At 72.7% G+C, this 57,671-nt stretch carries 49 protein-coding genes and 2 tRNA genes (2 of these 51 running past the window's edge); 33 read left to right on the top strand and 18 right to left on the bottom strand.

What is annotated here, in order from left to right; genetic code table 11:
• On the bottom strand, positions 1–1,048 hold the 5' portion of the coding sequence (locus FB462_RS14280; RefSeq protein WP_141862559.1) for a PepSY-associated TM helix domain-containing protein. 365 nt of this gene lie to the left of the window's left edge; 1,048 of the gene's 1,413 nt are visible here — the first part of the coding sequence; the start codon lies at positions 1,046–1,048; its stop codon lies off the left edge, out of view.
• Positions 1,049–1,231: 183 nt separating this feature from the next.
• Between FB462_RS14280 and FB462_RS14275 the strand changes: the two genes are divergently transcribed.
• Both FB462_RS14275 and FB462_RS14270 read left to right on the top strand, forming a co-directional pair.
• On the top strand, positions 1,232–1,702 hold the full coding sequence (locus tag FB462_RS14275) for a BLUF domain-containing protein (protein WP_141862557.1): 471 nt from the start codon (positions 1,232–1,234) through the stop codon (positions 1,700–1,702).
• An 85-nt stretch (positions 1,703–1,787) separates the two neighbouring features.
• Entirely contained in the window at positions 1,788–2,399 is a 612-nt protein-coding gene (locus tag FB462_RS14270) for a ScbR family autoregulator-binding transcription factor (RefSeq protein WP_167510125.1), read from the top strand.
• Here the strand turns inward: FB462_RS14270 and FB462_RS14265 are convergent.
• The 3 genes from FB462_RS14265 to FB462_RS14255 all read right to left on the bottom strand — a co-directional run bounded on the left by FB462_RS14265 (position 2,386) and on the right by FB462_RS14255 (position 4,663).
• Positions 2,386–2,814: a BLUF domain-containing protein gene (locus FB462_RS14265; protein ID WP_167510124.1), complete on the bottom strand. Its 429-nt coding sequence runs from the start codon at positions 2,812–2,814 to the stop codon at positions 2,386–2,388. The two genes, FB462_RS14270 and FB462_RS14265, sit on opposite strands and share 14 nt — an antisense overlap.
• Positions 2,815–2,876: 62 nt before the next feature.
• On the bottom strand, positions 2,877–3,497 hold the full coding sequence (locus tag FB462_RS14260; protein WP_114850501.1) for a response regulator: 621 nt from the start codon (positions 3,495–3,497) through the stop codon (positions 2,877–2,879).
• Positions 3,494–4,663, bottom strand: a complete 1,170-nt coding sequence (locus FB462_RS14255) for a sensor histidine kinase (RefSeq protein WP_141862554.1) — start codon at positions 4,661–4,663, stop codon at positions 3,494–3,496. The genes FB462_RS14260 and FB462_RS14255 overlap by 4 nt, the downstream gene beginning before the upstream one ends.
• A 148-nt stretch (positions 4,664–4,811) precedes the next feature.
• Between FB462_RS14255 and FB462_RS14250 the strand changes: the two genes are divergently transcribed.
• From FB462_RS14250 to FB462_RS14230, 5 genes are read left to right on the top strand one after another with little or no spacing between them, the layout of a single operon-like run.
• Positions 4,812–5,912 (top strand): ABC transporter permease, encoded by a 1,101-nt coding sequence (locus FB462_RS14250; protein ID WP_141862552.1) that lies wholly within the window; start codon positions 4,812–4,814, stop codon positions 5,910–5,912.
• Complete coding sequence (locus FB462_RS14245; protein WP_141862550.1) at positions 5,909–6,619, top strand: ABC transporter ATP-binding protein; 711 nt, start codon at positions 5,909–5,911, stop codon at positions 6,617–6,619. Before FB462_RS14250 ends, FB462_RS14245 begins: the two co-directional genes overlap by 4 nt.
• 10 nt (positions 6,620–6,629) lie before the next feature.
• Positions 6,630–7,340 (top strand): MSMEG_4193 family putative phosphomutase, encoded by a 711-nt coding sequence (locus FB462_RS14240; protein WP_141862548.1) that lies wholly within the window; start codon positions 6,630–6,632, stop codon positions 7,338–7,340.
• 33 nt (positions 7,341–7,373) lie between these two features.
• The gene (locus tag FB462_RS14235) at positions 7,374–7,901 is read left to right on the top strand and encodes a DUF3090 domain-containing protein (protein WP_141862546.1); all 528 of its coding nucleotides are present in this window, start codon (positions 7,374–7,376) and stop codon (positions 7,899–7,901) included.
• Positions 7,898–8,695: an SCO1664 family protein gene (locus FB462_RS14230; protein WP_141862544.1), complete on the top strand. Its 798-nt coding sequence runs from the start codon at positions 7,898–7,900 to the stop codon at positions 8,693–8,695. Before FB462_RS14235 ends, FB462_RS14230 begins: the two co-directional genes overlap by 4 nt.
• 73 nt (positions 8,696–8,768) lie before the next feature.
• Here FB462_RS14230 and FB462_RS14225 read toward each other — a convergent pair whose 3' ends face one another.
• From FB462_RS14225 to FB462_RS14215, 3 genes are all read right to left on the bottom strand, one after another.
• The gene (locus FB462_RS14225) at positions 8,769–10,796 is read right to left on the bottom strand and encodes a vWA domain-containing protein (RefSeq protein WP_141862542.1); all 2,028 of its coding nucleotides are present in this window, start codon (positions 10,794–10,796) and stop codon (positions 8,769–8,771) included.
• Positions 10,789–12,159, bottom strand: coding sequence for a MoxR family ATPase (locus FB462_RS14220; protein WP_114850494.1), 1,371 nt, complete (start codon positions 12,157–12,159; stop codon positions 10,789–10,791). The genes FB462_RS14225 and FB462_RS14220 overlap by 8 nt, the downstream gene beginning before the upstream one ends.
• A 133-nt stretch (positions 12,160–12,292) precedes the next feature.
• Entirely contained in the window at positions 12,293–13,555 is a 1,263-nt protein-coding gene (locus tag FB462_RS14215) for a cobalamin-independent methionine synthase II family protein (RefSeq protein ID WP_229666950.1), read from the bottom strand.
• Positions 13,556–13,638: 83 nt separating this feature from the next.
• On the opposite strand from FB462_RS14215, the gene FB462_RS14210 reads away from it, so the two are divergent.
• The 8 genes from FB462_RS14210 (at position 13,639) to FB462_RS14175 (ending at position 20,704) form a co-directional block, all read left to right on the top strand.
• Complete coding sequence (locus FB462_RS14210; protein WP_306669558.1) at positions 13,639–15,087, top strand: MFS transporter; 1,449 nt, start codon at positions 13,639–13,641, stop codon at positions 15,085–15,087.
• Between the two features lie 146 nt (positions 15,088–15,233).
• Complete coding sequence (locus FB462_RS14205; protein WP_114850493.1) at positions 15,234–15,905, top strand: GntR family transcriptional regulator; 672 nt, start codon at positions 15,234–15,236, stop codon at positions 15,903–15,905.
• A gap of 108 nt (positions 15,906–16,013) precedes the next feature.
• Positions 16,014–17,321 carry an LCP family protein gene (locus tag FB462_RS14200; protein WP_114850492.1) on the top strand — a complete coding sequence of 436 codons (1,308 nt, stop codon included), beginning with the start codon at positions 16,014–16,016 and terminating at the stop codon, positions 17,319–17,321.
• Positions 17,322–17,685: 364 nt separating this feature from the next.
• Positions 17,686–17,774 (top strand) — tRNA-Ser (locus FB462_RS14195).
• Between the two features lie 381 nt (positions 17,775–18,155).
• Positions 18,156–18,557 carry an ImmA/IrrE family metallo-endopeptidase gene (locus FB462_RS14190; protein ID WP_167510123.1) on the top strand — a complete coding sequence of 134 codons (402 nt, stop codon included), beginning with the start codon at positions 18,156–18,158 and terminating at the stop codon, positions 18,555–18,557.
• Positions 18,544–19,011 carry a hypothetical protein gene (locus FB462_RS14185; RefSeq protein ID WP_141862540.1) on the top strand — a complete coding sequence of 156 codons (468 nt, stop codon included), beginning with the start codon at positions 18,544–18,546 and terminating at the stop codon, positions 19,009–19,011. The genes FB462_RS14190 and FB462_RS14185 overlap by 14 nt, the downstream gene beginning before the upstream one ends.
• 694 nt (positions 19,012–19,705) lie before the next feature.
• Entirely contained in the window at positions 19,706–20,380 is a 675-nt protein-coding gene (locus FB462_RS14180) for a hypothetical protein (RefSeq protein WP_141862538.1), read from the top strand.
• A gap of 9 nt (positions 20,381–20,389) precedes the next feature.
• Positions 20,390–20,704 (top strand): cold-shock protein, encoded by a 315-nt coding sequence (locus tag FB462_RS14175; protein WP_114850489.1) that lies wholly within the window; start codon positions 20,390–20,392, stop codon positions 20,702–20,704.
• Positions 20,705–21,200: 496 nt separating this feature from the next.
• On the opposite strand, the gene FB462_RS14170 is transcribed toward FB462_RS14175, so the two are convergent.
• Positions 21,201–22,363 (bottom strand): IS3 family transposase gene (locus FB462_RS14170; protein ID WP_114850488.1). Its coding sequence is split into 2 segments (ribosomal slippage): positions 21,201–22,084 and positions 22,084–22,363, totalling 1,164 coding nucleotides; the frame shifts between segments, so codons are not numbered across the junction.
• 345 nt (positions 22,364–22,708) lie between these two features.
• On the opposite strand from FB462_RS14170, the gene FB462_RS14165 reads away from it, so the two are divergent.
• The gene (locus FB462_RS14165; RefSeq protein WP_114850487.1) at positions 22,709–23,704 is read left to right on the top strand and encodes a glycosyl hydrolase family 18 protein; all 996 of its coding nucleotides are present in this window, start codon (positions 22,709–22,711) and stop codon (positions 23,702–23,704) included.
• A 27-nt stretch (positions 23,705–23,731) separates the two neighbouring features.
• On the opposite strand, the gene FB462_RS14160 is transcribed toward FB462_RS14165, so the two are convergent.
• Positions 23,732–24,733, bottom strand: a complete 1,002-nt coding sequence (locus FB462_RS14160; protein WP_141862536.1) for a LacI family DNA-binding transcriptional regulator — start codon at positions 24,731–24,733, stop codon at positions 23,732–23,734.
• 104 nt (positions 24,734–24,837) lie between these two features.
• On the opposite strand from FB462_RS14160, the gene FB462_RS14155 reads away from it, so the two are divergent.
• The 5 genes from FB462_RS14155 to FB462_RS14135 all read left to right on the top strand — a co-directional run bounded on the left by FB462_RS14155 (position 24,838) and on the right by FB462_RS14135 (position 31,964).
• Positions 24,838–26,043, top strand: a complete 1,206-nt coding sequence (locus tag FB462_RS14155; protein WP_141862534.1) for a Gfo/Idh/MocA family protein — start codon at positions 24,838–24,840, stop codon at positions 26,041–26,043.
• On the top strand, positions 26,040–27,047 hold the full coding sequence (locus FB462_RS14150) for a sugar phosphate isomerase/epimerase family protein (protein WP_114850484.1): 1,008 nt from the start codon (positions 26,040–26,042) through the stop codon (positions 27,045–27,047). The genes FB462_RS14155 and FB462_RS14150 overlap by 4 nt, the downstream gene beginning before the upstream one ends.
• 191 nt (positions 27,048–27,238) lie before the next feature.
• Positions 27,239–28,231, top strand: a complete 993-nt coding sequence (locus FB462_RS14145; RefSeq protein WP_114850483.1) for an AAA family ATPase — start codon at positions 27,239–27,241, stop codon at positions 28,229–28,231.
• Positions 28,231–29,553: a DUF58 domain-containing protein gene (locus FB462_RS14140; protein ID WP_141862532.1), complete on the top strand. Its 1,323-nt coding sequence runs from the start codon at positions 28,231–28,233 to the stop codon at positions 29,551–29,553. The genes FB462_RS14145 and FB462_RS14140 overlap by 1 nt, the downstream gene beginning before the upstream one ends.
• Positions 29,550–31,964 carry a transglutaminase TgpA family protein gene (locus FB462_RS14135; protein ID WP_141862530.1) on the top strand — a complete coding sequence of 805 codons (2,415 nt, stop codon included), beginning with the start codon at positions 29,550–29,552 and terminating at the stop codon, positions 31,962–31,964. The genes FB462_RS14140 and FB462_RS14135 overlap by 4 nt, the downstream gene beginning before the upstream one ends.
• Before the next feature lie 246 nt (positions 31,965–32,210).
• On the opposite strand, the gene FB462_RS14125 is transcribed toward FB462_RS14135, so the two are convergent.
• Together FB462_RS14125 and FB462_RS14120 are read right to left on the bottom strand one after the other, a co-directional pair.
• The gene (locus FB462_RS14125; RefSeq protein ID WP_141862526.1) at positions 32,211–32,813 is read right to left on the bottom strand and encodes a TetR/AcrR family transcriptional regulator; all 603 of its coding nucleotides are present in this window, start codon (positions 32,811–32,813) and stop codon (positions 32,211–32,213) included.
• Positions 32,814–33,086: 273 nt separating this feature from the next.
• Positions 33,087–33,881: a trimeric intracellular cation channel family protein gene (locus FB462_RS14120; protein WP_058743270.1), complete on the bottom strand. Its 795-nt coding sequence runs from the start codon at positions 33,879–33,881 to the stop codon at positions 33,087–33,089.
• A gap of 69 nt (positions 33,882–33,950) precedes the next feature.
• On the opposite strand from FB462_RS14120, the gene efeU reads away from it, so the two are divergent.
• Genes efeU through FB462_RS14105 form a run of 3 tightly spaced genes read left to right on the top strand, consistent with a single transcriptional unit; the run spans position 33,951 to position 38,042 of the window.
• Positions 33,951–35,543: an iron uptake transporter permease EfeU gene (efeU, locus tag FB462_RS14115; RefSeq protein ID WP_141862524.1), complete on the top strand. Its 1,593-nt coding sequence runs from the start codon at positions 33,951–33,953 to the stop codon at positions 35,541–35,543.
• Positions 35,530–36,765 (top strand): iron uptake system protein EfeO, encoded by a 1,236-nt coding sequence (gene efeO, locus FB462_RS14110; RefSeq protein ID WP_141862522.1) that lies wholly within the window; start codon positions 35,530–35,532, stop codon positions 36,763–36,765. The genes efeU and efeO overlap by 14 nt, the downstream gene beginning before the upstream one ends.
• On the top strand, positions 36,762–38,042 hold the full coding sequence (locus FB462_RS14105; RefSeq protein WP_141862520.1) for a DUF7405 family protein: 1,281 nt from the start codon (positions 36,762–36,764) through the stop codon (positions 38,040–38,042). Before efeO ends, FB462_RS14105 begins: the two co-directional genes overlap by 4 nt.
• A gap of 274 nt (positions 38,043–38,316) precedes the next feature.
• Here the strand turns inward: FB462_RS14105 and FB462_RS14100 are convergent, their stop codons facing one another.
• The 4 genes from FB462_RS14100 to FB462_RS14085 all read right to left on the bottom strand — a co-directional run bounded on the left by FB462_RS14100 (position 38,317) and on the right by FB462_RS14085 (position 44,730).
• Complete coding sequence (locus FB462_RS14100) at positions 38,317–40,683, bottom strand: bifunctional metallophosphatase/5'-nucleotidase (RefSeq protein ID WP_141862518.1); 2,367 nt, start codon at positions 40,681–40,683, stop codon at positions 38,317–38,319.
• Between the two features lie 105 nt (positions 40,684–40,788).
• Positions 40,789–42,603 (bottom strand): thiamine pyrophosphate-requiring protein, encoded by a 1,815-nt coding sequence (locus tag FB462_RS14095; RefSeq protein WP_141862517.1) that lies wholly within the window; start codon positions 42,601–42,603, stop codon positions 40,789–40,791.
• A gap of 34 nt (positions 42,604–42,637) precedes the next feature.
• Complete coding sequence (locus FB462_RS14090) at positions 42,638–43,564, bottom strand: sugar phosphate isomerase/epimerase family protein (RefSeq protein ID WP_141862515.1); 927 nt, start codon at positions 43,562–43,564, stop codon at positions 42,638–42,640.
• A complete protein-coding gene (locus FB462_RS14085) occupies positions 43,561–44,730 on the bottom strand; it encodes a Gfo/Idh/MocA family protein (RefSeq protein ID WP_141862513.1) in 1,170 nt (389 codons plus the stop codon). Before FB462_RS14085 ends, FB462_RS14090 begins: the two co-directional genes overlap by 4 nt.
• Before the next feature lie 81 nt (positions 44,731–44,811).
• Between FB462_RS14085 and FB462_RS14080 the strand changes: the two genes are divergently transcribed.
• The 9 genes from FB462_RS14080 (at position 44,812) to FB462_RS14040 (ending at position 55,637) form a co-directional block, all read left to right on the top strand.
• Entirely contained in the window at positions 44,812–46,236 is a 1,425-nt protein-coding gene (locus FB462_RS14080; RefSeq protein WP_141862511.1) for a glucose-6-phosphate dehydrogenase, read from the top strand.
• A gap of 105 nt (positions 46,237–46,341) precedes the next feature.
• Complete coding sequence (locus FB462_RS14075) at positions 46,342–47,127, top strand: dienelactone hydrolase family protein (protein WP_141862509.1); 786 nt, start codon at positions 46,342–46,344, stop codon at positions 47,125–47,127.
• A 111-nt stretch (positions 47,128–47,238) separates the two neighbouring features.
• Positions 47,239–47,314: transfer RNA gene (locus FB462_RS14070), tRNA-Arg, on the top strand.
• A gap of 326 nt (positions 47,315–47,640) precedes the next feature.
• A complete protein-coding gene (locus tag FB462_RS14065) occupies positions 47,641–49,014 on the top strand; it encodes a purine-cytosine permease family protein (protein WP_141862507.1) in 1,374 nt (457 codons plus the stop codon).
• 127 nt (positions 49,015–49,141) lie between these two features.
• On the top strand, positions 49,142–50,698 hold the full coding sequence (locus tag FB462_RS14060; protein WP_058743068.1) for a hydantoinase/oxoprolinase N-terminal domain-containing protein: 1,557 nt from the start codon (positions 49,142–49,144) through the stop codon (positions 50,696–50,698).
• On the top strand, positions 50,695–51,834 hold the full coding sequence (locus tag FB462_RS14055; RefSeq protein WP_141862505.1) for a DUF917 domain-containing protein: 1,140 nt from the start codon (positions 50,695–50,697) through the stop codon (positions 51,832–51,834). Before FB462_RS14060 ends, FB462_RS14055 begins: the two co-directional genes overlap by 4 nt.
• Positions 51,831–52,946: a DUF917 domain-containing protein gene (locus tag FB462_RS14050; protein WP_141862503.1), complete on the top strand. Its 1,116-nt coding sequence runs from the start codon at positions 51,831–51,833 to the stop codon at positions 52,944–52,946. The genes FB462_RS14055 and FB462_RS14050 overlap by 4 nt, the downstream gene beginning before the upstream one ends.
• Before the next feature lie 58 nt (positions 52,947–53,004).
• The gene (locus FB462_RS14045; protein ID WP_167510122.1) at positions 53,005–54,051 is read left to right on the top strand and encodes a DUF917 domain-containing protein; all 1,047 of its coding nucleotides are present in this window, start codon (positions 53,005–53,007) and stop codon (positions 54,049–54,051) included.
• Positions 54,048–55,637: a PucR family transcriptional regulator gene (locus FB462_RS14040; RefSeq protein WP_141862499.1), complete on the top strand. Its 1,590-nt coding sequence runs from the start codon at positions 54,048–54,050 to the stop codon at positions 55,635–55,637. Before FB462_RS14045 ends, FB462_RS14040 begins: the two co-directional genes overlap by 4 nt.
• Before the next feature lie 6 nt (positions 55,638–55,643).
• Here the strand turns inward: FB462_RS14040 and FB462_RS14035 are convergent, their stop codons facing one another.
• The 3 genes in view from FB462_RS14035 to FB462_RS14025 are tightly spaced (each overlapping or abutting the next) and all read right to left on the bottom strand, a layout consistent with a single transcriptional unit that may run on beyond the window.
• Positions 55,644–56,282: a pyridoxamine 5'-phosphate oxidase family protein gene (locus tag FB462_RS14035; RefSeq protein ID WP_208738917.1), complete on the bottom strand. Its 639-nt coding sequence runs from the start codon at positions 56,280–56,282 to the stop codon at positions 55,644–55,646.
• On the bottom strand, positions 56,279–57,166 hold the full coding sequence (locus FB462_RS14030; RefSeq protein WP_141862497.1) for a creatininase family protein: 888 nt from the start codon (positions 57,164–57,166) through the stop codon (positions 56,279–56,281). Before FB462_RS14030 ends, FB462_RS14035 begins: the two co-directional genes overlap by 4 nt.
• A protein-coding gene (locus FB462_RS14025) for an FAD-binding oxidoreductase (RefSeq protein ID WP_141862494.1) crosses the window boundary here: on the bottom strand, positions 57,163–57,671 show its end. 877 nt of this gene lie beyond the right edge of the window; 509 of the gene's 1,386 nt are visible here — the last part of the coding sequence; its start codon lies beyond the right edge, outside the window; its stop codon occupies positions 57,163–57,165. The genes FB462_RS14030 and FB462_RS14025 overlap by 4 nt, the downstream gene beginning before the upstream one ends.

The following is a 57,671-nucleotide window of genomic DNA, read 5'->3' as shown; positions in this document are numbered from 1 at the left end:
GCGACACCGCGGTCATCGACGTCGGGTCGACCGCGACGGCGTTCATCGCGACCGGCCAGCTGAGCTTGATCTCCTCGACGGTCCACGCCTGGTCGGTCGTCGCCGCGGGCCGGATGCGGACCTCGGCGGCGTGCACGTCGGCCGACCGGGCGACGGCCAGGACCTCGTCGAACTGCTCGGGTGTGACGGTCGCGGGGGAGCCCACCGGTGCCGCGGCGGACCCGTGGTGCCCGGCGTGCTCGCCGGCCGTCATGCCCATCGCCGCCGCGCCGCCCAGCGCGGTGTCCACGGTCGGCGCCTGCCAGCTGAGCGCCGAACGGAGCGCGGTCACGTTGTCGCCCGCGAAGTGCGACCACGTGATGCCCGTCGCCGACAGGAAGAGCGCGCCGAGGAGCACCCACGCGCCGGTCGCCGCGTGCCACGAGAAGGTGCGGCGGTACCCACGCAGGCGGGTGTCCGGGACGACGAGCTCGCGCTTCCGTCGGGCCGTGCGGAGCCGGAACGCCCAGAGCCCGATGCCGGCGAGCGACACGATCCCGAGCCACGACGCGGCGGTCTCGCTGTACAGCCGACCGACGTCGCCGAGGAACAGGCTGCGGTGCACCGTGCTGATCCACGTCCGGAACGGCAGGGAGCCGGAGGTGCCGTACACGGGCAGGTCGCCCCGGACGGATGCGTCGCCCGGGTCGACGAACACGGCGCGGGTCTGCGACTCGAGCAGTCCCGCCTCGGTGAACATCACGCGGGTGGTGTCGCCGGGCGCGGGCGCCGGACGGACCTCGACGACGGTGTCGTCGGGGTGGTTGGCGGCGACGTACCGCTGCGCGGCGGCGACCTGGTCGGCGAGGGGGCGTGCCGCGGCGGTGGACGGCGCGGTGAGCTCGTGCCGGTACACGACCTGCTCGATCGACGGGGCGACGGCGTAGACCGCTCCGGACAGCGCGGCGACCAGGACGAACGGGCCGACGAACAGGCCAGCGAGGAAGTGCAGGCGGAGGAGGAGCTGGGCGAACCAGCCACGGGAGGGCGGCGGAGCGGTGCTGGGCATCGGGGCGCGGGTCCTGTCGGGCGGAGCGTCCGGCACCGTGCCGGACGACCCGAGAACTCTACAACATGTAGAACGACGGCGCGGCCGGACGTGGGCGGCGTGTCCGTCCGCACACCGCACTCCGATGCGGTGTGCGGACGACCGCGTTGACCGACCGCAGGAGCACGACACAGACTGGCGCCGATGACCACCCTCACCTCGCTCGTGTACATGTCCGTCGCCGTCGACGACCTCACCGACGACCAGCTCGTCGCCATGCTCCGGGAGGCCCGCCTGCGCAACGAGGCGCTCGGGGTCTCCGGCCTGCTGCTCGCGAAGGGCGGCCGGTTCATGCAGGTCCTCGAGGGCCCCGCGTGGAGTGTCGAGGACCGCTTCGCCGCGATCGAGCGAGACCCGCGGCACCACGACGTGAAGTCCCTGTCCCGCGAGACGATCGACGCCCGTCGCTTCGACGGCTGGTCGATGGCGTTCGGCAACCCGAGCGACGTCGAGGTCCGCGACGAGCCGGGGTTCAACACCTTCCTCACCGAGCGCAGCGGACTGCCGACCGGTCTGGCCGGCACGCCGGCCGACTGGCTGCTCCGCTGGTTCCGCGGGCGGGACCTGCAGGACGTCCCGGAGGAGCGCATCACCCTGGCGCGGCACGCGGCGTAGCCGAGGGGCGCACCACCGCGACGACACCCGGACGGGAGGCGCGGTGCGGCTCCGCCACGCGCCTGGCGTCCGGGAGACTGGCACCGTGGAACGACGCGAGCAGATCCTGGTGGCGGCGGCCGAGGAGTTCGACCGCGTCGGCTTCGCCGCCACGGCGGTCGCCGCCGTCGCGCGCGGCGCCGGCGTCCCGCAGGGCACGCTCCACTTCCACTTCCCGACGAAGCTCGCGCTCGCCCTCGCCGTGATCGACGAGCAGAACGCCCGGACGTTCGCCGTCGTCGAGCACACCGACGCCTCGCCGACCGCGGCGCTCGTGCGGGCCTCGAAGGCGATCGCGGACCTGCTCCGCACCGACCCGATCGTCCGGGCCGGCATCCGGCTGTCGCTCGAGCGCGGCGAGTTCGCGGGTGCGACGTCGTCCTTCTACGAGCAGTGGATCGGTGGGATCGTCGACGTGTTCCGCCTGGCGCTCGCGAGCGGGGAGCTGCGGACCGACCTGAGCGCCGAAGAGCTCGGCGGCACGGTCGTCCCGTACTTCACGGGGGTGCAGCTCGTCGCGGAGGTCCGGAGCGGCCGCGCGGACCTCGACCCCGCCGTCGCGGTGATGTGGCGCGTGGTGGTGCAGGCCACCGCGGCGCCCGCGCACCGGGCACGGCTGCTCGCGGTCGTCGACGAGACCTTCGTCAGCGGTCGGTGAGCTCGCGGTCGCGGAACCACTTGAGCAGCCACGCGGCGCTCGTCCGGTCGAACTCCGGCGCGAAGTCCATCGTCCCGGACAGGAAGGGGCTGAAGCCCTCCTCGTCGCGGACGTCCCGCTCGTCGAGCGACCGGTAGGCCATCGACCAGCCGTCGAACCGTCGGCGCTCGATGTCCTCACGGATGAGCGACTTCACCTCGTCGTGCCGGCGGTCGCGGGAGATCGCCGCGAAGCGGTCGTCGACGCTCCACGCCGGCCCCTCGAGCAGCTGCATGAAGCGGCCGCCCTTCGCCACGAGCAGCCCGGAGACGCCGAGTGCCTCGTTGCGGAGCCGCGACTCCCGGAGCAGCTCGGCGAGCGCGTCGTCGTCGAAGGGCGTGACGGACCGGCTCATGTAGACGATGGAGACGAGCACCGGACCATCCTGGTGCATGGTCCTGGGCGCGCCGACCACTGTCCGCGAGCCGCACGCAGCGATCACCGCAGCACGCCGAGCGCCCGGGCCTCGGACACCGCCGCGGTGCGCGAGGCGACCCCGAGCTTCGAGAAGACGTGCACCAGGTGCGACTTCACGGTCGCCTCGCTGATGTGCAACCGCCGGGCGACCTCGCCGTTCGACGCCCCGTCGGCGACGAGTCGCAGCACCTCGATCTCCCGCGCCGACAGGCTCACCCGCGGGGCCCGCATCCGGGCCATCAACCGTCCGGCGATCGCGGGTGCGAGGGCGCTCTGCCCCGAGGCCGCCGCGCGGACGGCCGCCACGAGCTCCTCGGGCGGGGCGTCCTTGAGCAGGTACCCGCTCGCGCCGGCCTCGACCGCGCCGAGGATGTCGCCGTCGGAGTCGTAGTTCGTCAGCACGAGCACGTACGGCGGCGCGTCGAGCGACCGGATCCGGCGGGTGGCGTCGGCGCCCGTGGTCTCCTGCCCGAACTGCAGGTCCATCAGCACGAGTTCGGGCGCCGTCTGCTCGGCCATCGCGGTCGCGGCGTCGGGGGTGGCGGCCTCGCCGACGACCACGATGTCGTCCTCGGCGTCGAGCAGCGCTCGGAGTCCCGCGCGGACGACGGGGTGGTCGTCGGCGATGACGATGCGGATCACGGGACCTCCAGGACGGCGGTGATCGTGGTGCCGCGGCCGGGGGCACTGTCGACTGTCAGTCGGCCGCCGAACTGCTCGACGCGCTCGGCCATCGCGCGGAGGCCGAAGGAGTCCGTCGCCGCCGCCCGGTCGCCGGTGGTGACCGGGTCGAACCCGACGCCGTCGTCGACGACCGTCAGTCGTGCCTCCCGGCCGTCCACGGCGACCACGACGTCGACGTGCGCCGCCCGCGCGTGCTGCATCGCGTTCGCGACCGCGCCCTGCGCCAGGCGGAGCAGCGCGGTCTCGACGTCCATCGGCAGGGCGGCGTCCGGGACGGTGACGCCGACCGTGAGCCCGTGGCGGGTCCACTGCTGCTCGGCGAGCCGGCGGAGCGCGGCGCCGAGCCCCTGGTCGAGCGTCGGGGGCGCGAGCTCCCGGATGAAGCGACGGGTGTCGGCGAGTCCGTCCGCGGCGGTCTCGCGCGCGAGCCGGATGTGCTCGGTCCCCGGACGGTCGCCGTCCGCGCGCTCGGCCGCGTGCAGCAGCATCTGGATGCTCGACAGGCCCTGCGCGACGGTGTCGTGTATCTCCCGCGCGAGCCGTGCGCGCTCGGCGAGCACCCCCTGCTCCCGCTCGGTCGCGGCGAGCCGGTCCCGGGTGGCGAGGAGTTCGGCGACGAGGGCCTCGCGCTCGGCGGCCTCGCGGGCGAGCGCCCGGTACCCGAGGCCGATGAGGAGCGCGACGCCCGCGCCGACGAGCGGACCGACCACCCCGCCGACCGTGAAGCCGCCGTGCAGGCCGAGCGCCACGACCGCGACGAGCGTCGCGGCGACCACGGCCGCGGGTCCGACGACGCGGGGCAGGACGTGCAGGTACAGGAAGAAGAGCGGGAAGACCAGGTACGCCGCCTCGGGGACCACGACGAGCAGCCCGACCCAGACGACGCTCAGACCGACGACCCAGAGCGCGCCGGCGAGGACGCGGCGGGGCCCGGCCGTGCGGGCGACGACCGCCCCGAGCAGGTAGACGACCGCGAACGCTCCGGCGAGCACGCCCGCGAGCGGCGCGGTCGGGCCGCCGACGACGACGATCCGGACGACGACGAGCGCCAGGAGCGCGGCGGACAGCACGTGCAGGCCGGTGCGGAGACCGACGAAGACCGGGGTGAGCGTGCTGTGGGCCATGTCACGGACAGCGTACGGACGGCCGGGTCGCGGCGGATCAACCGGAAGTTCGATCCCGGGACCGATCGACCCGGCGATGACCGTCGGGAGCACGGACGCGACGCTGGGACGGAGGTCGTGGAGGGTCCACGACCGGGAAGGAACGACCGTGTTCGTCGCCTGGCGCGATCTCCGGTTCGCCCGCGGACGCTTCGTGCTCATCGGCTCCGTCGTGGCCCTCATCACCCTGCTCGTGGGGTTCCTCGCCGGACTGACCGGCGGGTTGGCGTCGCAGAACGTCTCCGCCGTGCTCGGCCTGCCCGGCGACCGACTCGTGCTGCAGCAGCCGTCCGACGGGCAGCCGTCGTTCGGCGAGTCCGAGATCGGACGGGAGGCACGGGCCGGTTGGCAGACGTCGGCCGGCGTCGACCGGGTGGTCCCGGTGGGCATCGTGCAGGGGCGGGCCGCCACCGGCGCCGGCGGGACGACCGGTGGTTCCTCCGCCGCTGCGGTCGGGGTGGCGCTGTTCGGGCTGCCGCACGGCGGCGACGGCGTCGTCGCGGCGCTCGCGCCGGACCGGGACGACGCCGTCGGCCTGTCGGCCGCCGCAGCCGCCGAACTCGGCGTGTGGGTCGGGGACCGCATCAGCATCACCGGTACGGCGTACCGCGTCGCGTCGGTCGGCGGGGACGCCTGGTACAGCCACACCCCGGTCGTCGCGATGACGCCCGACGCGTGGGCCGCGGCCGACCGTCGGCTCGGGGGCAGCGGGGCACCGACGCTCCTGGCCGTCAGCGGGTCGCCGGACTGGGACGCCGTCGCCGCGGCCACGCACACCTCGGCCGCGACGCCGCTCGGGTCGCTGACGGCACTCGAGACGTTCCGGTCCGAGGTCGGCTCGCTCGCGCTCATGATCGCGATGCTGTTCGGGGTCTCCGCCCTGGTCGTCGGCGCGTTCTTCACCGTCTGGACCATGCAGCGCGCCGGCGACGTCGCGGTGCTCAAGGCCCTCGGTGCGAGCACGGCGTCGCTCGTCCGGGACGCCCTCGGGCAGGCGCTCGTCGTGCTCGTCCTCGGGATCGGCACGGGCACCGCCCTCGTCGCGGTGCTCGGGGCGGTCGCCGGCGGCACGCTCCCGTTCCTCCTCAGCCCGCTCACCACCCTGGTGCCCGGCGTCGCGATGGCCCTGCTCGGGCTCGCGGGCGCCGCGATCGCCCTCCGTACCGTCACCGCAGCCGACCCCCTCACCGCACTCGGGAGCAACCGATGATCACCCTCGACGACGTCACCCTGACCTTCCCCGACGGCGACCGCCGTGTCACCGCGGTCGACCACGTGACCCTGACCGCGCCGGCCGGGACGGTGACCGGCGTCACCGGGCCGTCCGGCTCCGGGAAGTCCTCGCTGCTCGCGGTCGCGGCGACCCTGATCCGGCCGGACGCCGGGCGGGTGCTCGTCGGGAGCGGGGTCGACGCGGTCGACGTCGCGGTACTCCCGCGGGACGCGGCCACCGCCTTCCGCCGGGAGCGCATCGGCATCGTGTTCCAGCAGTCGAACCTGCTGCCGTCGCTGACCGCACGGGAGCAGCTGCTCGTGATGGGGCACCTCGGCGGCGCGCGCGGCCGACGGGTCACCCGGGAGCGCACGGACGGCCTGCTCGACGCCGTGGGGCTCGGCGGGCACGCGGACAAGCGGCCCGCGCAGTTGTCCGGCGGACAGCGGCAGCGCGTCGCGATCGCCCGGGCGCTCGTGCACGACCCCGCGGTCCTGCTGGTCGATGAACCGACCAGCGCGCTCGACCAGGAGCGGGGCGGGGCCGTGATGGACCTCATCGCACGGCTGACGCACGAGCGGGGGACGGCGACGCTGCTCGTCACGCACGACCTGGTGCACCGTGGGGCGCTCGACGCGCTGGTGACCGTGGTGGACGGGCGGGTCGCGGGGTCGGCCGCGGGGGCGGCGTCGGTCGCGGCCTAGGATCGAGCGCATGGCGACCGTCCTCCTCCTCCGGCACGGGCGCACCACGGCGAACGCGACCGGCGTGCTCGCCGGCCGGACCGCCGGGGTCGCGCTCGACCGCGTCGGCCGCGAGCAGGCCGACCGTGCCGCCGCCCGCATCGCGCCCATCCCACTCGCCGCCCTCGTCACGAGCCCGCTCGAACGGTGCCGGCAGACCGCCCGTGCGGTCCTCGCCCAGCAGCAGAGCAGCCCGGACGTCCGCGTCGAGCGCGCCATCACCGAGGCGGACTACGGGCTGTGGCAGGGGCGGAAGCTCGCCGACCTGGCGAAGGAACCGCTGTGGCGCACCGTGCAGGCGAACCCGAGCGCGGTCGTGTTCCCCGGCGGGGAGTCCATGCAGACCATGCAGTCCCGCGCGGTCGCGGCGATCCGGCGCATCGACGCCGAGGTCGAGGCGGCGCACGGCCCGACCGCCGTCTGGGTCGCGGTGAGCCACGGCGACATCGTGAAGTCCGTCCTCGCCGACGCCCTCGGCATGCACCTCGACCTGTTCCAGCGCATCGCGGTCGGACCGGCGTCGGTGTCCGTCGTGCGCTACGGCGAGCACCGTCCCGAGGTCGTCGCGACGAACACCGACTCGGGGGACCTGTCGTGGCTCGCCGCGGCCCCGGCGCCCTCCGGTGACGCAGCCGTCGGCGGGGGAGCGGGCCACGACCGTCCGGGGACCGCCGGAGCCTGAACGGGCGTCGGCGGGCCCTCCTACAATCGGGGCATGCCCACCATCGTGCACGGCTTCGACTGGCCGGAACGTCTCGTCGTCGGGACGGTCGGCCGCCCGGGCGAGCGCGCCTTCTACCTGCAGGCACGCGACGGCCGCCGGGTCACCAGCGTCGCGCTCGAGAAGGAGCAGTCCGCGGTCCTCGCCGAGAAGGTCTCCGAACTCCTGGACGAGGTCGCGACCGTCGACGACAACCGCTTCAGCGTCCCCGCGTCCGCGCCGACCGAACTCCGCGACGCGGCTCCGCTCGACCAACCCGTCGAGCCCGAGTTCCGCGCCGGTGCGCTCAGCCTGGGCTTCGACCCCGCGACGGCGCAGGTGGTGATCGAGGCGTACCCGATCGACGAGGAGCTCGAGATCGTCACCGAGACGGACGAGGACGGCGACGAGGTCGACGCCGTCGTCGAGATCCCCGAGCCCGCCGAGGTCTTCCAGGTCAAGATCCCCGTCGGCAGCGCACGCGCCTTCGTCGAGCGCACGCGCGAGGTCGTCGCCGCCGGACGCCGGCCCGGCGACGCATGAGCGACGGCTCGCCCATTCCGGACGGTCCGCGCCCCGCCGACGGCTCGTTCGCGATCCGAGCGCGCATCCGCGAGGCCTCGAACGCCACGTTCCTCGCCGAGCTCGACGGGCAGTCCGTCGTCTACAAGCCCGTGCAGGGCGAACGCCCCCTCTGGGACTTCCCGGACGGCACCCTCGCCGGGCGCGAGGTCGCGGCGCACCTCGTGTCCCAGGCGTTCGGCTGGGACGTCGTGCCGCCCACCTGGCTCGTGGACGACGGGCCGTTCGGCCCCGGCATGGTGCAGCGGTGGCAGGACGTCGACCCCGAGCAGGACGCCGTCGACCTCGTCCCGACCGCAGAGGCCGACGCCGAGGGGTCGCCGTGGCTCCCCGTGCTCGAGGCGATCGACGAGCGCGACCGCCCGGTGACCCTCGTGCACGAGGACACCGCGGCCCTCCGGCGGATGGCGGTGTTCGACGTCGTCGTGAACAACGCCGACCGCAAGGGCGGGCACGTGCTCGCGATGCCGGACGGGCACCGGTACGGCGTCGACCACGGCCTGACCTTCCACGTCGAGCACAAGCTCCGCACCGTGCTCTGGGGGTGGATCGGGGAACCGCTCGACCCGGACGAGCTCGAGGGACTCGACCGGGTGGCCGAGGCACTCCGAGGGGACCTCGGGGCGGCGCTCGCCGAGCACCTGACGCCGGCCGAGATCGACAACACCCGGGCCCGGTGCGCGGCGCTCCGCGCCGTCGGGATGTTCCCGCCGCCGCCGGGGCACGGATCGGCGGTGCCCTGGCCGCTGTTCTGACCGGACCTCATCAGCCGAGGCCCGACGGATCGTGGGTCAGGGTCGGCCGTGGTCCGACGGACCGGGGTCCCGGTCAGCCGCCCCACTCGTCGCGACCCCAGCCGCCGAACAGCGGCGTGCCACCCTGTCGTGCACCGAGGTACGAGCCGACGACCGCGACCCCGAGGTCGTCGTTCTCCGGCGCGACCACGGACCCGTCCACGCGTCGGGCCATCGCGTCGATGAAGCGCGCGAGCCCCGGGTCGTCGCCGAGCCGGAAGAACGTCGTCTGCGCGCCGAGGCGTCCGGCGTTCTCGAGCTCCCGGACGGAGAGCGCGATCGTCACCGGGTCGGGCGGGTAGCCGAACCACACCTGCCCGTTCGGCTCGAGGTGCGACGTCGGCTCGCCGTCCGTGACGATGAGCAGCACGGGCTGCGCCGTCGGGTGCTTCCGGAAGTGCCGGTTCGCCAACAGCAGCGCGTGGTGCAGGTTCGTGCCCTTGTCCCACTGGGCGTCGAGCCCGACGAGCTGCTCGATGTCCATCACCTCGGCTTCGCGGCCGAACGCGATGAGCTGCAGGTCGTCCTCGCGGAACCGGATGCTGACGAGGGTGTGCAGCGCGAGGGCGGTGCGCTTCATCGGGACCCAGCGGTCCTCCATCGCCATCGAGAACGACGTGTCGACGAGGAGCGCCACGCACGCCTGCGTCCGCGCCTCGGTCTCCTGCACCTCGACGTCGTCGATCGTCAGCCGCACGCCGGCTCCGTCGCGACCATCGGCCGCGGTGCGCACGAGGGCGTTCGTGATCGACCGGGGGAGGTCCCACGGCTCCGTGTCGCCGAAGGCCCAGGGGCGCGTCGCACCCGAGGGCTCGCCGAACGCCCCCGAGCGGCGGAGGTCCCGCGCGCCCTGGCGTCCGGACATCCGCTCGGCGACGTCCTTGAGCAGGCTCTTGCCGAGCTGCCGCATGGCCTTCGGGGTCAGCCGGAGCTGCCCGTCCGCGCCGCGCTGCACGGCACCGGAGTTCCGCAGGGCCTGCTCGAGCCGCTGCAGGGTCCGCGCGTCGACGCCGGCCTGCTCGCCGAGCTGGCGCTGCAGGGCGTCGAGGTCGAGGTCGGCGAGGTCCGAACCGGGCCCGGACTGCGCGAGTTGGTCGGCCAGGGCGTCGAGGTCGGCGATGTCCTGGAACACGCCGGTGCCGTCGCCGAGCCCGAGGCCCTGCTCGCCGTCCATCCGCTCGGCGCCGCCCCAGTCCTCGCCGGGGCGGAGGGATCGGAGGGTGTCGTCGAGCTGGCCGAGCTGGCTCATCAGGTCGGGGGAGCCGAACGCCTGCTGCGCCAGGGCGTCGAGCTCGTCCCGCTGCTCCTGGGTCATCGAGTTGCGCATGCGCTGCGCGGCGGCGGCCCGGGCGGCCAGGTCGTCGAGGAGCTCCTCGACGTTCGCCGGGTTCGACGGGAAGTACTGCCCGTGCTGCGCCATGAACGCGTCGAACTGCTCCGGGGTGTCCGTCCCCGCGCGGTGGTCCTCGAGCAGCTGGTTGAGGTCGCGCATCATCTCGGAGACCGCGGCACGGTCCTCGTCGGTCGCGTCCTCGAGCGCCTGCTTCATCCCGGCGAACCGCTGGTCGAGCACCTCGCGCCCGAGCAGGTCCTTGATCTGCTCGTACTTCTGGCGTGCCTGCGGGCTCGTCCAGTCGTAGCCGTTCAGTTCCTGCACGGCGGCAGCGGGCGACGGCGGCAGGCTGTCGAGCTGCAACTCGGCCAGGGCCCGGTCGCCGTCGTCGAGGTCGACGTTGCGGGCGAGTTCGCCCCGCTCGGCCAGCACGGCGTCGTCGAGGAGCTGCCGCACCTGCTGCAGGGTCCCGTCGAGGTTGTTCCGGCTGGTCAGCTCCCGGCGACGCTCGGCGACCCGGCGCATCAGGTCGTCGAGGCCCCGTTGCGTCTCGCCGCCGCGCCGGAGGAACTCGCGGATGGCACGCTCGGGCGAGGTGCCGCCCATGACGTCCTCACCGATGGCGTCGAGCGCCTCGGACAGGTCGACCGGCGGCGCGAGCGGATCGGGTCCGCCCTCGTACTTCCCGTAGCGGGCGTCGCGGGACAGGCGGCGGTTCTGCCTAGCCATAGACGGCCTCGCCGCCCCCGGACTCCTTGCTGATGCGGCGGGCGAGGAAGAGCCCTTCGAGCGCCAGTTCGATCGCGCCGGCCCGTTCGCCGTCGTCCGTGGCACCGAGTCGCTCGCACACCTGGTCGTACAGGTCGGACTCGCCGATAGACGGCAGGCCCTCGAGGAACGCCCGGGCGCTGACCTGCTCGCCGGTGGTGACCATCGTCCCGCCGTCGAGCGCCTCGATGAGGACGTCGAAGTCGATGCCCCGGAAGCGTGCCCGGACGGTCTCGGCGGTCGCGGTCCGGAGCAGGTGCTCGAGGACCTCGTCCGCCCGGTCCTCTTCTCCGTTCTCGAACTCGATCTTGCCGCCGAGCACGTCGACCGCGGTCTCGAGGTCGATCGGCCGCGCCACGGCGTGCTCCTCGCCCTGGCGGGCCGCGCGGTGGACGGCCGCGGCCGAGATCGTCTCGGCGCCGGCGATCGCGAAGCGGGCGCTCACGCCGCTGCGCTGGTCGACCGCGCTGGACTGTCGGAGCGCCCGGGTGAAGCGCGCGAGGATCTCGACCAGGGCGTCCGGCACGTCGGCGGTCAGGTGCGCCTCTTGCCGGATGACGGCGATCTCGTCGTCGAGCTCGATCGGGTAGTGCGTGCGGATCTCGGCGCCGAAGCGGTCCTTGAGCGGCGTGATGATCCGGCCGCGGTTCGTGTAGTCCTCGGGGTTCGCGCTCGCGACGACGAGCACGTCGAGCGGCAGGCGCAGCACGTAGCCGCGGATCTGGACGTCGCGTTCCTCCATCACGTTGAGCATCGCGACCTGGATGCGCTCGGCGAGGTCCGGGAGCTCGTTGATCGCGACGATGCCGCGGTGCCCCCGGGGGATCAGGCCGAAGTGGATCGTCTCGGGGTCGCCGAGGCTGCGTCCCTCGGCCACCTTCATCGGGTCGACGTCGCCGATCAGGTCCGCGACGCTCGTGTCCGGTGTCGCGAGCTTCTCGACGTAGCGCTCGTCGCGGTGCCGCCACTCGATCGGCATCGCGTCCCCGAGGTCGGCGGCGCGGCGGATGCTCGCCGTCGTGATCGGCTCGAACGGGTGCTCGCCGAGCTCGGAGCCGGCGATCACGGGGGTCCACTCGTCGAGCAGGCCCTGCAGGGTGCGCAGCAGGCGGGTCTTGCCCTGCCCGCGCTCGCCGAGCAGCACGACGTCGTGCCCGGCGATGAGGGCGCGTTCGAGCTGCGGGACGACGGTGGTGGCGAAGCCGTGCAGGCCGGGCCACGGGTCGCGGCCCTCGCGGAGGGCCTGGAGGAGGTTGTCGCGGATCTCGGCGCGGACCGACTTCTGGACGTGCCCAGCAGCGCGGAGCTCGCCGACCGTTCTCATGGTGGGTCGGGTCACGTGTCTGACGCTACGCCCGCGCACCGACAGTGTCGACGGTGGCCGCGTGGCGGACCCGGCCGCGATCCTCCCGGCCGTCCCGTCCCCACGTACGGGGCGTGCGCCGCCTCGCCCGCCGTCAGCCGAACAGGCGGCGCGACGCGATCTCGGCGCCCTCGACGAGCGCGCGGAGCTTCGCCCACGCCACGTCCGACGCCACGAACTCGTAGCTCGCGAACGTCGCGAGCCCGCAGTCCGTCCCGGCGACGACGCGCGTGGGGTCGCCGACGGCCTCGGCGGCCTCGACGATCCGGTTGGCGACGAGCTGCGGGTGCTCGAGGTAGTTCGTCGTGACGTCGATCACGCCGGGGACGAGCACCGCGTCCTCGGGCAGCGGCAGGTCACGGAACGCCGGGAACTCGTGCGCGTGCCGCGGGTTGCCGAACGGGATGCTGAACGCCCCGACCTCGGCCCGGTACAGGTGCGGGAGCAGCACGTCCACGGGGACGTCGTCCTGGTGCGGCCCCTGCCAGTTGCCGTAGCAGACGTGCAGTCGGGTCTGCTCCTTCGGGATGTTGCGGAGCGCGTGGTTGAGCGCGTCGACGTGCAGGTCCACGGCGGCCAGGAACTCGTCGAGCGACGCGTCGCCGAAGTGGATCACCCGCTCCATCGCCAGGTCCGGCGCGTCGAGCTGCAGGACGTGCCCGCGCGCGGCGATCTCCTCGTACTCGACGCGGAGCTGCTCGGCGAGCGCGAAGACGTACTCGCGGTGGTCCCGGTAGTGCGGGTTCTGCTCGTCGAGCAGGAGCGTCGTCGCGACGATGCCGGGGGTCGCCGCGGACAGGAAGGTGCCGGCTGGCGTGCGGCCGGCCGCGGCGTTGCGGTCGAGTTCGCGGGCGAAGCCGTCCAGGTCCTCCCGGATGCCGGCGCGCTCCGGGTCGTACTCCAGGAACCCCTGCGCGACCGGAGTGTCCCAGACCCGCGCGAACGTCGCGCCCTCGTCGATCTGGCGGGCCTGGAACGCCGCGTACTCCGGGAACTTGACCGAGTCGAGCGTCGGCTTGCGGTGCCCCGTCCCACCGAAGCCGGACAGGCGCTCGCGGATGTAGGTGGAGAAGCCGACGCGCGGCACCTCGCCGTCGTTGACGACGTCCAGGCCGACGTCGAGCTGGGCGTCGACGGTCCGGGCCAGGACGGCGGCGGTCTCCTCGCGGAGCGCCCGCTCGTCGTACGCGGCGCCCTGGTCGCGGGCGACCAGGAGCGCGGTCAGCTCGGGCGTCCGGGGCAGCGACCCGGTGTGGGTGGTCAGGATGCGGTCGGTCGAGTTCTGCAGCGGCACCTCGCCACCGTACCGACGGGAGGCACGGGGCTGGTCGGACGTGACGGCTCGCGTCTGCAGCACCGCACCTCCCTGATTCTGTGAGGACGCAAAGCTGCACTCCCACTGGGAACCAGCCTGGAATCTCCGGAGTACGGTCCGCTCTCGTGAGCAGTACGACGAACGGGGCGATCAAGAGCCTGGTGCCCGCCAGGATGGACCGGCTGCCGTGGACGCGGTTCCACTGGAGCGTGGTGGTGGGGTTGGGGGTGTCCTGGATCCTCGACGGCCTCGAGATCCAGATCGTCTCGAACGCCGGCTTCCAGGCCGACCTGCACCTCTCCACGCAGCAGGTGACGTACCTCGGCACCATCTACCTGTTCGGACAGGTGATCGGTGCGCTCGTGTTCGGCCGGATGTCCGACCGGCTCGGGCGGCGGAAGCTCTTCATCCTGACGCTCGCGATCTACCTGATCGGCTCCGGCATCGCGGGACTCGCACAGGACTTCTGGTTCCTCGCGGCCTTCCGGTTCATCGCCGGGCTCGGCATCGGCGGCGAGTACGCGGCGATCAACTCGGCGATCGACGAGCTCATCCCGTCGAAGTACCGCGGCCACGTCGACATCGCCATCAACGGCACGTACTGGGGCGGTGCGGCGCTCGGTGCGTTCGCGAACATCTACCTGCTCGACACCTCGATCTTCGCCGAGAACATCGGCTGGCGGATCGGCTTCTTCCTCGGCCCGGTGCTCGGCATCGCGATCATCTTCCTGCGTCGGCACATCCCGGAGAGTCCGCGGTGGTTGATGACGCACGGCCGCGAGGAGGAGGCTGAACGGACGGTCTCGGAGATCGAGGACTCGGTCGAGAAGTCGACCGGTCAGCGCCTGCCCGACGTCGACGACTCGAAGGCGCTCACGGTCACGCCGCTCGACAAGGTCGGGTTCCTCACGATCGCGCGCGTGCTGCTCCGGCAGTACCCGACCCGCACGCTCGTCGGGGCGACGATGATGATCACGCAGGCGTTCCTCTACAACGCGATCTTCTTCACCTACGCGCTCGTCCTCACGAACTTCTTCGGGCTGAAGACCTCGCAGACGTCGATCTACTTCTTCCCGTTCGCGATCGGCAACCTGCTCGGCCCGATCATCCTCGGCCGGTTCTTCGACACCTGGGGTCGTCGGCAGATGATCTTCCTGACCTACCTGGTGTCGGGCCTGGTGCTCGCGACGTCGGCCTTCCTGTTCCGGGCGGACGCGATCAGCGCCACCGTGCAGGTCGTGTTCTGGTGCGTGTCGTTCTTTTTCGCGTCGGCCGGTGCGTCGAGTGCCTACCTGACCGTCAGCGAGATCTTCCCGCTCGAGCTGCGGTCGCAGGCGATCTCGTACTTCTTCGCCCTGGCCCAGATCTTCGGTGCGATCGCGCCGACGATCTACGGTGCGTTCATCGGTGACGGGTCGTCGCGCGACCCGCTCTTCTGGGGCTACCTGCTCGGTTCGGGGGTGATGATCGTCGGCGGTGTCGTCGCACTGATCTTCGGGGTCGACTCTGCGCGGAAGGGCCTCGAGGACATCACGCAACCGCTGTCCGTCCTGACGGAGTCGTCGAAGAAGTAGTATTTCGTATCCGGAGTGTTTAGCGCGGCGATCGTCGCGCTGCAACCCTCGTGGGATGCTCCTCCACACGGCGTGCTCGTCCGACTCCATCCACGGCTCCACGGCGACCGGCGAACCCGGCGGTCGCCGTGGCTGACCATGACTGGATGGAACGCGCATCGGCCTCCGCCGGCGGTGTCCCGGACCCGTCTGCCATCCGCCGCAGTCTGCTCCGGGACGCGGTCTTCCTCAAGCTGCTCGAGAACGTCCTGCGCGGGGTCTACCGGCGCGGGCAGCGGCTCCGGCTCGACGACATCGCGAACGACATGCAGGTGTCGCGGACCCCGGTGCGCGAAGCCCTCGTCCCGCTCGAGGCACTGCGGCTCGTCAGCGTGCAGCGGTACATCGGCGTGGTGGTCGCCCAGTGGACGGTGGGGCAGATGGTCGAGCGGCTCCGGATCACGCGCAGCCTGGTCGGGGAACCCCCTGTGGCGGCGCCCGCGACGGTCGAACGCTTCCGTCCGGAGTGGCTCGACGACTGTGCGACCGAGGCCGGGGCACTCGTCGAGCTCGGGTCCTGGACCCTCCGACGGCGTGGGGCGCTCATCAGTGCCGACTGGCTGGTCGCGCAGCGGGCCGTGCTCGACATGTTCTTCACGGACGACGTCGCCGCAGCGAACGGCATCGACGCGGTCGTCGGGCGGCGTGAGCGCCTGCGGCAGGTCGAACGGGCGCTCGCCGCGGCGGAACGCGACCAGGTCGACGAATGTGCGGCGGTGCTGGTCGGCCTGTCCCGCGACCTCATCGCACTCCCCGAGCGGTTCCGTTCGGCGGCGTGACGGGGTCCCGTCGCTCGGTCGCCCGACGACGAGGGCTTCGCACGGGATCGCCAGGATCGGTGTTGCAGTCTGGTTCGCCGGTGATGTCCGCGCACGACAGGGAGCACGATGAACGACGTCCGGGACCGGTCCCACCGGCTGAACCGAGCGACCGGCATCGCACGCCACGGACGCCTCGGCCGACGCCACCCGCTGCGGTCGGTCACGAAGGTCCTGTCAGGTGTCGCTGCCGTGGCCCTCGTGAGCACCGCGTCGGTCGCCGCCATCGCCGCGAAGCAGGTCACCGACGACTTCGGTGACGGCGTCGCGATCCAGGGGCAGCCAGCAGCGAAGGCACACGACACCGAGCTGAGCTCGTACCAGGGCGGCTTCAACGTGCTCGTCGTCGGCACGGACAACGACCCAGCGCAGGGGACCGACTACGGCGAACGGGACGCCACGCTCAACGACGTCACCATCCTGCTGCACGTCTCGGCCGACCACTCGAACGCGACCGCGGTCAGCATCCCGCGCGACCTCGTCACGCCGATCCCGGCGTGCCAGAAGCCGGACGGCAGCGGATCGACGCCCGCGATGGCGGCGCAGCCGATCAACTCCGCGTGGGGTGACGGGGGGCTGAACTGCGTCGTCCAGACCGTGCAGGGCCTGACCGGTCTGCCGATCCAGTACTCCGCCGCCGTGTCGTTCAAGGGCGTCATCGAGATGTCGAACGCCATCGGCGGCGTTCCGGTGTGCGTCGCCCAGCCGATCCACGACCGCTACACCGGGCTCGACCTGCCCGCCGGGACGAACACGTTGCAGGGGGACCAGGCCCTGGCCTTCCTGCGGACCCGGCACGGTGTCGGTGACGGCTCCGACCTCGGGCGGATCTCGAGCCAGCAGGTGTTCCTGTCCTCGTTGCTGCGGACGGTGCAGTCGAACGACACACTGACCTCGCCCCCGACGCTCTACAAGCTCGCGCGGGCCGCCGCCTCGAACATGCAGTTGTCCCAGAGCCTGAACGACGTCGGGACGATGGTGCAGATGGGTCGGGCGCTCCAGGACCTGCCGCTGTCGCAGGTGAACTTCGTGCAGTACCCGGGCACCACCGGCGGGACCGGTGTCTACGCGGGCAAGGTCCAGCCGACGACCGCTCTCGCCGACCAACTGTTCGCCAAGATCGAGGCGGACCAGTCGTTCTCGCTCGGGGCGGACAGCACCGGCATCGGGTCGGAGCAGGCGCCGGCGACGGCGGCACCCGCCGCCCCGGCGGCACCGTCCACGCCGTCGGCCCCGGCCCCGTCCGCGTCGGCTCCGTCGGCGTCGGCTCCGCCCGCATCATCAGCGCCCGCGGTGCCGTCGTCGGCCGACACGATCGACGGCCTGCAGGGGCAGTCCGCCGATCAGCAGACCTGCTCGCGCGCGTTCGGCTCCTGACCGGCCTCGCGAACGGCCCGGTAGCAGGCGCCGGGGTGCCGGACGCAGCGTCGCAGGGGTCGCAGAACCAGAGCGGGGGCGCGGACCTGGTCCGCGCCCCCTGTCCGTTCCCCTCCGAGCGCCGCGCGATCGGGCGCGCCGGGCTCGGATCGAGTGGGAACGGCGTCCGGTGCTGTGTCGCGACTGCGAGGGAGAACCCCGGAATGTGATCGTCGCGTCCCGATGATGCTATTGACCGGGGTACGTCCCGACAACCCCCTGGTGTCCCCACTTCAGGGGACCGGCAGGTTCGCGCCGTCTCGCGCCGCGTTCGTGGGGGTGCTCGTCCTCCTGTATGGTGGTCGCAGCACTCGCGAGAGTGCGTGGAGACGTCGCATAGTCAGGCCGAGTGCACCACCCTGCTAAGGTGGAGTCCCCCTTAGGGGACCGAGGGTTCAAATCCCTCCGTCTCCGCACCGGGGATGTTAACGGTCTCGACCCGTCCATGTTGATGGGTCGAGGCCGTGCATCTCAATGTTGGTGCGGATCGAAGAGCTGGCTTTCGGAAGCACGCGGCGCTCCGTGCGACATCAACTCTGGCCCATGCGACCTCGGCTCCCGTGCCGTCAGTGGTATCGAGGTTGTGCCTGCGGTGCGACCTGCGTTCGGTCTGCATCCAGATCGCGCCGTAGCGGAGGGAACAGACGAGCCGCTGCTAGCGTTTGATTTTGCGACGCACGTGTGGAGGGAGGTCTGACCATGGCACTTGTCAAAGACGTAGCTCGGTCCGCGGCCCTCCGTGCCCTACAGCAGCACTGGGACGGGCAGATCCCAGTCGACCCGGCACGTATCGCGATGAAGCTCGGCATGCGCGTGTACCGTGCCTACCTCGACGATGACGAGTCGGGGAGGATCAGCAAGCGTGCTGGGGAACCGGCCGAGATTGTCATCAATGCAAACGAGCCGCTACTGCGGCAGAACTTCACGTGCGCCCACGAACTCGGCCACTGGTTCGAGAGAGAGCGCCAAGACGACGGTGAGTATTCGTTCGTCGACCATCGCAATGCCAAGCCCAACGACGCGCGCGAGTGGTTCGCAGAGCATTTCGCGGCTAATCTGTTAATGCCGACGCGCGAGTTCATCGCTGCAGCGGACGAGGGCCTCAGCGTCGCGTCGCTGTCGGATCGCTTCGTCGTCTCGCAGCCGGCAGTCCGCAGCCGTCTCCGCGCTCTCGGACTTCTCGATGGCGGGCATTGACGACAACTTGGGTCTTCAGAACGATTCGGAGCCGGATGTTGATCCTCCATTCAACTTTGGTGAAGAGCCAGCAGAAGATCTGAGCGGAGACGTTCCCTACCGGCTTCAGCCGAACTGGCAAGAGGCAATCGTCCGCATGCAGACGGCGTCGACACCGGTCGACGACTACGAAGCGGCGCGGAACAAGCAGGCCGAGGAGGTCGCGAACCAGGCTGGCCAAAACACGAAGTGGAGGCCGGTCCTGTTCTGGACTGTGTACGGGATCGTGCTCGCGTTCGCTACCGTGAGCGTCCTCGGGATCGTGGCTTACATGATCTACTTCGGCAAGGAAGCAAGCCCCGTGGTTCTCAGCACTTGGGCGGGGGGTAGCGTGGCGCAGGTAGTCGGCCTGATGCTCGTCATCACTCGTCATTTGTTTCCCCAAACGCACGATCCGATGATCCCGGAGAAGTAGCCAGCACGGTCCCGCGAATGAACGCGGTGTGGCAAATTCAACTTACGTGCGCGCCGTGCCTGAATCCCACTGAACGAGCAACGCGCGCTCCGTGAACGAGGCGACCCGTTCTCCACTTCAAGCGACCAGGTCGATGATGAACGAGCACGGAGTTCCTAGTGCCTCCGACCGCGGCCACCGGACGTCGCGATTAGCGACGGGGACTGATGCCGTGCTTTGCGGCTTGGTGCTCACGCCGTGGCTCTCTGGGACGCAGTGGTTCATGTATCGCCGAACGGTGAACTGATGCGACTCCGGAACGCCGCCGACTTCCTCGGCCTCACCCGCCGCAAAGGGCGACGATCGTGGCGATCATCCGCCAGCGACACCGGTACGATCCTCATGGTGTTCGCGTTCGGCGGTTTCATCACTGCCTTCGCATTCTTGCTGAAGGAACGGTTGGCTAGCGCTGGGCTCTTCGCGATTGCCGGCGTGATTTGCCTACTCCTTGGAGGACTCTGCTTGCTCCTCGGTCGCGCTAGACGACCTCGCCAGAAGTGAGCGCAGCCGTCAACTGACGCAGTGGTGGCAAGCCGGACGCATCTGTGCGTTGGGTAGCCGCGTGGCTACCCGATCATTCGAGGGGATGACGCGACCCGCGTCGCAGCTGCGGTAGAAGGGATCACACGGCACTCGGCCGTACGAGGGGAGCACCATGCGAATCACATCGAAGCGCTCGGCACTGTGGGCATTGCCACTGGGGGCCGTCCTTCTTTCACTCACTCTTGCGGCGCCGGCGCATGCCGACGCCACCACGGCTGACACTGATCAGCCTGTTCTCTCAAGCACGCTGACGATCACCAACAGCGACGGAACATCCAGCACGACATCCTCGACCGGGACCTTGCAGTCCGTCCGAGACGTCACTCCTGCCGATGACGTCAACGCGGATCAGCCGGCGCAGGTCGCGAGTCGGGCAGCGGCAAGCCCCGCAGTCGCCGGGCCACAGGGGACGAAGCTTCTCTGCAACAAGTTCTACAAGTTCTCGGACGCAAACCTCAGCTACACCGTGCAGCACCAGTGCGGAGGGAACACCGTCCCGTGGGGCATCAAGCTCTCGCCAGCCGCCTGCGCGACAGCTACGGGCCTCGTCACCGAAGCCCCGCAGCACTGGACGAAGAACGGGAAGTCGCAGCAGGCTCAGTCGGGACACACGGTGAACTGCTCGTACCAGTTCCACGGTAACTACAGCGGCTCGCCCGACGGAACGCACATCGCCTACTCGGGCGTGTACACCTGGCGTGTGAAGGGCAACGGTACTGCGACCCTTCAGGTGTACGGATCGTTCACCGCAACGGGCAACCGCTGCGGGTCGGCTACCTCCTGCTAGGGATCTCCGATGCCAGTGCCAGGGGTCGTCCGCAGCTGGGATGGCGACGAAGGTTGGGGTGTTGTCGACGTCGATGAGGTTGACGGCGGCGTCTGGGTGCACTTCAGCGCGATCGAAGGCCGAACCTTCGGCTACCTCGCCGTCGGCGAACCCGTCGGGGTGGAGTGGGAAATGACTCCTCACCCTCCCTATCAGGCTCAGGCAACACGAGTCCTCGTTGATGAGAGCGAGGGTCTTCCGGCCGGGGCTGCCGCCTCCGGTGTCCTCAACTCCCAGTTGACAATCGAGTGGGACACGAAGAACGACGACCAGTCAAAGAACTGACGTTTCGACGAGGGCGCCACGGGCTTCCGGTTCAACCGGAAGACCGTGGCGCCCTTTTGTTCCCCGTAGACAGCTAGCCGCGCACCTCGCTGCTGAATCGGTTTGAGCTTGCTCCTGCTCCTGGACCGTGCGGGTGCTGGGGTGCCGGAGTCGATGTCGGAGCGGGAGTACGGCGTCAGTCGGGAGACGGTCCACACCTACCTCCGTTACGAGCAGTTGGAACCGTAAGCAGTCTCAGGTCGTTGCCTCCCGGGGTCGGGGCGTGTCCGGTTGTGGTCGGTACGGTGACGGCATGCCGCTCATTACGGACACCCGCCGTGGGGACTGGTTGCGTGCTCGTGTTGGGGGGTGGGCGACGCCGGGTGGCGTCGTCGGTACGGGTTTCGCGGCGTACGCCCGAGTGCTGCACCCCTTGTATGCCTACCGGCACAGCTTCGCTACCGTCGACGGCTCAGACGGTGATGGGGACTGCTGCAGGTTCGGTTGACTCATTCGTTTAGGCCGCGAGTGCGACCTGTGGGTTGATGATCGTCTCGTACTCGATCGGGGTCAACTTGCCGAGACCTCGTTGCCGTCGTTTCCGGTGGTAGGTCGCTTCGATCCAGGTGATGATCGCGAGCCGGAGCTCTTCCCGGGTGGCCCATCGTGTCCGGTTGAGGACGTTCTTCTGCAGGAGCGCGAAAAAGGATTCCATCGCCGCGTTGTCCGCGCACGCCCCGACCCGCCCCATCGACCCAAGCAGCCCGGCGTCCTCGATCGCACGGACGAAGCGCTTGGAACGAAACTGGCTGCCGCGGTCCGAGTGCACGACCGTCCCGGCCGGGTTCCGGCGCTGCACTGCCATCTGCAGGGCCGCGACGGCGAGCGAGGAACGCATCCGGTCACTGATCGAGTAGCCGACGATGCGCCGCGAGCACGCGTCCTTGATCGCGCAGAGGTAGAGCTTGCCCTCACCGGTCCGATGCTCCGTGATGTCCGTCAACCACAACCGGTCCAGATCCGGTGCCGTGAACGCCCGTCGGACCCGGTCGTCGTGCACTGGTGGTCCCGCCTTGCGGTGCAGGCCGCGTTTCTTCGCGTGCAATGACCAGAGCCGCTGCTGGGAGCACAACCGCCACACCCGCCGTTCCGAAACCCGGTGGCCGGCCGCTTGGAGGTCGTCGGCGATGAACCGGTACCCGAACGTCGGGTCATCCCGGTGCGCGTCAATCGCAGCGTTGGTCAGGTGCGCGTCGTCCCAGTCGCGGTTCGACACGGGGCTCGCACGCCACCGATAGAACGCCTGCTTCGAGAATCCCAGCACCCGGCAGGCCACCGCGACCGGGATCCGGTCTGCGGCGAGTTCGAGGACCAGCGGGTAGATCATTTTGGGAGCTGCGACTGGGCGAAGTACGCCGCCGCCCGGCGGAGGATCTCGTTCTCCTGCTCGAGCAACCGGATCCGTTTCTGCGCGTCCCGCAGCTCCGCCTGCTCGACCGCTCTCCCCGACGGAGCCGCTGCAGCGCTGATGCCGTCGTCGCGGTCCGCGAGGCGCAGCCAGCGGGCCAGGCAGGACTCGGACACTCCGAAGTCCTTCGCGACCTGCCGCACCGACGCCTCACCCTTCCGAGCGACCGCGATCACATCACGGCGGAACTCTTCCGGATACGCCTTCACCATGGCGCACATCCTTCCAGCAGGAACCAGTGCCCCTACCTGTCAGGAGTCAACCAAACCTGCAGCAGTCCCGTAGCCACGGTTTGAGTCTCGACCGTGGCTTAGTCACGACCGAGGCCCTGCCGCCGATCGGATGCCCGTGAGAGCTGCGTGGCTGGGCCGTGACGCTGACTCGGCCATTCGCGCCCCGTCCCACGAGACGCCCCGGATCTGCCGAGACGCCGCCGATGTGGCGACACGGTGTCGAACAGGGCGGCGTCTCGCTCGCCTGGCGGCGTCTCGCCCGCCTGCGGCCGCCACCGGACGGGTGGCACGCCCCGCGTCCGGCCGTCGGCTACCGTAAGCGGCGTGCTCCGTCGGTCAGGTGTCGCGGTCGTCCTCGTCCTGTCGGGCGTCGTGCTCGCCGGGTGCGCGACCGCGCCCGGGTCGAGCGCGCCGGCCGTCGAGGCCTACGCCGAACCCGGGTCCGGCATGGTCGACCGGGTCACCGCAGCCACCGAGCACGCGGCGACGATCGGCGTCGACGGCGTCACGCTGACCGAGGACGGGTCGGGGCTCCGGTCGGTGCCCGACGGCGTGCGGGACCTCGCGCGCGCGGCCGACCGCGGTGGTGCCCGGTCGGAGCTCCTCGTGAGCAACTACTCGGAGGCGCTCGGCGATTTCTCGCCCGAGGTCGGCACGGCGCTCCTCGGTGACGCCGGGAACCGCGAGCGCGTCGCACGGCAGCTCGCCCGGGCTGCATCGCGCACCGGCTCCGACGGCGTGCAGGTCGACCTGGAGTCCCTGCGTGCCCGGGACCGCGACGGCCTCGTGGCGTTCGCCGCGGTCCTCGTCGACGCCGTGCACGACGAACTCGGCCCCGACGCCGAGGTCTCGATGGCCGTGATGGCTTCGATTTCAGCTGCGGGGTTCCGCGACACGGGGTACGACCTCCGCGCCCTCGCCCGGCACGTCGACCGGTTCGTCCTCATGACCTACGACGAGCACGGGCCGTGGAGCGACCCGGGCACGATCGGGGCGCTGCCGTGGGCGGAGCGGGTGGTCGTCGCGGCCGAGCGCGAGGGGCTGCCGGCCGACCGGATCGACCTCGGGGTCGCGGGCTACGGGTACGTCTGGGGTGGGGGCGACGCTGGGCAGGTGTCGCCCGCCTACGCGCGGACCCTCGCGGGGGACCGGGCGCGGTGGTCGGACCGGACCGGGGAGTGGTCCGCAGCCCTCGCGAACGGCCGTGCGCTGCACTGGTCGGACGCGCGGTCCTACCGGGCACGGGTCGCGCTCGCCCGGGAGCTCGGGCTGCACGGCGTCGCGCTCTGGTCCCTCGGGACGCAGCCCCTGCCGGACTGATCGGCGGGGCCAGCACTGACCAAGGGCTCAGGGCCGCGGTGGCGCCGTGGTCGACCGGACGACGAGCGACGGCGGCACGAGCAGGCGCAGCGGTGCCGCGTCCGGCGTCGGTGCCCCGATCAGCCGGACGAGCCGCTCGGCCGCCAGTCGTCCGACCTCGTCGTTGTGCGGGTCCACCGTCGTCAGGCGCACCAGGGGCGATCCCGCCAGCGGGGTCTCGTCGTGCCCGATGACCGACACGTCCTCGGGGACCCGGAGTCCGGCGTCCCGGACCGCCGCGATCGCGCCCATCGCCATGACGTCGTTCGCGGCGAACACCGCCGTCGTGTCCGGGTGCTCCGCGAGCGCACGACGGGTGCCCTCGTAGCCCGTGGCCTCGGCGGTGGGGCCGTCGCCGACGACCACGGGGGTGACGCCGGCGGCGACCATCCGCTCGACGGCGGCGGCGCGGCGGGCGGCAGCCGGGCCTCCCGAGCCGGTGACGTGGACGATGTGCCGGTGACCCAGCTCGAGCAGGTGAGCGGTCGCGGACCGGCCGCCGGCGGCCTCGTCGGAGGCGACCACGTCCAGGCCGGACGGGACGGTCGCCCGTTCGCCCGCGACCACGACCGGGACGTCCGCCGGGACGACGGCGTCGGCGAAGCCCTCGGCGGCGAGCACCACCCCGTCGACGCGCAGGGACAGCAGGTCGTCGAGCGGCGACGAACCGAGGTGTTCGTTCGCGCGGGTGTCGGCCAGCGTCAGCCGCAGGCCGTGCGGGGCGAGGGCCGCGCGGATGCCGTCGAGCATCGGGACGTACCAGGGATTCCGGAAGTCGTCGACGACGACGCCGATCGTCCTGGTGCGGGTGCCGGCGAGGATCGCGGCCGCCCGGTTCGGCCGGTAGCCCAGGTCCGCCGCGGCGGCGAGGACGGCGGACCGCCGGGCGGGGGAGACACCCGGGTCGTCGCGCATCACCATCGAGACGAGGGACTTCGAGACGCCGGCGCGTGTGGCGACGTCGATGATCGTCGGCGGGCGAGGGGACACGCGGCTCCTTGACAGGACATGGACTGCTCGGGCTACAGTACCGCCAACGAGTCTGGAACGTTCCAGAATCGGTTGGAGCCACCTCGTCTCGAAGGAGAGCACGCATGGTCGACAGCATCGGGGTCGCCGTCATCGGCGCCGGCATGGCGGGCAAGGCCCACATGGCGGCGTGGCGGAACGCCCCCTCCCTCTTCGCCCCGACGCTGCCGCCTGTGCGGCTCGTCTCGGTCGGCGACGTGGACGAACCGCTCGCCGCCGCCGCGTCGCGGCGCTTCGGGTACGAGCGGCACGACACCGACTGGCGGGCGATCGCCGCGGCCGACGACGTGGACGTCGTGAGCGTCGTGGTCGCGAACCGCCTGCACCGCGAGGTCGTCGAGGGGCTCCTCGCCGCGGGCAAGCACGTGCTGTGCGAGAAGCCGCTGGCCGACTCGCTCGACGACGCCCGCGCGATGGCGGACGCCGCCCGTGCCTCCGTGGCGACCGGCGTGCTCGGCCGGGTCGGCTTCACCTACCGACGCGCCCCAGGGCTGGCCGCGATCCGCGAGCTCGTGCAGGACGGCACGCTCGGCCGGGTCCTGCACGTCGCCGGGCGCTACTGGACCGACTACGGCGCCTCGCCGGACGTGCCGTCCTCGTGGCGCTTCACCGGGATCCCCGGCACCGGGGCACTCGCCGACGTCGGCTCGCACCTGGCGTACGTCGCCGAGTTCCTCGCCGGCCCGGTCGCGAGCGTCAGCGGAGGCGCCTTCACGACCGCGATCACCGAACGGCCCGTCGCAGCGGGGAAAGTGCTCCGCGGGCAGCAGGCCGCGACGACGGGCGAGACGGCGACGGTCACGAACGACGACCACGCCACGTTCGTCGCGCGCCTGGGTGACGGCGCCGCGGTCGGGACCTTCGAGGTGTCCCGCGTCGCGACCGGGCACCCGAACGGCCTGGTCGTCGACGTCCTCTGCGAGCGCGGCTCGGCGCGCTGGGACCAGGAGCGGCCGTCCGAGATCGGGCTCGCCCTGCAGTCCGACGGACCGCGGACCGGCGGGTACCGGCAGGTCGTCCTCGGACCCGACCACCCCTACGTCGCCGGGGGCATGGCGATGGACGCTCCCGGGGTCGGCTGGGGCCAGAACCAGATGTTCGAGTACCAGGCGCGCGCGTTCCTCGACGAGGTCGTCGGAGCAGCCGACGCCCTGCCGGCGAACGCCACGTTCGACGACGGCGTGCACAACATGGAGGTCCTCGACGCGGTGGTCCGCTCCGCGGCGGCCGACGGGGCGGCGCAGACCGTCCGGCAGGCGGTGCACGCATGAAGCTCGGGCTCTACGGCGCGATCCTGCACGACCGGCCGCTCGCCGACGCGCTCCGGGTGGTCGCCGAGAACGGCCTCACCGGCATCGAGCTGAACACCGGCGGGTTCCTGCCCCCGGTGCACGTGCCGGACGTCGACGCGATCCTGGTCGACGACGGTGCGCGGGACGCCTTCCTCGCGCAGTTCGACGGCACCGGCGTCGAGATCGCCGGACTGAACTGCAACGGCAACCCGCTGCACCCCGACCCCGTGATCGGTCCCGCGCACGCCGAGGACGTCCGTCGCAGCATCCGACTCGCGGCGCGACTCGGCCAGACCCGGGTCGTCACGATGTCCGGCCTGCCGGCGGGGGAGCCCGGCGGCACCCGGCCGAACTGGGTCGTGAACGCCTGGAACTCCGCGGCGCTCGACGTGCTCGAGCACCAGTGGAGCGTGGCCGTGCCGTTCTGGCAGGAGATCGACGCCCTGGCGCGGGAGCACGGCGTGACCGTCGCCCTCGAGCTCCACCCCCAGAACCTCGTGTTCAACGTCGCCACGATCCGCGAGCTCGTCGATCGCGGCGGCCTGACGAACGTCGGGGTCGAGCTCGACGCGTCACACCTGTTCTGGCAGCAGATGGACCCGGTCGCCGTGGTCTGCGAGCTCGGACCGCTCGTCGTGCACGCCGCGGCCAAGGACGTCCGGGTGAACCCCGCCGTCGCGCTGAACGGCGTGCTCGACAACTCGTTCCGGCGGCTGTCGCCGGACGAGCCGCGGACGAACCTCGGCGGGGACGAGTGGGCGAACGCGTGGCCGACACCGTCCGCCTGGGACTTCGTCGCGCTCGGCAAGGGGCACCCGACGGCGTACTGGACGGCGTTCCTCGAGGCCCTGCACGCGGTCGACCCGGACATGCTCGTCAACATCGAGCACGAGGACACCGAGCTCGGTCGCGAGGAGGGGGTCGCCGTCGCGGCCGAGGTCCTCCGGGCCGCGGAGGCGGCCCGCGTCGCGCAGACCGGATGACGTGACCACAGGGCGGACGGGAGGCACGTGGCGGCGCCGCCACGTGCCTCCCGTCCGGTGGTGGACGCGACCACGGCCGCCCGCCGGAACGCCCCGATGTGTCCTCCGGATGACCGGTGACGCATCCTCCGGTGGCTGTCACCGCGCCGTTGTAGCATGCACGACACCTGTCCCGAGACGAGGAGGCCCGCGTGCCGGACCCGACCGACCCCGCCTTCCCGATCGAGCACGTCCGCGCCGTCGGCGACGACGTCGTCGCGGCTGTCTCGACCGTCGTCGACGGCAAGGTCGATGCGATCCGCACCGCCCTCATGGTGATGCTCGCCGAGGGGCACCTGCTCGTCGAGGACGTCCCCGGTGTCGGCAAGACCGTGCTCGCGAAGGCCCTCGGGGCGTCGGTCGGCGGCTCCGTGAACCGCATCCAGTTCACCTCGGACATGCTGCCGTCGGACGTCACCGGCGTGAACATCTACGACCAGTCGTCCGGCACCTTCCGGTTCTCGCCCGGACCCGTCTTCGCGAACGTCGTGATCGGCGACGAGATCAACCGCACGAGCCCGAAGACCCAGTCGGCACTGCTCGAGGCGATGGCGGAGTCGCAGGTGACGGTCGACGGCGTGACGCGGCAGCTCGAGTCGCCGTTCATGATCGTCGCGACCCAGAACCCCATCGACATGGAGGGCACGTACCCGTTGCCGGAGGCGCAGCGCGACCGCTTCATGGCGCGCATCGCGATGGGCTACCCGAGCGCCGACGCCGAGCGGAACATGCTCGCGCACCGCGGCGTCCGCGACCCGCTCTCGTCGCTCCGTCCGATCGTCGACGTCGGGACGCTCCGCGCGGTGGTGCACGCCGTGCGGGCGGTGCACGTCGCGCCCGACGTCGAGGCGTACATCGTCGCGATCGTCCGGGCCACCCGGTCACACCCCGACCTCGTGCTCGGGGCGAGCCCGCGTGCCACGCTGCACCTCGCGCAGGCCGCCCGCGCGCACGCCGCCCTCGCCGGCCGGCCGTTCGTCACACCGGACGACGTCGCGCGGCTCGCCCCGGTGGTGCTCGCGCACCGCCTGGTGCCGGTCGCCCGTGGTCTCGGCGGGTCCGGTGACGACACCGCCCGTGAGATCGTCGTGCGGATCGTCTCCGACACCGCCGTGCCGTTCACCGCGGCGCCGGTCCACTCCTGATGCCCGGGCCCGCGCCGCTCGCGCTGCGCGCCGGCGCGGTGCGGTCGCGGGCGCTCCGGTACGGCCGCCGCGGGACGGCACTGCTCCGCCGCACCCCGTTCCCCCGGCCGACCGCGCGGGGGTGGACGGTGCTCGCGTCCGGGCTCGGGCTGACCGTCGGCGGGCTCGTCGCCACGACGAGCATCGCCGTGTCCGCGGGGCTGCTCCTGCTCGTGCTGCTCGTGCTCGGGGTCGTGATGGCCCTGGTCGTCGCGGCACCGCTCCGTGCGACCCGCAGCACCGCGCGGGGGGTCGTCCAGGTCGGCGAGGTCTACCGGGAGCGGATCACGCTCCGCGGGACCTCGCTGCCGATCGGTCCACGGACGCGACTGCTCGTCCGTGAACAGCTCGACGACACCTTCGCCAGTGTGTCCGAGGCCGAGACCTACGCCCTCGTCGGACCGCACGAGCCGCCGGCCGTGCTCGACGTCGAGGCGCTCGCGATGCACCGGGGCCGGACGCTGGTCGGCCCGGTGACGATCCGGGTCGAGGACCCGTTCGGCCTGCTCCGCATCGACCGGCCCGTCGTCCCGGCGGAGGAGATCGTCGTCGTGCCGGCGTCGACCCCGCTCGCTGCGATCGACACCGGCGCCCTCGCCGGGGCGGTCTCCGCCGACGAGGGCCGGGTCGGCCAGGGCGGATCGGCGGACGACAGCGAGCTGCGGCCCTACCGCCAGGGCGACCCGATCCGCCGGGTGCACTGGGGGCAGAGCGCCCGACGGGGCGAACTGCACGTGCGGCAGACGACCCAGGCGCAGCCGCCGGAGGCCGTCATCGCGCTCGACGTCCGCCGCGAGTCGTACCAGCGGCTCGGCCGCGACGACCTCGCCGAGCTGTCCGACCTCGGTGGCGACGCGGCGTTCGAGCACGCCGTCGTCGTGGCCGCCAGTGTCGCTCGTGCCCTGAGCGCGCGGACGTCCCGCGTGCTGCTCGTGAGCGACGGCGCCGCGGGGAACACCCGGCACGCGGGGGACGCCGGCAGTCTGACCGACGTGCTCGTCGGGCTCGCCGACGTCCGGCTCCGCTCCGATGCCCGCGACGTGACCGAGGTCCTGCCGGACGTCCGCGGCCGGGACGTGCACGGCATGACGGCCGTGGTCACCGGCCACTGCACCGCGGAGCAGGCGGCCGAGCTCGTGTCGCGGACGAGCGGGTCGAGCCGGGGCATCCTCGCGACGATCGTGCCGCCGGAGCCGGTGGTGCGCGGCATCCTCGACCGTGGCGGCTGGCGGACGCTCGTCGTGCCGGTCACGGGCGCGCACGCTCCCGGGAGCGTCCGGTGAGCGGGACGGGTCGGGGCGCCGGCCGCCGCGACGACGCTCGCCGACCGCAGGACGGTGGCGGTACCGCCGTCGCCGACCGGCCGGACCGGTCGGGCTGGGGCGGGGCTGCCGACGGCCGCGAGCCCGCCACACGGAGCGATGCCCCGAGCGCCTGGATCGTCGCGCTGGCCCCCGTCCCCGTGATCGTCGCCGCGCTCGCCATGCGGCCGCTCGTGCAGGGCGCGCAGTGGTGGCTGTCCGGTGTGGTCTTCACCGCCGTGCTCGTCGCCGTGATGTTGGTCGTCCGTCGACGGGCTCCCGGCGTCCGGTTCATCGCGCTCGTCGCGACGCTGGTCCTCGGCTCGTGCGCCGCGGCCGTGCTGAACGACCTGTCGCCGCTCGGGTGGCTCGACCGCGACGGTGCGCTCGGCGAGGCCCTGGCGGCCATCCGCCTGAACCCGGCGCCGCTCCCGCAGACCGACGCGATCCGGCTCGTCGTGACGGTCGCGATCGGCTGGGTCGCCGGGGTGTCGCTCTTCCTCGCCGCGATCGCCCCGACCGTCGCCCTCGCCGCCGTGCCGGCGCTCGTCGTGCTCGTCGTCCCGGGCGTCATCACCGGCCAGCCGGCGTCGCCCGTGCTCGTCGTCCTGGTCGGCATCGCGTTCCTCGGCCTGCTGTGGCTGTCGGTCCGGCCGGTGCAACGCGCGTTCCCGGCCGCGGTCGTCGGGGCGATCGGACTCGTCGTGGCCGTCGGGCTCCCCGTCGTCGTGCCGCTCAACGCGAGCTGGCTGTCGGGGGTGACCGGGGCACTGCAGTCGCCGATCCAGCCGGGCCGCCCGGGCACCCTGCTGCAGCTCGGCCAGGACCTGCGCCAGCCGAACGAACTCGAGGTACTGCAGTACCGCTCGGCCGACGGCCGGCCGGAGTACCTCAAGCTCGCCGACCTGGACGAGTTCGGCTCCGGGGACTGGGTCCCCACCGTCTCGGACGCCAGCACGTCGGACACCGCCGACCAGCAGCAGTTCGCGGTCGGGGTCAACCCGCGCCTGGCGAGCCGGGGCGACGTGACCATCCGGGTGACCGGACTGTCGAGCAACTACCTGCCGGTGCCCTCCGGGGCGGTGTCGGTGCAGTCCAGGTCGACGAACCTGGACCTGGCGAGCTGGCGCTGGATGGGCGACTCGAACACCATCCGGTCGACGGGGCCGACGACCCAGCGGGGCTCGACGTACGAGGTCTACGGCGCCTCGACCTCGTCGGGGGAGTACCTCGACGCGATCGCGTCCTCGGGGCTGCTCGGTCGCGCCGACGGTCGGGGGTTCCAGGCGCCGAGCCGCGCCCAGCTCCGCACCGACCTGTCGCTGCCGGACGACCTGCCGAAGGACATCGCGTCGACCGCCCGCCGCGTGGCCGGTGGTGCGACGACCGACTACGAACAGGCCCGGGCGCTCGAGCAGTGGTTCCGGAGCGACCTGTTCACGTACTCCGAGACCGCGCCCGTCGAACAGGGCTACGACGGCGACAACATGCGCGTGATCGACACGTTCCTGCGCGTCCGCGAGGGCTACTGCGTGCACTTCGCCTCGTCGATGGCGGTGATGGCCCGGACGCTCGGGATCCCCTCGCGCATCGCGGTCGGCTACCGGGCGAACCCGCAGCAGACCGACGACGGCGAGTACACGGTCACGAACCGGCAGCTGCACTCGTGGCCCGAGCTGTACATCCGCGGTGCCGGCTGGGTCTCGTTCGAGCCGACCCCGGACTCCGACGCCGCCGCGCAGCCGTCCACCGGGTCCTCGGCGACGCCCGCCCCGGCCGACCCGCAGACCCCGCTGCCCGCACCCGGCGAGACTGCCCCGGCAGAGGCATCACCGACCCCCACGCCCTCGGCGTCCGCAGCCCCCGGTGCCGCGGCGCCCGGCAGCAGTACCGGCACGGGCGCCCTCGGGCTCGCGGTCGGGGTGGCCCTCGCGCTCGTCCTGCTCGCCTCGCCCTCGGTCGTCCGGGCAGTCCGCCGCCGCCGTCGGCTCGCCGCGGTCCGCATCGGGCGGTCGCCGGCGCTGCAAGCCTGGCGTGAGGTCCTCGACGACGTCGCCGACCACGGGCTCGCACCCGGAGCGGCGCCGCCGGACGACGCCGCTGCGGCCGCACGGACCGCCCGGGCGGTGCTCGGTCGGCTCTCGGGTCGCCTGCCCGGCACGGTGCTGCCGCACCTGACCACGGTGGTCGACGCGGTCGACGTCGAGCGGTTCGCCGCCGACGGTGCGGCTGCGGTGGACCGGGACGCGCTCCTCCGTGCCGTCCTGGAGGCACGGGTCGCCCTGGACGCATCGGTGTCCCGTGGGCGGGTGGTCCGGTCGCGGCTGTTGCCGCCGAGCCTGCTGCCGTCGTCGGCCTGGTCGCACGAGGGCCGGCGGCGCCGGCCGGCGTAGCCGGGGCGCGCGGTCCGCGCGCGCCGCGCCGCCCGCGCGCCCGCGCCGCCCGCGCCGCGCGCGGTCCGCACAACGGGAAGCACACCGCGCCATGTGATCACGTGGCGCGGCGTGCTTCCCGTTGTGCGCAGGCACGCCACACCGCGCCGCCGGGCGCCGCGCGCGCCGCGCCGCGCCGCGCGCGCCGCGCCGCGCGCGCCGCGCCGCGCCGCGCGCGCCGCGCCGCCCGCGCCGCCCGCCGGTGGTTCAGCGCGGGCGCACCACCGCGTCCACCACGGCCGCGATGACGTCGCCCGGGTCAACCCCGGGCAACGCCGGCGCGTCGAACACGATCCCCACGTTCGCCCCGACGAGCAGCGTCGCGAAGTCCTCGAGCCGCATCCCGGGCGAGACCTCCGGGTGCGCCCCGAACCACTCCTGCACGAGCTCGAGCACCCCGTCCTGGAGCGCCCGTCGCTGACGCACGAATTCGGGCAGGAACGCCTCGTGCCGCATCGCGTAGCCCCGGAACTCGGACAGCAGGGCGAACTGCGCGGTCTGGTCGTGCCGCCCGAACGCGGCGCGCAGGACGTCGCCGATGTCCTCCGCCGCCAGGTCCGGCCCGACGAGCTCCCGCAGGGACGCGAGCACCAGGTTCGTCTGGCGCTGCATGACCTCGGCGACCAGGTCCTGCTTCGACGCGAAGTTCGAGTAGACGGCCCCCTTGCTGAACCCGGCGCGGGCGGCGACGGTGTCGAGCCGGCTCCCGTGCAGTCCGGACTCGGCGAACTCCTGCGCGGCCGCGACGAGCAGGCGCTCCCGGACCTCGGCTCGCGGGGTCCTCGGTGTGGGGGCGTCGTCGTCGCGCATCTGGTCCTGGTCCCTGATCGTGGCGGTCCGGCACGACGTGCCGCGTACGGCGGGCGGACGTGCCGATCCCCGCACGGTGGTGCCGTGCGGTCCGTCGGAGCCTGCCGCGCCGCGCGTCGGTTCCCCGCGCGGCACGTGGCCGGCCCCGACCTCCTGTCGTCGACGGACGAACCGGCACGTTCGGGTCGTGTCGGTGCCTCGATCGGCGGGTGGTCGCCGGGGTCGATACCCGGCGGTACCGATGCTAGCGCCAGGGTCCGTCGTGGCCCAGTCTCAGTCGTCGGTGTGCGGTTCGTGGTCAGTCCGGACGCTGCCGGTGTCCGACCGGACGCTCCCGACGCCGGACCGTCGACCGGGTCGGCGGAGCAGGCGGACGGCGTCCGGGCGGAGTCGGCGGCCGCGCTGGAGCAGCGCGCCGAGGGTCGACTTCGGCTGCCAGTCGCGGCCGTTCGGCAGCCCCCAACCACGCTTGACGGCGCCGTAGCGCAGGCCGAGCGACAGCACGATGGCCGCGATGATCCCGATGGTGGGGGAGCCGAGGTACGACGCGACGACCATCACGGCCGAGGCGGCGACCGCGACCGTGGCGTAGAGCGCGTTGCCGCCGAAGACCGCGGGCACACGGCGGAGCAGCAGGTCGCGCATGGCCCCGCCCCCGACCGCGGTGATGGTCCCCATGATGATCGCGGCGGGCCAGCCGAGCCCGGCGTCGAAGGTCCGCTGCACCCCGACCACCGACCAGAACCCGATCACGGCGGCGTCCAGGACGGTGAACAGCCGGTCCCAGGTGAGCTCGGAGAACGACACGAAGAAGGCGATGAGCGCGCCGGCGATCGCGACCGGCACGTAGAGCGGGTCGACGAGCGCGACCGGGGGGCCGTTCTGCAGCAGGGTGTCGCGGAGCATGCCGCCGCCCAGGCCGGAGACGAACCCGACGACCAGGAACCCGAACAGGTCGAAGTCCATCGTCCGGGCGAGCGATCCACCGAGCAGCGCGGACGCGAGCACGCCGGCGAGGTCGAGCACGTTCGTGACCGACGCCAGGCCCTCGGGGGACAGCAGGTTCATGAGAACAATCAAACCCCACGTCGCGGAAGTGGCGGTGCGAGGGTGAGTTAGGTTAGCCTCACCTTCGCCATGATCGCCACCCTCGTCATCGGCCTCCGCGAAGGCCTCGAAGCGACGCTCATCGTCGGCATCATCGCCGCGTTCCTGCGTCGCAACCGCGCTCCGCTCACCCCGATGTGGATCGGCGTCGGCGCCGCGGTCGCCCTGAGCATCGCCGTCGGCTTCGGGCTGCAGCTCGTCGAGCAGGCCCTGCCGCAGGCCGAGCAGGAGGGCATGGAGACCGTCATCGGTGCCGTGGCGGTGGTGTTCGTCACGGGCATGATCGTGTGGATGCGGACCCACGCCCGCACGCTCTCGAAGGACCTCGTCGCCAGTGCGACCGCCGCCCTCGGCCGCGGCACCGCCTGGGCCCTGGCCGGCATGGCGTTCCTCGCGGTCCTCAAGGAGGGCTTCGAGACCTCGGTCTTCCTGCTCGCCACCTTCCAGGCGTCCGCGGACACCGGCTCCGCCGCCCTCGGCGCCGTGATCGGCATCGCCGTGGCCGTGCTCATCGGGTACGGGATCTACACCGGCGGCGTGAAGCTCGACCTCGGCCGCTTCTTCACGGGCACCGGCGTCTTCCTGGTCTTCGTCGCCGGTGGACTCGTCCTGACCGCCCTCCGCCACGCGCACGAGGCCGGCTGGCTCGTCATCGGTCAGCAGCGCACCGTCGACCTCGGCTGGCTCGCCCCGAACGGCTCGCTCCGCGGTGCGCTCGTCGAGGGCGTGCTCGGCATCCCCGCCGACCCCCGGGTCGTCGAGGTCCTCGGCTGGGTCCTCTACGTCGTCCCGGTCCTCGCGATCTCGCTCTGGCCGCGCGTCTGGCGGCCGTCGCCGCAGCGCGTCCCGCGGGTGCGCGCCGTCCTCGCCGCCGCCTTCGCCGCGACGGCCGTCGTGCTCGCGGTCGCCGTCCCGTCCGGCAGCGGCGCGGACCTGCCCCGCACGGTCGCCGTGTCCGGCGACGCGCGCTCCGTCACGGCGTCCGTCGACGGGGACAGGGCGGTCCTGCGGGTGGCCGGCAGCGGCCGGGAGGCACAGATCACCCTGCCCGCGTCGGCCCACCGCCGCGTCGCCCGGGCGGGCACCACCGCCGACCAGTGGCAGGTCACCGAGGACGTCCCGTCCGCCGACCGACCGACCTCGCTGACCCTCGACCAGCTCGTGGGGCTGTTCGGTCGCGTCCCGGTCGGCGTCTCCCCGTCGACGAACCCCGGCCCGTTCGCGGCGGACTGGACCGTCCGTGACACGGTGACCCTGACGACCGTCGACGGCGGCGTCCTCGAGGCGACCCGCTCGGAACGCGACGTGCTCACGCTCCGCGGTGGGGGCCTCCCGGCCGCTCGGACGACCACGCTGGGACGCGACGTCTGGGCCGTCCCGACCGCCGACGCGGACCGTGCGGCGACCGCCGTCGCCGCCGCGCAGACGCGCGCCGCTGAGCTCCGACTCTGGAACGCCTGGCTGCCCCTCGTGCTGCTCGTCGCGGCGGCCGCCCAGGCCGCGCTCGCGGTCCGCGACCGGCGCCGCGTCTCCGTCCCCACGACCACCACCCCCGGAACCGACCCGTCGCGCGGACCGCCCGCCGACGTCCCTGCAAGGAGCCTCGACCATGCCGTTCGGTAGTGCCGCCCGCCCCCTGGCCGCCCGACCCCTGATCGCCCTCGGTGCCCTCGGCGCCGTCGCCGCCCTCACCCTGACCGCCTGCTCCGCCGGCACCCCCGCCGACGACGCGTCGTCCGGGTCGGGGAAGGTCTCCCGCGTCACCATCACCCTGACGAACGACGGCTCCGACGCCTGCGCCGTGTCGACCACGAAGGTCCCCGCAGGGCCCGTCACCTTCCGGGTGCAGAACGAGTCGTCGACCGCGATCACCGAGGTCGAGCTGCTGCAGGACCAGCGGATCCTCGGCGAGAAGGAGAACCTCGCGCCCGGGCTCGCCCCGGTGACGTTCACCGCCACGCTGACCGGCGGCAGCTACCAGGTCTACTGCCCCGGGGCGACGAAGGAGCTCACCGACTTCACCGTCACGGGGAAGGCGGCCTCGACCGCGAACAGCAGCGCCGCGAGCCTGCTCGCCGACGGAGCGACCGGCTACGCGACCTACGTCGACGGCCAGGTCGACGACATGGTGAGCGCCGTGCAGCAGCTGCAGAAGGACGTCGACGCCGGCGACCTCGACGCCGCGAAGCGGGACTACGCCGCCGCCCGCCCGTTCTACGAGCACATCGAGAGCGACGTCGACGGGTTCGTCAAGCAGGGCTTCTCGGCCACCGACAACAAGGGCAACCTCGACTACCTGGTCGACATGCGCCAGTCGAACCTCGATGACGCCGTCGGCTGGAGCGGGTTCCACGCCGTCGAGAAGGACCTGTTCCAGGCCGGTGCGATCACCGCGTCGACGAAGCAGACCGCGGGCGACCTGACGAGCAACGTGCAGCTCCTCGCGAAGCTCGTGCCGACGCTGCAGTACAAGCCCGAGGACCTGGCGAACGGTGCCGCCGGGCTCCTCGAGGAGGTCCAGTCGAACAAGATCACCGGGGAAGAGGAGGCGTACAGCCACATCGACCTCGTCGACCTGGCCGCGAACGTCGAGGGCGCCCGGCAGGCCTTCGCGTACCTCAAGCCCGGCCTGACGAAGGTCGACCCGGCCCTGACGAAGCAGATCGCCGCGCAGTTCGACGCGACGAACACGATGATGGACGGCTTCCGCGACGCGAACGCCCTCGGCGGCTTCAGCACGTGGGACGACGCCGCGAAGGCGAAGGACGCCAACCGCATCTCGCAGCAGGTCCAGGCGCTCCAGGACCCGCTGTCCCGCCTGGCCGAGAAGGTCGCGACGGCGTGACCGCGTCCCGCTTCTCCCGTCGCGGACTGCTCGGCGCCGGGCTCGCCGCAGCCGGTGCCGGGGTCGGTGCGGTCGCCGGCGTCGCCGGGGCCACGGCCGCGACCGGCGTCGACCCCTTCGCCGCGGCCGCGAACGCCGACGAGTCGATCGACCTGTCGCAGCAGGTGCCGTTCTACGCGACGGCCGCGCGGCAGCCCCAGGGCGGGATCCGCACCACCCCGCAGCGGCACTGCGTGTTCATGGTGTTCGACCTCACCGCCTCGACCGCGACCGAGCTGCAGGTGCTCCTCGCCCGCTGGTCCGCGGCGATCGCGCAGCTGCAGGCAGGCCGGACGATCGGCAGCGTCGAGCCGGCCCACGGCGAGGGCGTCGGCGCGGACACCGGCGAGGCGCTCGACCTCGGCCCCGCGTCCCTGACCGTGACGGTGGGCCTCGGCCCCGGGGTCTTCGACGAGCGCTTCGGCCTCGCCGCGAAGCGTCCCGCGCACCTGGCGGCGATCCCGACCCTGCCGAGCGACGCGCTCGAGGACGGGCTGACCGGCGGCGACCTTTCGCTGCAGGCCTGCGCCGACGACCCGCAGGTGGCGTACCACGCCGTCCGCGACCTGGCCAGGATGGCGCGGGGCACCGCGACCGTGCGGTGGACGGTGATCGGCTTCGGCCGCGCGTCCGCGGGTCCCTCGCAGTCGACCCCGCGCAACCTGATGGGCTTCAAGGACGGCACGCGGAACGTCACCTCGGACGAGGAGTACGAGCGCTTCGTGTGGCTCGACTCCGACGCCGGGTGGATGGCCGGCGGCACCTACCAGGTGGTCCGGAAGATCCGGATGAACCTGGAGACGTGGGACGCCGACGTCGTCAGCGACCAGCAGCGGGTGTTCGGCCGCACCAAGGTCGAGGGTGCGCCGCTGTCCGGCGGCAGCGAGCACACCACGCCGGACTTCCACGCGGCCGCACACGGCGCCGACGCGGACGGCGCGACGGCGATCGACCCGCGCTCGCACATCGCCCTCGCCGCGCACGAGGCCAACGGCGGCGTGAAGATCCTGCGCCGTGGGTACAACTACACGGACGGTCTGAACCAGTACGGCCAGCTCGACGCCGGGTTGCTCTTCGCGGCGTACATGACGGACCCCGACCACTTCACCCGGTTGCAGCGGAAGCTCGGCGCGTCCGACCGGCTGAACGAGTACGTGTCGCACATCGGGTCCGGGGTGTTCGCCGTGCCGCCGGCACCGCGGAAGGGCTCCTACATCGGGGAGCAGCTGTTCCGCTGAACCCCGGTGGTCGGTGGTGGGTGCCCTCCGCCGTTTCCCTGGAGACGGAGAGCACCCGCGCCGCGGAGTCCGCGGACGGAACCACCGTCCGGCCCTGAGGGCGACCCGGCGTGGCGCATCGCTGTGCGACAGGCTGAGCGTACCCCCCCCTGCACGGTTGTTGCGCGGGCCGTCACGGAAGTCGGACGGGCGGCCGGCGGACGGGCGCACGGCGGATGGGCCGCCTCACCTGGGTGAGACGGCCCGTCCTCGGATCCAGCCGGGAGGCGCGGTGTCAGTCGGTCTCGACCGTCGCGCCGCGCAGGGCCCGGTTCCGGCGCACGAGCACCATCGTCACCAGCCCGGCGAGGAGCAGGGCACCGGCCGCGATGCCGGCAGGCAGGAGCTCGGCGCCGGTCCAGGCGAGGGCGCCCGTGCCGGGGCGCTGCGCACCGTCCGCGACGCTGTTGCCCGTGCCCGTGCCCGTGCCCGTGCCCGTGCCCGTGCCCGTGCCCGTGCCCGTTCCGTTGCCGCCGCCGATCGAGCCGCCGCCCGTGCCGGGTGCGCTCGGGTCACCGGTGCCCGGCGTGCCGGGGTCGGTGGGATCGGTCGGGTCGGTCGGGTCGACGGCGGCCTCGATCGGTACGGTCACCGCGAGGGTGATCGTCTGGCCGTTCGGCAGCGTCACGACGAGGGGCTCGTCGGTGGTCGCGGCCGGGGCGACCGCGCGGAGCGCCGTGCCGGTCGCCGCCGCACGGGCGGTCGGCTGGTCACCGCCGACCCCGGGCACCGTGAAGGTCAGCGTGGCGCGGCCCTGCTCGTCGGTGGTGTCCACGACCGACGTGTCGATCGGCGACGAGGCCAGCTCCTGGCCGCCGGCGCTCACCGACACCGAACCTGCCTGGTCCGCCGCGTTGCTGAAGGTCAGCGACGACAGGTCGATCCGGACCTCGTCGCCGGGGCCGAAGCCGCCCTCGGGAGCGTCGCTGACACGGACGCCGACGGCGCGCTGGTCCTCCTGCACCGCGACCGACGGGTTCGCCTTGAAGTACTCGACCTGGGCTTCGAGGTCGACCATGCCGCTGTCCTGCTTGGCCGCGGCCTGCTTGAACGCGGCGAAGTTGTCGCCGCCGGTCGCCAGGAAGGAGTTCACGGTCACCTTGTACGTGCGGTCCGCGTCGACCGGAGCGCCGTCGAGGGTCATCGAGGTGATGCGGGACCCGGCGTCCGCGAGCGGGTCGTAGGTGTACGAGAACCCGGAGGACGTGCCGAGCTTGAGGAACGGACGGCTCGCGCTCGCGGGCTGCCACTGCTGCTCGAGCGCCTGGCGGACCTGGTCACCGGTGAGGTCGAGCACGACGAGCGTGTTCGCGAACGGCTGGACGACCGCTGCCTCCTTGTAGGTCACCGGGCCGGACGCGATGTCCGCACGGAGCCCGCCCGGGTTCATGAACGCGATCTGGGCGCCCTGGCGCTGCGTCTGCGAGCGCTGGACCTCGGCCACGAAGTTGCCGAGCGTGGACTCGCCGCCGCGGTTCTCGGAGCCGTTCGACTGCACGGCGCGCTTGAGGTCGCGGTCGACGGCACCGAGCTCGACGGCACCGAGCCGGTCCGCCTCGGCGACCGCGGTGTCCACCGTGGCCTGGACCGCGGCGTCCTTCGGGAAGGTGCTGCCAGCGAGCCGGATGTTCTCGTTCTTCGTCGGGGTCACGGTGCCGTCCGCGGCGACCGTGAGCTGCACGTGCCCGAGGTTGAACCCGTACGAGCCGGTCTGGATCACCGGACGGGGGACCGTGCCGCCCTTCGGGACCACCGAGTACGTGTACGTCTGGTGCGTGTGCGCCGAGAGGATCGCGGACACCTTCGGGGTGACCCCGTAGACCGCGCGGGCAAAGTCGGACCCGCCGTCGGCGGTGACCGGCGTGGGGGACTCCGCACCGTCGTGCACGAGCAGCACGAGCACGTCGGCCTCGCCGTTGCCCTCGTCGCCGTCGGTGAGCTGCGCGGCGACCTTGTTCACCTCGGTGGTGATGTCGCCCATCTCGAGGCCCGCGATGCCGTCGGGGCTGACGAGCCCCTGTCCGACCAGGTCGACGGTCGCGCCGATGAACCCGACGCGCTTGCCGCTGATCTCCTGGATCGCGTAGGGGTCGAACGCGGGCTTGCCCGTCGCCGAGTCGAGGATGTTCGCGGAGACGTAGTCCCACTTCGCGTTGCGGGCACCGTCGGCCCCGATCACGCGGTCTCGCAGGTCGGTCTGTCCACGGTCGAGCTCGTGGTTGCCGATCGCGCTCACCGTCAGGTCCATCTGGTTGAGCACGTCGATCGTCGGCTGGTCCTCCTGGATGAAGGACTCGAACGTCGATCCGCCGATGTTGTCACCGGAGCTGACGAAGGCGGAGGTCGACGGGTCGCTGCCACGGAGCTGTTCGAGCGCACCGGCGAGCACGGCGGCACCGGCGGCGTCGCCGTCGCGCGGCGGCGAGGAGAGCGACTGGGCGATGCGCCCGTGGAAGTCGTTCACGTTGTAGAGGTCGATCGTCGCGTCGCCCTCGGCGGCGAGGGCGGCGGACGGGACGGACAGCGCCACGAGGACGCCGGCGGTCGCGAGCACCGCTCCGGCGGCGGCGCGACGCGTTCGGGTGTGGGAGGTGGTGTTCATCGGCGACGAACCTAGGAGAACCCACAGGGGACGCGCCAGGGGTTGCCGCGATGTGTCACGAGGTGTTCACATCGGCAACACGTGACGGACGTCCCCGCCCGGCGGTCAGTCCCGGCCGAACGCCCCCTTCACCCGCTCGACGGCCTCGGCCGCCATGGCCTTCGCCGAGTCCTTGACCACCCCGAGCTCGGCCGGGTCGCCCTTGAGCAGGCTCTTCGCGGTGTTGATCGCGTACTCCGCGGTGATGTGCGGCGGCAGGGGCGGCACGTTGCGGCTGACGTACGCGTCGATGAGCGTGACGCCGGGGTTCGCGAAGGCCCGCTCCACCGCCGCCTCGACCTCGTCGTCCCGGTGCACCGCGATGCCCGTGAAGCCGAGCAGCTGTGCGTACCCGGCGTAGTCCATGGTCTCGACGTCCTGCGAGCCGGACCACATCGGGTTGCCGTCCTCGGTGCGCATCTCCCACGAGACCTGGCCGAGGTCGTCGTTGTGCATGACGACGATGACGAGCTGCTGGTCCGGCCACTGCGCCATGTACTTCTTGACGGTGATGAGCTCGTTCATGCCGAGCATCTGGAACGCACCGTCGCCGATCGTGCACACGGCCGGGGCGTCCGGGAAGGCGAACTTCGCGGCCACGGCGTACGGCATCGCCGCGAGCATCGTCGCGAGGCGTCCGGACATGTCGCCGTGCATGCCGCGTCGCAGGCGGATGTGGTGGCCGTACCAGTCCGCGGTGGTCCCGGCGTCGCAGGTGACGGTGACACGCTCGGGCAGGCGTTCGTTGACGGCGCGGATGACCCGGCGCGGGTTGACACCGTCGTCGTAGTGCACCTCGGCCTGGCGGTCCATCTCCGCCTCCCACTCGCGCATCTCACCGGCGAGCTTGTCCTGCCACGCGGTGTCCTGCTTGTCCCGCAGGAGCGGGAGCACCGCCTCGAGCGTCGCGCCGACGTCGCCCCACAGGTTGAGCTCGGTCGGGTAGCGCAGCCCCATCTGCTCCGGCTTGATGTCCACCTGCACGCCGCGGGCCTGGCCGCTCGCCGGCAGGTACTCGCCGTACGGGTAGTTCGAGCCGAGGAGCACGATGGTGTCGCACTCCTTGATCTGCGTGAGGCTCGGGCGTGACCCCAGCAGGCCGACCTGCTGCGTGTGGTACGGCACGTCGGAGGGGACGACGTCCTTGCCTCGGAGGGCCGTGATGATCCCGGCGCCGGTCTTCTCGGCGGCGGCGAGCACCAGGTCGGTCGCACCGCGGGCCCCGGCACCGACGAGGAACGTGACGCGTTCACCGGCGTTCAGGACCTCGGCGAACCGCGCGATCTCGTCCTGCGGCGGGGTGATCCGGATCGACGGGGCGACGTCGCTCGACCGGGACACCCAGTGCTCGGCGGCGGGGGCCTCGTACGCCATGGCCTGGACGTCGTGGGGGAGGACCACCACGGCGGGCTGCTTGCGGAGCATCGCGGTGCGGAAGGCGGTGTCGACGACGACCCCGACCGCGTCCGGCGTCGCGACGGTCTCGACGTAGCAGGCGACGTCGGCGAACACGCGCTCGAGGTTCGACTCCTGCTGGGTGAACGACCCGATCGACGCCAGGCCCTGCTGGCCGACGATCGCGACGACGGGCTGGTTGTCCATCTGCGCGTCGTACAGGCCGTTGAGCAGGTGGAACGCCCCGGGGCTCGACGTCGCGACGCAGACGCCGACCTCGCCGGTGAACTTCGCGTGCGCGGTGGCCATGAGGGCCGCGATCTCCTCGTGCGTCGGGCGGACGTACTCGAGCGCCCGTTCGCTGCCGTCGGCCTTGCCGAGCGCACCGTCGAACGCGCCGATGCCGTCCCCGGGGTACCCGAACACGCGGGAGACCCCCCACGCCTTGATGCGGTCGATGACGAAGTCGCTCACGGTCTGGCCCATGCGCTCCACCGTGCTCGCCGCTTCCTGTACGCGCTCAGGACTCCCGTGCGATCAGGGGGCGCAGGGTGCGGTGCGCGATCCGGAGGCCTTCGAGCACCTTCTCGTCGGTGCCGCCCCACAGCGGGTCCTCGTGCTCGACGCTCAGCGTGCCGGTGAACCCCGCCTCGTACAGTCGGTCGACCACGTGCGGCCAGTCCACGACCCCGCGGCCCGGGACGCGGAAGCGCCACCAGCCCATGTCCCACGGGTCGTCGCCCTTGTCGACCTTCCCGAAGAACCCGTACTCGTCCCGCTTGCGGGGGAACAGCTCGACGTCCTTCGCCTGCGCGTGCACGATGTGCTCGGCGAACGGCAGGATCGTCTCGACCGGGTCGATGCCGATCCAGGTCAGGTGCGACGGGTCCCAGTTCAGGCCGAAGCCGAGTCCGGTGACCCAGTGCCAGAGCTCGGGGGAGTACGCGAGGTTGCCCGGGTACCCGTCGGGGTGCCAGCCCTCCATCACGCAGTTCTCGACGATCAGCCGGACGCCCCGCTCGCCGGCGTAGTCGACGAGCTCGGGGAGCACGCGGTCGCCGAGCGCCATGTTGTCCCGGACGGACAGCGTGTTGTCCCGGCCGACGAACGTGCCGACGGACGGCACGCCGAGCATCGCGGCGGCGTCGACCGCGTGGAACAGGTGCTCCTTGACCGCGGCCCGGTGGTCGGTGTCGTGGTGCAGGTTGTTCTCGTAGTACGCCAGCGCCGAGAGCTCGAGCCCGTACCGGTCGAGCACCTCCCGCGTCGCATCGGCGTCGGACTCGGTGAACGTGGCGACTGGCAGGTGCGCCGCCTCGAAGTCCCGTGACCCGGTGTCCGGCCACACCGCGACCTCGAGCCGCTCGTAGCCCTGCTCGGCCGCGAACGCCGCGATCCGCTCGAGCGACCACCCAGACAGGCAGGCCGTGAGCATCCCGAGCTTCACCGGATCCCCCGCCACGACCCGTCGGCCGCGCTGCCGATGACCGCCTCGATGATCGACGCCGCACGGGCGCCGTCCGCGAACGTCGGCAGCCCGTCGGGCCACGCCGACCGGTCGCCCTCGCTGCGGACCGCCGCGTAGGTGTCGGCGACGAAGGCCCCGAACGCGTCGAGGTACCCCTGCGGGTGGCCGGCCGGCACGACGGCCAGCCTCCGTTGGTCCGGGAAGCCGAGCGACGGGTCGCGGACGACGATCTGGGCGCCCCGCTCGTTGCCGAACCACGCAGACTCGGGCTGCTCCTGGTCGAACGCCGCCGAGCCGAGGGTGCCGTCGACCTCGAACCACAGTCGGTTCTTGCGTCCGGCGGCGACCTGCGAGATGACGACGTTCCCGATGCGGCCGGAGGCGGTGCGGAAGGTCGCGACCGCGGTGTCCTCGGTGGTCACCTCGGCGCGCTGCCCGGCGTCCGCGACCGGGTCGGGGTCGGGGGAGCCGGAGAACGACGGACCCGAGGCCGCCGGTCGGGTCGGGTAGACGATGTCGGTCGCGGCGGAGACGGACGCGAACGGCTCACAGGTGACGAACTCGACCAGGTCGCACCAGTGCGAACCGATGTCGGCGAAGGCCCGCGACACCCCGCCGGCCCCCGCGTCGACCCGCCACGACGAGGCGTCCTCGTCGAGCATCCAGTCCTGCAGGTAGTGCCCGTGCACGGCCAGCAGTCGCCCGAGCTCGCCGGCCGCGATCCGACCGCGGATCTCCCGGACCACCGGGTGGTACCGGTACACGAACGGCACGGTGGCGACGACGCCCGCACGGTCCGCGGCGTCGACCAGCTCGGCGGCCTGCGCGGCACTGATCGCGAGTGGCTTCTCGCACACGACGTTGATCCCGGCGCGGATGACCGCGAGGGCCTGCGGGTGGTGCTGGTCGTTCGGCGTGCAGACGTGCACGACGTCGGGCGCGTCCGCGATCACGTCGTCGAGCGAGGCGTACCCGCGGGGGACGTCGAGCTGCGCGGCGACCTGCTCGGAGCGGGACGGCGTCCGGCCGAGCACCCCGACCACCTCGGCCCCGGCGGCACGCGCCGCCCGCGCGTGGACGCCGGCGATCATGCCGGTCCCGACCACGGCGACGCGGATGCGTCGCCCTCCGTACCCACTGCTCATGGTGCTCCCTCGCGCCGGACTGGGACCACCGTACCGAGGCAGCCCGGCCACGCGCCGGAACGCGTGAGTACCGTCTGGGGCATGTCGAGCCTCCAGACCAGCCTGCTCATCCTCGGAGCCAGCGGCGACCTGTCCAAGCGACTGCTGCTGCCCGGCCTCGCGACCCTGCTGGACGTGAAGGAGGACTGGGACGTGCAGCTCGTCGGCGCCGGCGTCGAGGACCTCTCCGACGCCGACTGGAAGGCGCAGGTGAAGACCTCGTTCGAGAACGCCCAGGCGTCGAAGAACGAGGAGGACGAGGGTGCCCACGACGGCGGGGAACGGCTCAGCGAGCGGCTGCTCGACGTCGTCGCCGCCTCGACGTACCGCAAGGCCGACGTCACCGACGCCGACGACCTCCGGGCACTCCTCGCCGCGTGCGACCACGACCCGGCGGTCTACTTCGCGCTGCCGCCGGCGGTCACCGAGAAGAGCTGCGCGGTCCTGAAGGACCTCGACCTGCCGTCGGGCACGCGCCTGGCGCTCGAGAAGCCCTTCGGCACCGACGCTGCGAGCGCCGAGCACCTCAACGACGTGCTGCACTCCTTCCTGCCCGAGGAGCGGATCCACCGCGTCGACCACTTCCTCGGCCGCTCGACCGTGCTCAACCTGCTCGGCCTGCGCTTCGCGAACCGCATCGTCGAGCCGCTGCTGTCGTCGCAGCACGTCGCCCGCGTCGACATCGTCTACGACGAGACCCTCGGGCTCGAGGGGCGCGCGCGCTACTACGACAAGGCGGGCGCCCTGGTCGACATGATCCAGAGCCACCTGCTGCAGGTGATGGCGGTCGTCGCGATGGAGGCCCCGGCGTCGATCGACGCGGACGACCTGCGCACCCAGAAGGAGCTCGTCCTGCGCGCCGTCCGGCCGTGGGGCGGGGACGTGGTGGCCGCGGGCAAGCGGGCCCGCTACGCGGCGGGGACGATCGGGGACCGGTCGCTGCCGTCCTACGTCGACGAGGACGGCGTGGACCCGTCGCTCGGCACCGAGACGCTCGCGCAGCTCACCCTCGAGGTCGCGAACTGGCGGTGGGCCGGGGTGCCCTTCACGCTCCGCTCGGGCAAGGCGCTCGAACAGCAACGCCGCGAGATCGTCATCACGTTCAAGGACTCGCCGCACGTGCCGAACGGGCTCACCGGCGCCGAACGACCCGACAAGCTGCGGATCTGGATCGCGCCGGACGAGATGCAGCTCGAGCTCAACGTCAACGGTCCCGGCGACCCGTACGCGATCGACCACACCTCGTTGACGACCACCTTCAACCCGGGTCGGCTGAGTGCCTACGGCGAGGTCCTCGCCGGGGTGCTCGAGGGTGACGCCACGCTGTCGGTGCGCGGCGACAGCGCGGTGCAGGGGTGGAGGGTCGTCGAGCCGTTCCTGCGGGCCTGGCGCGCGGGGGACACCCCGCTCGACGAGTACGCGGCGGGATCCGTCGGCCCCGACTCCTGGGACAACATCGACTGCTGACGCGGTGCGCGCGGTGCGCGCGGACGGACGGACGGGAGGATCGTGGCGGGCCCCGCCACGATCCTCCCGTCCGTCTCCTGGCCGCGCGGCGTAGCGTCGCGCATCGTGAAGACCACCGACGACGTCCTGTCCACCGTCCCCGCTCCCGCCGGCTCCGACGTCCGCGTCGAGCCCGTCCGCTACGACCACGAGGGGACCGCGCTCCTCGGCGTCCTGGCGAAGGACCACGCGGAGTCCGGCCCGCGCCCCGCCGTCCTCGTCGTGCACGACTGGCACGGGGTCAACGAGCACGTCGAGGCCCGCGTCGCGATGCTCGCCCGCCTGGGCTACGTCGCGTTCGGTGCCGACGTCTACGGCGAGGGCGTCCGCCCGGGCGACGACACCGCCTCCGAGGTCGCCGGCTCGTTCTACCAGGACCTGCCGCTCTTCCGCGCCCGGCTGACCGCGGGGCTCGACCGGCTCCGCGAGGACCCCGACGTCGACCACTCGCGCATCGTCGTGATGGGCTACTGCTTCGGCGGGTCCGGCGCGCTCGAACTCGCCCGCACCGGGGCGGACCTGGTCGGGGCCGTCTCCTTCCACGGTGGACTCATCGCGCACGACCCGTCGGACGCCGCCGCGATCCGGGCGAAGCTGCTCGTGCTCACCGGCGGGTCGGACCCGGTCGTCCCGGACAGCGCGGTCACCGCGTGGCAGGACGAGATGCGGGGCGCCCCGGAGGTCGACTGGCAGGTCGTGACGTACGCGGGTGCGATGCACGCGTTCGCGGTGCCGGGGACCGACGCCCCCGACCACGGCGCGCAGTACCAGGAGCGGGCGGACCGTCGGTCGTGGCAGGCGCTGCAGGTGTTCCTCGCCGAGGTGTTCGACGAGGAGCCGACCATCGTGTGAGTCCTGCGACACGCCGAGGGGCCGGGTCGGCGCGGCTCGATTCGCGTTCCGTGCCGCACCTGTTGTAGAGTCTTCCACGGCCGCAAGGCCGGTTCGGCTGGAAAGCCGGATGCGCTCGTAGCTCAATGGATAGAGCATCTGACTACGGATCAGAAGGTTGGGGGTTCGAGTCCCTTCGAGCGCACCATACGAGAAGGTCCCGTCGCACTGCGGCGGGGCCTTCGTCGTTCCCGGGCGGGCCGGGGCGGTCGGGTCGGGCGTGCCGGGTCGGGTCGGAGTCGGGCCGGGGTCGCGCACGCGATCGATGGAGCAGACGACGTCGCCCGCCGGGAGCGCACCCGACGTCTTCTGCTCCACCGACGTCGCACCGAGGCGGCTTCGCAGCGGGGTGTGCAGGGTGCACGGATTCACGTGCCCGTAACGACGACCTGCACGTTCTGCCGCTCCTGCCCCGTCACTACGGTTGCCCCAACCCGGTCGCCCGACCGGCACCCCTTCCCCAGGAGCATCCCGATGGCCAGTGCAGCGTCAGCACCACCAGCCCCGTCCGTCGTCGTCGACGACTACTCCCTGTCCCGCGTCCCCACCACCGCCCGCTACGGCTGGTTCCAGGTGGCCGTCCAGCGGTTCGGCCAGATCTCCGCCCTGTCCCAGTTCCTCCTCGGCGCCACGCTCGGCTTCGGCATGGGGTTCTGGCAGGCGTTCTGGGCGATCACCCTCGGCGCCGTGATCCTCGAGATCGTGTCGGTCTTCGTCGGCGTCATCGGCATGCGCGAGGGACTGAACACCTCGGTCATCGCGCGCTGGACCGGGTTCGGCAAGGCCGGGTCCGCCCTCGTCGGCCTGGCGATCGGCCTGAGCCTGATCGGCTGGTTCGGCATCCAGTCCGGTGTCTCCGCCGCCGGGCTCGTCGCGATCCTGCCCGTGCTGCCGGCGTGGGCGTGGTCGCTCGTGTTCGGGCTGCTCGTCACGGCGATCGTGCTCCGCGGGTTCCACTCGATGCAGTGGCTCGCGAACGTGACCGTGCCGCTGTTCCTCATCCTGGTCGGGTGGGCGGTGGTCATCGAGCTGAGCAAGCACTCGATCGCCGAGCTCGCCGCCAAGGCCCCCGCCGGTCCGGAACTGAGCTTCGTCGCCGGCACCACCCTGGTCGCGGGCGGCTTCATCGTCGGCGCCGTGATCACCCCGGACATGACCCGCTTCAACCGGTCGGTCGGTGACGTCGTCAAGCAGACCGCCCTCGGTGTGACCCTCGGCGAGTACGTCATCGGGCTCGCGGGCGTCCTGCTCGCCCACGCCGTCGGCTCGTCGGACATCACCCGCGTGATCACGTCGAGCGTCGGCTGGGTCGGCATCCTCGTGATCCTGCTCGGCACGTTCAAGATCAACGACTGGAACATCTACAGCTCGAGCCTCGGCGTCACGAACTTCATCGACGTCGTCTTCGGCAAGCAGGTCAACCGCGGTGTCGTCACCCTCGTGCTCGGTGTCGTCGGCTCCGTGCTCGCCGCGGTCGGCTTCCTCGGTGCGTTCACCCCGTTCCTCATCGTCCTGGGCGTCGTCTTCCCGCCGATCGCCGGCATCATGGTCGCGGAGTACTTCGTCGTGAAGCGCTGGCGTCGTGAGCTCAGCGACAGCGAGTCGCTGCCGGCGACGAGCCCGACGTGGGTGCCCGCCACGCTCGTCATCTGGGTGATCGCCTCGGTCGTCGGCTACTTCGTCACCGTGGGCATCCCGTCGATCAACTCGGTCGTGATCGCCTTCGTCCTGTACGTGGTCGCCGGCAAGGCGGGCTGGGTCCGCGGCGTCGGTGTCAGCCGCACCGAGCAGGCGCCCACCGTCGCGGCGGCGGCCCCGGCTGCGCCCGCACCCGCTCCGGCGCCCTGAGACCGACGGTCGGCGTTCCCCCGACGTCGACCGTCGCCGACGTCGACCGTGCCGCGGCCTCCTGATCCGGCCGCGGCACGGCCGACGCCACCCGCTCCACCATCCGCACCACCCCGAGAGGACCCCCATGCGCATCGGCATCGACGTCGGCGGCACGAACACGGACGCCGTCCTGATGGACGGCAGCACGGTCGCCGCGGCCGTGAAGCGATCGACGAGCCAGGACGTGACCTCCGGCATCGTCGCGGCGCTCGCCGGGCTCCGCGAGCAGCGCGACTTCGGGTCCGCCGACGTCGACGGCGTGATGATCGGCACGACGCACTTCATCAACGCGCTCATCGAGGCCCGCGGGCTCGCCCCGACCGCAGCCGTCCGGCTCGGGCTCCCGGCCACCGCGTCGCTGCCGCCGTACACCGACTGGCCGGAGCGGCTCGTCGGCGCCGTGCAGGGCCGGGCGTTCCTCGCGCACGGCGGGCACGAGTTCGACGGCCGGGTGATCTCGCCGCTCGACCCCGAGGAGCTCAAGCGGCACGCCGCCGCGATCGCCGCCGCCGGCATCCGCTCGGTCGCGATCTCGTCGGTGTTCTCGCCGATCAACGACGAGTTCGAGCAGCGCGCGCAGGAGATCCTGGCCGCCGAGCTCGGGCCGGACGTCGCGTTCTCGCTGTCGAGCGAGATCGGCCGCATCGGCCTGCTCGAGCGGGAGAACGCCACGATCATCAACGCCGCGCTCCGGGAGCTCGCCGACACCATCGTCGACGGGCTGTCCGGCTCGGTGGCGTCGAGCGGCATCGAGGCGCCGCTCTTCCTCAGCCAGAACGACGGCACCCTGATGGACGTCGAGTACGCCCGGCGCTACCCGGTCGCGACGTTCGCCTCCGGCCCGACGAACTCCATGCGCGGCGCCGCGGTGCTGTCCGGCTTCGACACGTGCGCGGTCGTCGACGTCGGCGGGACCACGAGCGACGTCGGCGTCCTGACCGGCGGGTTCCCGCGCGAGGCCACCGGCGAGGTCGCCGTCGCCGGGATCCGCACCAACTTCCGGATGCCCGACGTGCTGTCGATCGGCATCGGCGGCGGGTCCCGCATCCGCGAGGACGGCGCGGTCGTCGGACCGGACTCGGTCGGGTACCGACTGGTCGACGAGGCACTCGTCTTCGGCGGGGACACCCTCACCGCCACCGACGTCGCGGTCCGCGGTGGCCGGGGCGCGGTGGGCGACGCCGCACGGGTCGCCGGAGTGAGCGCCGAGGTCGCCGAGCGGGCCCTCGCGGTGATCGCCGAACGCGTCGCCGACGTCGTCGAGCGCATGCGCACCTCGTCCGCGCCGCTGCCCGTGGTCGCGGTCGGCGGGGGATCGGTGCTGCTGCCGGACACCCTGCCCGGGCTCGGGACGGTACACCGGCCGGAGCACTACTCGGTCGCGAACGCGATCGGCGCCGCCATCGCGCAGGTGTCCGGCGAGGTCGACAAGGTCTACGCGATCAGCGACGGCAAGCGGTCCGCGGTCGTCGACGAGGCCCGGCAGGAGGCCGTCGACCGCGCCGTCGCGGCCGGAGCGGACCCGTCGAGCGTCGCGATCGTCGACTTCGACGAGGTCCCGATCCCGTACCTGCCCGGCAACGCCACCCGCATCCGGGCGAAGGCCGTCGGGGACCTCGCGCTCGGGGCCCTCGTCCGATGAGCACCGTCGAGAGCCCGGTCGAAACGCTCGCGGGCACCCGGCCGCTCACCACGATCGACGGTGACTGCTCCGCGCTCGCCCGGGGCGCCGCGATCCTCGGCACCGGCGGCGGCGGCGACCCGTACATCGGACGGCTGCTCGCCGAGGCCGCCGTCCGTGCGCACGGCCCGGTGCCGGTGGTGCAGGTCGAGGACCTGCCCGACGACGCCGTCGTGCTCAACGTCGCGATGATCGGCGCACCGACCGTGATGGTCGAGAAGACCCCGTCCGCCGGGCAGTTCGCCGAGGCGGTCCGAAGCCTGGCTGCGCACCTCGGGGTCACACCGACGCACATCGCGTGCATCGAGGTCGGCGGGGTCAACTCGACGAGTCCGATCGTCGCGGCGGCCGAGCTCGGCCTGCCGCTCGTCGACGGCGACGCGATGGGCCGCGCCTTCCCCGAGGTCCAGATGGTCCTGCCGACGCTCGCCGGGGTCCGTGCGACGCCGATGGCGCTCGCGGACGAGAAGGGCAACTCGGTCGTGTTCGACACCGTCGACAACCGGTGGGCGGAGCGGCTCGCCCGCACCGCGACCGTCGAGATGGGCTGCTCCGCGATCACCGCGAACTACGCCATGAGCGGTGCACAGGTCCGCGACTCGTACGTCCGCGGCAGCCTGTCGCTGTGCGTCCGGCTCGGGGAGGCCCTGGTCGACGCGCGCGCCGCGAACGAGGACCCCGTCGACGCGGTCGCGTCGGTCCTGGGTGGTCGGGTCGTCTTCACCGGCAAGGTCACGGACGTCGAGCGGAAGACCGTCACGGGGTTCGCCCGCGGGACCGCCCACCTGACCGGGTCGGGCAGCGACACCGGCCGGGAGGCCCTGCTCCGGTTCCAGAACGAGCACCTGCTGGTCGAGGTGGCCGGGTCGGTACGCACCACGGCACCGGACCTCATCGTCACGCTGGACGCCGACACCGGCGAACCGATCACCACCGAGGGCCTGCGGTTCGGCGCGCGCGTCCGGATCGTCACCGCGCCGGCCGACCCGCGCTGGCACACCCCGGCGGGCCTCGCGCTCGCCGGCCCGAGGTACTTCGGCTACGACACCCCGGCGGTCCGCCACGACGGCACCGTCAGCGAGGGAGAGCACGCATGAGCTGGACGATCGACGTCGACGACCTGCCCGACCTGGCCCGGGGCGCGGCGATCCTGGGCACCGGCGGCGGCGGCGACCCGACGGTGGGGATGCTGCTCGTCCGCGCGGCGATCACGGAGCACGGCCCCGTCACGATCCTCGACCCCGACGAGGTCCCCGACGACGCCCTCGTCATCCCGACGGCGCAGATGGGCGCCCCGACCGTCGTGCTCGAACGACTCCCGGCGGGCCCGGAGCCGCTCGGTGCCCTGCGACGGCTCGAGCAGCACCTCGGCCGCACCGCGACCGCGACCATGCCCATCGAGTGCGGCGGCATCAACTCGATGATCCCGCTCCTCGTGGGGGCCACCGGGGGACTGCCGGTGGTCGACGCGGACGGCATGGGCCGCGCGTTCCCGGAGCTGCAGATGGAGACGTTCTCGGTGTACGGCGTCCCCGGGTCGCCGCTCGCGATCAGCGACGAGAACGGCCACGGCGTCGTCATCGACACCGGGCACGACAACCGCCAGATGGAGTGGCTCGCCCGCGGCGTCACGATCCGGCTCGGCGGCGTCGCGTACATCGCCGAGTACGCCATGACCGGACGCCAGGTCCGCGAGACCGCGGTGCCGCGCACGTTGTCCCTCGCGCTCGCCGTCGGTCGTGCCGTGCGGGTCGCCCGCGAGGAGCACCGCGACCCCGTCGAGGGCCTCGCCGAGGCGTTCTCGCAGACGATCTACACGCACCTGCGCGAGCTGTTCGACGGCAAGGTCGTCGACGTCGAGCGCCGCACGGTGGACGGGTTCGCGAAGGGCCGCGCGACCGTGCAGGGCGCCGACGGGTCCGAGCTCGAGATCGCCTTCCAGAACGAGAACCTCGTGGCGCGACGCGACGGCCGGCTCGTCGCCGTCGTGCCGGACCTGATCTGCGTCCTCGACGCGGAGACCGCCGAGCCGATCACGACCGAGCGGCTCCGGTACGGGCAGCGCGTCCGGGTGGTCGGGGTCTCGACGCCCGACCTCATGCGCACCCCGGAGGCACTCGCCGTCTTCGGCCCCTCGTGCTTCGGGCTCGACGACGCCTTCGTCCCCGTCGAGGACCTGCACGAACGGGTGCCGGTGGGGGCGCGCTGAGCCGCGCCGATGCGCGAGGATCGACGGTGTGCACCAGGGCGAGCAGCGTGACGGAGCCGTGACGAGCCTCCAGGCCGTCGACGTCGACGACCTCGGACGCGGCACCGCGCTGTTCGGGTGCGGTGGCGGCGGTCAGGTCGACCACATGCTGCACGCGCTGCGGACCGCGCTCGGCGCGGCCGCGGTGCCCGTCGTGCCGCTGGACGGCGCCCTCGGGTCGGTGGTGGCGGTCGGGCTGATCGGGTCCACGACCGTGCTCGAGGAGAAGACCCCGAGCGGTCGCGAACTGCCGGACGCGCTCGCGGCCGTCGAGCGCTGGACCGGTCGGCGGGCGGACGCCGTCGTCGCGGCGCAGATCGGCGGGGTCACCGGACCCGCGGCCGCGCTGACGGCCGGGGCGGCCGGGCTGCCGCTCGTCGACGCCGACCTGGTCGGTCGGGCGACGCCACGGATCGACCAGCTGTCCCTGTTCGTGGACCCGGTCCCGGTCACCGCGGCCGCCGTCACGTCGAGCGGGCTCCGCATCGTCGTCGACGCCCCCGACCCGAGCGACCTCGAGACGGTGTGGCGCGAGGCGGTGTCGCACAGCGGCGGGTGGGCGGCGTTCGCGATCGGACCCGTCGACGCGGCGACGCTCGCGGACCGCGCCGTCGTGGGCAGTGTCAGCCGCGCGCTCCGTGCCGGACGGGCGGCAGCCGGGGCGCGCGACGTCGGCACGCTCGCGGCCGCGGTCGGTGGTCGGCTGGTCGCCCACGGTCGGGTGCTCGACGTGCAGCGCGGGGGCGACGCCGTGGCCTTCGTGCACGGTTCGATGGCGCTGCAGGACCTCGGGTCGGGTGCCGTCGTCCGGGTCGAGGCCGGGAGCGAGTGGGTGCACTGCCTGGTCGACGGCGAGCCGGTCGCGGCCACCCCGAGCTGCATCGTCGTCGTCGACGCACGGTCCCTGCGGCCCGTGGCGACCGACCGCGCCCGCGTCGGCGACGAGCTCGCCGTGCTCGTGCTCCCGGGGGCCCCGTGGTGGTGGGCGGACCCGCGCCGGACGGAGCGGGTGTCCCCGCGGGCGTTCGGCATCGACGCCGACCCCGTGCCGGAGGTCGTCGCGTGATCCCCGTCGCGGAGTTCCTGCCGCTGCTGCCGACCGGCACCGAGGTGCTCGTCGGACCGGTGACCGGCAGCGTCGCCGCGGTCCGTGGGGTCGTCGGCACGCCGGAGCAGGTCGGCCGGACGCTCACCCCGCAGGACGACGCGGTCGTGCTGCTCACCCCCGTGACACGCTTCGACGCCCGGTTCGACGTGCTGCTCCGTCGTGCCGCGTCCGCCCGGGTCGCGGTCCTCGTCGTCGCCGTGGCCGAGGACACCCCGCTGCCCGGGCCGGGGACCGCGGCGCTCGCCGACCGGCTCGGGGTCGGGGTGCTCGCGACGCCCGACCCGTGGACGACGTCGGTGCGGGTGCACGAGCTGATCGGCACCGGCGACGCCCCGGCCGCACGGGCCGCGGTCGTCGCCGCGCGCGCCGGGCTCGACGCCGGCCCCGAGCTCGAGGACCTGTTCACCCGGCTCGAGGCGGACCTCGGGCACCCGGTGCGGTTCCTCGACGCCTCCGGTCGGCCGCTCCGCGGGGCCGGGGTCGCGCCGTCGACGGCCGCGCTGCTCGCCCGGACCGTCGGCACGAGCGAGCCGGTGTGGGCGACGGACCCCGGCGACGGCGCCTCGTCCGGTGGTGCTGGCTCGTCGGGCGGCGCTGCGTCGTCGGGCGGTGCTGCCGAGACGGTCGTCGCCGTGCCCGTGCCGACCGGCATCGGGCCGCGCGCCTGGCTGGCCGTCGGGCTGACCGCGCCGCTCCGCGCCGAGCGGGCCACGCTCGCCACGGCGCTGCGGGTCGCGGCGGTCGCGGCCGGGCACCGCCTCGTGCTCACCCGGCTCGACGACGAACGCGACGCCCGCTACCGGATGGCGATGCTCGACGACCTCCGCACGGCCGACGGGGCACCCGCGCCGCCGCTCGTGCAGCGCACCATCGCCGCGGGGTGGCAGCTCGACGCGTGGCACGTCGGCATCCGGCTGGTCGCCCGCGGACCCGTCGACGCCGTCGCCCTGCGCCGCGAGGTCGAGATGGCCTTCGACGGCGAGGGCCTGGACGTCGTCGTGGTCGAGCAGACCGACGGCTGGGCGCTCTGGTGCTCCGTGCCGCACGAGCCGGACCGAGCCGCCGTGGCCGCCCTCGCCGCGTCCGTCCGGTCCGCCCAGAACGCGCTGCGCTCGGCCGTCGACACGAACGCCGGCGTCGGGAGCGTGCACGCCGGGCCCGCCGGACTCGTCCGGACCCTCGGCGAGGCCGGCGACGCCGTCCGCTTGGCCGCCGCCCGGCCGGAGTCGGGGTGGTTCGTGCACGTCGACCGCCTCGGGCTGGCGCAGTTGCTGCTCGCGTGGACGCAGACCGACACGTTCCTGCCGGCGGCCGAGCAGCTCCTCGCCCCGCTCGAGCGCGGCGGGGGAGCGCTCCGCTCGACCCTGGCGGCGTACCTCGACGCCGAGTCGTCCGTCGCCGAGACCGCGGCCGTGCTCGGGGTGCACCGGAACACCGTGGCGGACCGGATCGACCGGGTGCAGCGGTTGCTCGGCGTCGACCTCGGCGACCCGGAGACCCGGCTCGCGCTGCACCTGGCGACGCGGGCGCTCGGCCGGGCGTAGCGCCGGTCAGCCCGGCCAGGACTCCTGCGACCACGAGCCGTCCGGGCCCCGCTCGTAGGCCGTCCGGTGGCTCGCGGCGTCGACAGCACCGCGCCAGAACACCATCCGACGCGGGGTCAGCGCGTAGCCGGCCCACGTCGACGGCGGGTCGAGCGCAGCACCACCGCGCGATGCCGTGAAGTCCGCCCAGGCCCGTCGCCGGTGCTCGGGGTCACGCTCCGCGGCCTCGCGGTCGTTCACCCACGCGAGCACCTGCAGGTACCGCGTGCGGGCGGCGTAGGCGGCTCGGGCCTCGGCGTCCGTCACGGGTGCGACGTCGCCGACGACGACGAGCTGCCGGGCCGCCTCCGGCCAGACGAGGGTCACCGCCGCACGGGCGAGCGCGGCGAGCTCGGCCGCCTTCCGGCTCCTCGCGTCGGTGTGGAAGTGCAGGCGCTCCCCGTCGAACCGCGACAGCAGCACGGTCCGGGCGTCGGGGTAGCCGTCGAGCCCGACCGTCGACAGCGTCATCGTCGGACCCGGGCCGTCCTCGGCCGACGGCAGCCAGGCCGCCGCCAGGACGAGCGGGTCGACCAGGGCGGCCGGGTCGGCCGGGGCAGCGGCGTCGCCGGTCGCGGCCGCCGCCTGCCCCGGCAGCACGGTCACGACACCGCCACCACAGCGGGAACGGCGGCACCACCGACCCCGACGGCACCACCCGCGCCGGCACCACCCGCGACGGCGCCGGCGCCGGCCGCCGGCCGCGCCACCGCCGGGTCGAAGCGCGCGATCTCGTGCAGCGACGCCACCGCCTCGTCGAGCGACACGTCCCACAGCGCCTGCCCGTACGCCGCCGTGGCCCGGCTCGCGTCGCCGACGACCCCGGGCGTCCCGAAGTCGTTCGACAGCCAGCCGAACGACACCGGCCCGCCGTTGAACCGGATCCGCTCGAACTCGGCCAGGTGGTCGGGCACCCACCGCTCGGCGAGCGACATGTCGACCAGGTCCGGCCGCAGGTGCAGGATCATCGACGTCTCGGCCGCACCGCCGTGGATCCCGAGGCCGCGCTCGTCGGCGTCCTCGCCCGAGGGGCCGGGGACCCGCGCGAGCGTCGGCATGAGGAACGTCTTCAGCCCGTAGCGCTTCCGGATCTCCCGCAGCGCGACCTGCAGGAGCGCGACGTTCCCGCCGTGTCCGTTCGCGAACACGAGCGAGCCGGCGCCCATCAGCGCGACCGCCCGTCCGACCTGGACCGCGGTGTCGAACATCGTCGACTCGTCGAGCCACACGGTCCCCGGCGCCCAGCTGTGCTCGTCGGACTTCGTGAACGCGATGGTGGGGAGCTGCCAGACGTCCATGCCCTCGGCGGCGGCCCGTTCGACGGCGGCGCCCCCGATCCGGTCGGCGAGCAGGAAGTCGGTGACGAGCGGCAGGTGCGGGCCGTGGTGCTCGACGGCACCGGTCGGCTGCACGACGATCGAGTCGGGACCGAGCCCCGCGGCGACCGCCGGGCCGGACAGCTCGGCGAGCAACCGCGAGCCGCCGGTCACTTGCCGAACCCCGGGACGACCGGCTGCGCCGATGCCGTCGAGCCACCGCTGACCACGAGCGACGGGTCGATCACGTGCCCCGGATTGAGCAGCCCCTCGGGGTCGGTGCGCTGCTTGAGCGCCACGAGCTCCTCGACGCCGTGGTCGACGTAGTACTGGTGCGGACTGTGCACCCGGACCCCCAGGTCGCGGAGCAGCGGGTACCCGGCGTAGACGTCCTCGGCCCCGGTGTACGGCGCGGTGAGCATCCCGATCGGGCCGACGTGCGCCGCCTCGATGTGCAGCATCCCGCCCGGGTAGACGGCCTCGACCTCGGCGATCCGGTCGATCAGGGCCTCGCCGCCGACCTCGACGTGGAACCACTCGGTGTCCGGGGTGTTCCGCTTGAGCCACCAGATCGGGTGGTTGTAGGACAGCATCGACACCTTGGTGGTCTGCTGCAGGCCCTCGCGGACGTCCAGCACGCTCCCGCCGGCCTGCTCGATCAGCGCCCGTGCCTCGTCGA

This window comes from Curtobacterium citreum, assembly GCF_006715175.1.
In the GTDB taxonomy this organism is placed as follows: Bacteria; Actinomycetota; Actinomycetes; order Actinomycetales; family Microbacteriaceae; genus Curtobacterium; species Curtobacterium citreum.
Note: the sequence above shows the minus strand (reverse complement) of the source record. Positions and strands in the feature narration are given on the sequence as shown.

Bases quoted from the DNA above. Each gene is read 5' to 3' on its own strand.
- FB462_RS14175 (WP_114850489.1), top strand. From the start codon at position 20,390: ATGCCAGTGCCAGGGGTCGTCCGCAGCTGGGATGGCGACGAAGGTTGG.
- FB462_RS14180 (WP_141862538.1), top strand. From the start codon at position 19,706: ATGCGAATCACATCGAAGCGCTCGGCACTGTGGGCATTGCCACTGGGG.
- FB462_RS14125 (WP_141862526.1), bottom strand. From the start codon at position 32,813: ATGCGCGACGACGACGCCCCCACACCGAGGACCCCGCGAGCCGAGGTC.
- FB462_RS14185 (WP_141862540.1), top strand. From the start codon at position 18,544: ATGGCGGGCATTGACGACAACTTGGGTCTTCAGAACGATTCGGAGCCG.
- FB462_RS14100 (WP_141862518.1), bottom strand. From the start codon at position 40,683: ATGAACACCACCTCCCACACCCGAACGCGTCGCGCCGCCGCCGGAGCG.
- FB462_RS14275 (WP_141862557.1), top strand. From the start codon at position 1,232: ATGACCACCCTCACCTCGCTCGTGTACATGTCCGTCGCCGTCGACGAC.
- FB462_RS14065 (WP_141862507.1), top strand. From the start codon at position 47,641: ATGGCCAGTGCAGCGTCAGCACCACCAGCCCCGTCCGTCGTCGTCGAC.
- FB462_RS14190 (WP_167510123.1), top strand. From the start codon at position 18,156: ATGAAGCTCGGCATGCGCGTGTACCGTGCCTACCTCGACGATGACGAG.
- FB462_RS14235 (WP_141862546.1), top strand. From the start codon at position 7,374: ATGCCCACCATCGTGCACGGCTTCGACTGGCCGGAACGTCTCGTCGTC.
- FB462_RS14060 (WP_058743068.1), top strand. From the start codon at position 49,142: ATGCGCATCGGCATCGACGTCGGCGGCACGAACACGGACGCCGTCCTG.
- FB462_RS14245 (WP_141862550.1), top strand. From the start codon at position 5,909: ATGATCACCCTCGACGACGTCACCCTGACCTTCCCCGACGGCGACCGC.
- FB462_RS14140 (WP_141862532.1), top strand. From the start codon at position 28,231: ATGCCCGGGCCCGCGCCGCTCGCGCTGCGCGCCGGCGCGGTGCGGTCG.
- FB462_RS14240 (WP_141862548.1), top strand. From the start codon at position 6,630: ATGGCGACCGTCCTCCTCCTCCGGCACGGGCGCACCACGGCGAACGCG.
- FB462_RS14085 (WP_141862513.1), bottom strand. From the start codon at position 44,730: ATGAGCAGTGGGTACGGAGGGCGACGCATCCGCGTCGCCGTGGTCGGG.
- FB462_RS14230 (WP_141862544.1), top strand. From the start codon at position 7,898: ATGAGCGACGGCTCGCCCATTCCGGACGGTCCGCGCCCCGCCGACGGC.
- FB462_RS14220 (WP_114850494.1), bottom strand. From the start codon at position 12,159: ATGAGAACGGTCGGCGAGCTCCGCGCTGCTGGGCACGTCCAGAAGTCG.
- FB462_RS14200 (WP_114850492.1), top strand. From the start codon at position 16,014: ATGAACGACGTCCGGGACCGGTCCCACCGGCTGAACCGAGCGACCGGC.
- FB462_RS14155 (WP_141862534.1), top strand. From the start codon at position 24,838: ATGGTCGACAGCATCGGGGTCGCCGTCATCGGCGCCGGCATGGCGGGC.
- FB462_RS14225 (WP_141862542.1), bottom strand. From the start codon at position 10,796: ATGGCTAGGCAGAACCGCCGCCTGTCCCGCGACGCCCGCTACGGGAAG.
- FB462_RS14255 (WP_141862554.1), bottom strand. From the start codon at position 4,663: ATGGCCCACAGCACGCTCACCCCGGTCTTCGTCGGTCTCCGCACCGGC.
- FB462_RS14055 (WP_141862505.1), top strand. From the start codon at position 50,695: ATGAGCACCGTCGAGAGCCCGGTCGAAACGCTCGCGGGCACCCGGCCG.
- efeU (WP_141862524.1), top strand. From the start codon at position 33,951: ATGATCGCCACCCTCGTCATCGGCCTCCGCGAAGGCCTCGAAGCGACG.
- FB462_RS14050 (WP_141862503.1), top strand. From the start codon at position 51,831: ATGAGCTGGACGATCGACGTCGACGACCTGCCCGACCTGGCCCGGGGC.
- FB462_RS14095 (WP_141862517.1), bottom strand. From the start codon at position 42,603: ATGGGCCAGACCGTGAGCGACTTCGTCATCGACCGCATCAAGGCGTGG.
- FB462_RS14150 (WP_114850484.1), top strand. From the start codon at position 26,040: ATGAAGCTCGGGCTCTACGGCGCGATCCTGCACGACCGGCCGCTCGCC.
- efeO (WP_141862522.1), top strand. From the start codon at position 35,530: ATGCCGTTCGGTAGTGCCGCCCGCCCCCTGGCCGCCCGACCCCTGATC.
- FB462_RS14205 (WP_114850493.1), top strand. From the start codon at position 15,234: ATGGAACGCGCATCGGCCTCCGCCGGCGGTGTCCCGGACCCGTCTGCC.
- FB462_RS14080 (WP_141862511.1), top strand. From the start codon at position 44,812: ATGTCGAGCCTCCAGACCAGCCTGCTCATCCTCGGAGCCAGCGGCGAC.
- FB462_RS14120 (WP_058743270.1), bottom strand. From the start codon at position 33,881: ATGAACCTGCTGTCCCCCGAGGGCCTGGCGTCGGTCACGAACGTGCTC.